Consider the following 51,342-nt stretch of genomic DNA (forward strand, 5'->3'; position numbering starts at 1 on the left):
CGTGGGTGCAGAAAAACGAGTTCGAAAAACCGGAATATCCGCCGCGCGCGCCCCGTTGTGCCAGTGGTCCCTGCGGTCGGCGTGCCCGGCCGCTCCCTGTACGGAAGGTCTGCAGAACAGTGAGCCCCGACTTCGGTCCCGTGATCAACGCCCTCAACCTCGTCCCCTCGACCGGCGAGCCGAAGGCCGGCGCGGACGACGAGACCGTCCACGAGGTGATCATCGTGGGATCCGGCCCCGCCGGGTACACCGCGGCCGTCTACGCGGCGCGCGCCAACCTCCACCCCATCGTCTTCGCCGGGTCCGTGACCGCGGGCGGTGAGCTGATGAACACGACCGAGGTGGAGAACTACCCCGGGTTCATCGACGGGATCCAGGGCCCGGAGCTGATGTCCAACATGCAGCAGCAGGCGGAGCGCTTCGGCGCCGACATCCGCTACGAGGACGTCGTCGCCCTCGAGCTCGAGGGCGAGGTGAAGACCGTGACCCTCGAGGACGGCTCCGTGCACCGCGCCCACGCCGTGATCCTCGCGACCGGCTCCGCGTACCGGGAGCTCGGCCTGCCGGACGAGAAGCGGCTCTCCGGCCACGGGGTGAGCTGGTGCGCCACCTGCGACGGCTTCTTCTTCAAGGAGCAGCACATCGCGGTGGTCGGCGGCGGCGACTCCGCCCTCGAGGAGGCCACGTTCCTCTCCCGCTTCGCCTCCAAGGTCACGATCATCCACCGGCGGGACAGCTTCCGCGCCTCCGAGATCATGCAGCAGCGCGCCTTCGACGACCCCAAGATCGAGGTCCTGTGGAACGCCGAGGTCGTGGGCATCAACGGCGAGGACAAGGTCCGCTCCGTCACCGTCCGTGACACGGAGTCCCACCAGACCTCGGAGCTGCCCGTGACGGGGCTGTTCGTCGCCATCGGCTCCGATCCCCGCACCGCCCTGGTCAAGGACCAGCTCGAGCTCACCGTGGACGGCACCATCGCCGTGGACGGCCGCAGCTCCACCACGAGCCTCGCCGGGGTCTTCGCGGCGGGCGACGTCGTGGACGCCACCTACCGCCAGGCCATCACGGCGGCGGGCTCCGGATGCGTCGCCGCCGTCGACACCGAGCACTACCTCGCCGCCCTGCACGACCGCTCGGTCCTGCACAGCTGAGCCGTCCCGGTCCGGGCGCCGCCGGCGCCCGGACCGGGATGGGCCATAATCGAACCAGATCCGCCTTCCGCACCACGTCACCCAGAGCGGTCCGGGCACGCCGACCGCGCGCCCGGCACCCGGACAAGGAGAAACATGAGCGCCGCCAAGAACGTCACCGACGCCGACTTCCGCACCGAGGTCCTCGAATCGGACAAGCCCGTCATTGTGGACTTCTGGGCCGAGTGGTGCGGCCCCTGCCGCATGGTCGGCCCGGTCCTCGACGCGATCGCCGCCGAGCACGCCGACGCCGTCGAGGTCGTGAAGCTGAACGTGGACGAGAACCCCGCCGTGGCGTCGCAGTACGGCATCACGTCCATCCCGGCCATCTACCTCTTCTCCGGCGGCGAGGTGGTCAAGAAGGCCATCGGTGCGAAGCCGAAGAGCGCCCTCGAGAAGGAGTTCGCCGACTACCTCGTTCCCGGGAACTGAGCGGACCCCCGACATCCGCGACACCCCGGGCTCGTCCGCCCCTCCCCCGTCGGGGAGGGGCGGNCGGCGGCGAGGTGGTCAAGAAGGCCATCGGTGCGAAGCCGAAGAGCGCCCTCGAGAAGGAGTTCGCCGACTACCTCGTTCCCGGGAACTGAGCGGACCCCCGACATCCGCGACACCCCGGGCTCGTCCGCCCCTCCCCCGTCGGGGAGGGGCGGACGAGCCGCTGTCCTGGCGCCACGCCGACCCCTCCGACCCGTGGGACACCCGTGAACAACGACGACACCGAACCGATGCTGCGCCGGACCATGACGAGCCGCCGGGTGGTCAGCCTGCGGGAGCGGCTGCTCCGGGCGGGCGTCACCGTGGCCTACCTCGCCCCGCAGGACGTCAACAACCCCTCCTACTTCGACGACCACGTCGACGCCGCCGTGCGCGCCTTCCAGCAGGAGCGCGGGCTCATCGTGGACGGTCTGGTGGGCCCGGAGACGGACCGGTGCCTCAACGAGGCGCAGTACGCCCTCGGTGACCGCCCGCTCTACGCCGACGACGACCACCCGCTCCGGGGCGACGACGTCAGCATGCTGCAGCACAACCTCTCCCGGTTGGGTTTCTACTACGGACACCTGAACGGGGTGTTCGGCAGCAGCACGCACCACGCGGTCATGGAGCTCCAGCAGAGTCTGGGTCTCGGGGCCACCGGAGTGGTGGACCGCGAGACCATCGCCGCGCTCGCCCGGATCAACAAGAACATCACGTCCTCCAAGGCCTTCTCGCTGCGCGAGTACCACCGCCTGGAGCGGGCCACCTCGGCCCTGCGCGGCCGCTCCGTGGTGCTGGTCCCGTCCGGGGCAGCGGGCCAGCAGCCGCCGGCCTCGGCGGCGCCGGACTTCCGCGACCGCGCCGACGAGGTGACCCGGGACGTCACCGTCCGCGCCTTCGAGCTGCTGCACGAGATCGGTGCCGACCCCTCGGTGGTCTCGCCCGGGCGCGAGCTCCACGACCGCCGCGGCGTGCCCGTGCGGACCGCAGACTCCACCCGGGAGGCCGTCGCCGGGAGCCGGACGGACTCCGTGGTGGTCACCCTGCACTGCGACTGGAACGCCTCCCCCGCCGCCGGCGGTGTCGCCTCCTACTACTGGGGCGAGCAGGACCGCTCCGAGATTTACTCCCCCATCGGCGAACGGGCCGCGGTGCTCGTGCTCAAGGAGATGGTCGCCCGGACCGGGGCGCTCGACCTCGGCACCCACGCCCGGCAGTGGGACCTGTTGCGCTCCCAGGACGCGCCGACCATCTGGCTCGACCTCGGCTACCTGTCCAGCCCTGCCGACCGGGCCGCCCTCGCCGATCCCGAGCACCGGAACCACCTGGCCGAGGCCGTCGTCTTCGGTCTGCAGCGCATGTTCCTGCTCGCGGAGGACGACGTGCCCACGGGCACCATGAGCGTCGACGACGTCGCCGAGTACAACGGACGCTGAACCGCCCCGCCGGGCGGACCCGGCGCACGGAAGAGCCCCGGTGTTTCACGTGAAACACCGGGGCTCTTCCGTGCGATCGGTGGTCTAGGTGCGGTCCATCCCGGGGTCCAGCACCTCGATGATGCGGTTCAGGTCCTCCACCGAGGCGAACTCGATGGTCATCTTGCCCTTGCGGGCGCCCAGGGCGATCCGCACGCTCGTGTCCAGGCGGTCGGAGAACGCCTCCGCGATGTAGTCGAGCCGCTCCTTGTTGCGCCCGGCCGGGGCGGCCGCCCGCTGCGGCTTGCGCTCCCCCGTCTCCGTCAGCTGCACGGCCTCCTCCGTGGCCCGGACCGAGAGCCCCTCCGCCACGATCCGCTGCGCGAGTCGTTCCATCTGCGCGGGGTCGGCCAGGGACAGCAGGGCGCGGGCGTGCCCCGAGGACAGGACGCCGGCGGCCACACGGCGCTGGACGAGCGGCGGCAGGCGGAGCAGACGGATCGTGTTGCTGATCTGGGGGCGGGAGCGACCGATGCGCCGGGACAGCTCCTCCTGCGTGGCGCCGAACTCCTCCAGCAGCTGCTGGTAGGCCGCGGCCTCCTCGAGCGGGTTCAGCTGGCTGCGGTGCAGGTTCTCGAGCAGGGCGTCCCGGAGCAGGTCGTCGTCCGCCGTCTCGCGGACGATCGCCGGGATGGTCGGCAGCCCGGCGCGCTGGGTGGCGCGCCACCTCCGCTCGCCCATGACCAGTTCGTACGACTGCTCCCCGTCCTCGCGGGTGGGTCGCACCACGATGGGCTGCAGCACACCGAGCTCGCCGATCGAGTACGCGAGCTCTGCGAGCTCCTCCTCGTCGAACACCTGACGGGGCTGCTTGCGGTTGGGGTGGATGGCCGCGACCGGGATCTCGGCGAACGTGGCGCCGGGCACCGCCGCCAGCTCCTCGACCGCCGCGTCCGTTTCACGTGAAACATCACCCGCGGACGTACCGGAAGCGGGACGGTCCGTCACGGCGGTCGCCTCGGTCGCCTCTCCTGCGCCGGAATCATCTGTCGCCTCCGGCGCATCGCCCGCGGCGGCGGGGCCGGCCGGGGAGACATCGAGTCGCTGCTGCTCCGGCTCCGCCGCGGTTCGGCTGCGCCCCCCGGACGGGGCCTCGACGTCCTCCGCGGACGGGCGAGCCTCCTTCGGACGCGATGTTTCACGTGAAACGCCGGCCCGGTTCCCCGGACCGGGTTCCGTCGTCGTCGACGACGTCTCCCCGGATTCAGCCGCCGGCGCGGCGTCAGGGGTACCGGCCGAAGGCAGGAAGAACATGTCGGAGGGCCGGCTGACAAGTGTGGTGTTGCGCAGGGCCTCGCCCATGTCCATCCGCGCTTTCATGGCCTTCTGCCGCGCCGCAGGGCTGACAGTCCTGCTCCGCCCCCCGGCAGCCGACCGCTTCGCCGGCTCGGCGGACTCGGGCTGCTCGGGGACGTCATCTGCGTCTGCGGTCCCGCCAGCGGGACGCGCGGCGGCCTTCGACGTGGTCCGGGTCCTGGTGGCTGGCTCTCCGCCGGCTGAGGGCCGCTGCGTCGAAGTACCAGTTGCTGCGTCCGGCTGGTCGATCGAATTCTCAGCACGTGCGGGTGCGGCTTCGGCGGACGTCGTTTCACGTGAAACATCCGTGCGGGCCGCGTCCTTCCGGGACGTGTCCTCCGCGCTCGTCGACGGCACCGGAGGCGGGCCGACGTCGGCGCCCTGTTCCTCCTTCACCGGGGCCTCGGCAGCGGGTGCACTCGGAATGAGCGCCCCCAGTCCTCGGCCCAGTCCACGTCGTCGTTCGCTCACGATGTTCCTCTCCCTCGCCCGGCAATCCGGACAATTCTAGCCGAGCCACGCGTTCCGACGTGCCGTTTCACGTGGAACGGTGGGTCCCTTGCGCCCGGCGCGGGACGGGAACAGCAGGACGCCCGCCTCCAAGTGGAGACGGGCGTCGGGCGGGGGAGTGGCCGGGGAATGGCCCGGGGCCGCTCCGTCAGCGCTGGGCGCGCTGGGCGATCTCGGCCGCCGCCTCCAGGTAGGACAGCGCCCCCGTGGAACTGGGGTCGTAGCTGATGACGCTCTGCTGGTAGCTCGGCGCCTCCGAGATGCGCACCGAGCGGGGGATCATGGTCTCCAGGACCTCGGCGGGGAAGTGGTTGCGCACCTCTTCGGCCACCTGCGACGCGAGGTTGGTGCGACCGTCGTACATGGTGAGCAGGATCGTCGACACCGACAGCTCGGGGTTCAGGTGCTTCTGGATCATCTCGATGTTCTTGAGCAGCTGGCTGAGCCCCTCGAGCGCGTAGTACTCGCACTGGATGGGGATCAGCACCTCGGTGGCCGCGACGAACGCGTTGAGGGTCAGCAGCCCGAGACTCGGCGGGCAGTCGATGAAGACGTAGTCGAGCCGCTCCAGACCGTCGGCCTCGCGCTGCTTCGCGTACGCCTCGAGCGCCCGGCGGAGCCGGTGCTCCCGCGCTACCATGGACACGAGCTCGATCTCCGCGCCGGCCAGATCGATGGTGGCCGGGACGACCCACAGGTTGTCCGCCTCGGCGGACGGCTTCACCGCGTCGGCGATGGGCATCTCGTCGATGAGCACGTCGTAGGTGCTGTCGACCTCCGAGTGGTGCTCCACGCCGAGGGCCGTCGACGCGTTGCCCTGGGGATCGTTGTCGATGACGAGGACGTTCTGCCCCTGTCGGGCGAGGGCCACCGCGATGTTCACCGACGTGCTCGTCTTGCCCACGCCGCCCTTCTGGTTGCTGATCGTGAAGATCCGCGTTGCGGCGGGCTTCTCCAGCTGGACCTTCTTCAGCCTGGCGCGTCGCCTGGTCTCCTCCACGAGCTTCCTCCCCAGCGGCGTGTCCTCCGCCATCGTTGTGGTCATCTTGGGCAGCTGTCCGTCCGTTTCACGTGAAACACGAGTACCCCGATCAGGAACAACCTTGATCGATTGATCAAGCGGATCGGGGGGAAACTCGGCGTCGAAGCCTCGCGGACTTCCCGCGCCGTCGTCGATCGGCATCTGACTGCGCACCTTCCCGGTTCGTCTGGAACTCGTTCCGTCGGAGCACGCCTCCCGCGGGGGAGGGGTGCCTGGGACCGCGCCGCAGGTCAGGTTGCCGTCGACCCGTGGCCGAGCTCGGCGCACCGCCCGTGGCACACTCCTCCCAGCCTACCGCCGACACCGCGCGGAGCAGGCGGCGGTGCTCAGAGCCGGACCCGCACCACCGTGGTGGGCTCCTCGAGCAGGTCCGCCCCGGCCGGGACGATCTCGGTGGACCGGGCGCCGAGCCGGTTCAGCTTCTTCTGCGCCTTGCGCACCTCGTCCGCCGCGGAACGGCCCTTGAGGGCGAGCAGCTCTCCGGTGCCGCGCAGCAGCGGCAGGGTGATGTCCACGAGGCCCACCAGGGCCGAGACCGCGCGGGCGGTGACCACGTCCACCTCTCCGACCTCGTCCCGGGCCTGCTCCGCCCGGGCCCGAAGCACACGCACGTTCGTGAGCCCGAGGTCGGCCACGACCTCGTCCAGCCACTGCACGCGCCGCTCCAGCGGCTCGATGAGCGTGATCTGCAGGTCGGGCCGGGCCAGGGCGAGGCACAGCCCGGGCAGACCTGCGCCCGATCCGACGTCGGCCACGCGGGCGCCGGTCGCGATGAGCTCCTCGACCACGGCGCAGTTGAGCACGTGCCGGCTCCACAGCCGGGGCACCTCCCGCGGGCCGATGAGCCCCCGGACGATGCCGGATGACGCCAGGTGCGCCACGTAGCGCTCCGCCAGCGGCAGCCGCTCGCCGAACAGCCGCTCGGCGGCGCGCCGCTCCTGCTCGTCCGGGACCGGCGGGTCCTGCGGAGCGGGGGAGGGGCGCGGCTCCTCGGCCATCAGCCCTGCGGAACGGACACGACGATGTGCCGTGCCGCCCCTTCGCCCTCGGACTCGCTGACGAGACCCTGCTCGGCGACCACGTCGTGCACGATCTTGCGCTCGTAGGCGGACAGGGGGTCGAGGTGCACGCGCTCCCCGGTCTCCTGTGCCTCTCGCACGGCCGCCAGGGCCAGGTCCTGGAGCTGACCGGCCCGGCGGAGCCGGTAGCCGCCGATGTCGAGCACCAGGCGGGAGCGCCGGTCGGTGGCGGCCAGCACGGAGAGGCGCAGGAGCTCCTGGAGGGCCTCCAGGACCTCGCCGTCCTCGCCGACCAGCGCCGACAGGCCTTCGACGTCGTCCCCGTCGGCGACGACCGACAGGTAGGTGCGACCGTCGCGGACCTCGATGTCGATGTCGCCGTCGAGGTCCGCCGTGTCCAGCAGCTCCTCGAGGTAGTCGGCCGCGATCTCGCCCTCCTCCTCGAGCGGATCGACGGCGGCGGTCTCTGCGGCGGCGGTCTCTGCGGCCGGGGTCTCCGCGGCGGGGGCTCCCGCCCCGGCGCCGCGGTCGGCGTCGGCGCGCGGCGCGGGGGGCTGCACGTCGTCGGCGTCCTGGGTGGTCTGCCGGATGTCGGTCATGTCGTCTCCTGGGGCCGTGGAAGCACGGGGCCGGGCGCGCCGGCCCCGTGCGGGGAGGGGGTCGAGCCGGGTCGGCCGGCCGCGGTCATCGCGCCTGTTTCCGCTTCGCCTGCTGCCTCTGGCGCTTCTTGCCGACCGGCTGCTGACGCTGCCCAGCGGCGGCGCGGGCACGCTGCTCCTCGATGTCGGCCTCGTGCTCCTCCACGGTCTTGCCGAGCGGGGGGAGCCCCTTGGCGGCGCGGCGCTCGTTGAGCTCCTGCTCGGCCTGCGAGCCCGGGGTCGGGTTGTTGCGGATGACCCACCACTGCTGGCCCATGGACCAGACGTTGGAGACGGTCCAGTAGATGAGGACGCCGATGGGGAAGTTGATGCCGCCGATCGCGAAGACCAGGGGGAACAGGTACAGCATCATCTGCTGCTGGCGGTACATGGGGGAGGCCTTCGCGGCCTCGCTCATGTTCTTGGCCGTCAGCTGCTTCTGGGTGAAGAACTGCGAGGCGGACATCGCGACGATCATCACGATCGCCAGGAGGATCGTGGCCACGTGGTTGCCGTCGCCGGGGTTGAGCAGCGTGGAGAACAGCGGGGCGCCGAAGAACGTGGCCTCGTTGAAGGACTGCACGGTGGCCGCGTTCAGGACGTGCACGCCCTCGCCGGCGGCCGCGGACCCGGGCACGCCGTTGAGGACCTGGAACAGCCCGAAGAAGATGGGCATCTGCACCAGGATGGGCAGGCAGGCGGAGAACGGGTTGGAGCCGTGGCTCTTGTACAGCTCCATCTGCTCCTGGGCCATGGCCTGCCGGGACAGCTGGTCCTTCTTGCCCTTGTACTTGGCCTGGAGCTTGGCCATCTCCGGCTGCAGCTCCTGCATGCCGCGCATGGACTTGATCTGCTTGAGGAACAGCGGGATGGTCAGCGTGCGCATGACCAGGGTCAGGCCCACGATGCACAGCACCCAGGTGATGCCCGCGGCGGGGTCCATCCCGAGGGCCGTCAGCATCTCGTGGAACACCCACAGCACGGCGGAGACGACCCACCTGAAGGGGAAGAGGATCATTTCGAACAGGTTCATGGGGAAGGCTCTCCTTGGGCCGCGGGACCGGTGGCCCCGGCGGGGTGGTGCTGGTGGCGCTCAGCAAGGGTGGGATGGTTCAGCAGGACGATCCGGGGAAGGGACGCGAAGTCGGGGAAGACCCGGCCCCCGTCCGGGACCCTGTCGATCCCACCCGCCGCCCAGGGGTGGCAGCGGAGGAGCCTGCGGACGCTGAGGCCCAGGCCGCGCACGACGCCGTGCACCGTGACGGACTCGAGGGCGTAGGCCGAGCAGGAGGGGAAGTACCGGCAGACGTCCCCGTACAGGGGGGAGACGATGGTCCGGTAGAGCTTGAGACCCGCGATGAGCGCGTTCTGGGGCAGGAACCACAGGACCTGCCACGCGGACGCCGGGCGGACGAACTCGTGGGGAGCCGCCGCGAGGAGGTCCTCGGGCGCGTGAGCGTGCTCGCTCATGACTCCGGCTCCTCCCGTGCGGGTCGTCGGTCTGCTGCGGTGGTCGTCGTCCCGGCGGTCCCGGGAGCCCCGGCCCGCGCGGACGCCGTCCGCCACGCCTTCGCGTAGTCGGCGGCCAGCTCCGCCCAGTCCGCGCGGGAGGCGGGCGGCAGCGCGCGCACCACGACGTCGTAACCGTACGGGGCCTGCCTGACCGTGGTCTGGGCGAGCTCCCGGAGGCGTCGCTTCACCTTGTTGCGGCGCACGGCGTTGCCCACGGCCTTCGAGACGACGAAGCCGAACCGGGCCGGGTGCTCCTCGCCGGTCGGACGCACATAGACGACGACGTTCCGGCGCCCGTTTCGGGCGCCGGAACGCGTGGTGGCCGAGAACTGGGCCGAGGTCCGGATCCGGTGCTGTTCAGGCAGCACGGTCCCGCTCCTGCACGGTCGGCGGCTCGGGCGGCTCCGGCACGACGACGAGCGCCCGTCGCGGGGCGGTCGTCGGAAGCGCCGGCGCCGACACGGACCGGCTCAGGCGGAGAGCTCGGTGCGGCCCTTGCTGCGGCGGGCGGCGAGGATGGCGCGGCCGGCGCGGGTGCGCATCCGGGCACGGAAGCCGTGCTTCTTGGCGCGACGGCGGTTATTCGGCTGAAAAGTCCGCTTGCTCACTGGTTACTCCAAAGGCGTCAGGGTGTGCGCCCGTCCTCGGGCTCACCGCACCGGGTTCGGCGCGGAGGAGAGGGACGGTCACAGCGGTGCTGGTGGATGCGTCCGAGCATGCGGATGGGCATGACAGTGGACACAAAAGACTACTTCACCCTAGACAACGGGCAGGGGGCGGTCAAATCAGCGACGGGTGGCCGCGGGCCCCGGTGCCGCCGGCGCAGGAGCGGGGCGGCCGGGGCGGAACCGGGTCGAACGGTGGTCGAGTGCTGGACCGGGCACCGGGAGACCCGGCGCCGCTGTGCAGTTCACATCCTACCCACAGCTGTGCACGGATCTTCATCACATCCTGTGGAAAACCGGCCCGGCCGGAGCCGCGGAACCACGCGGATCGGGCGTCGAACTACACGTCTGTAGTTCCTGGAGCCCCCGGAAAACGGCTATGAACAGGTTCGGCGCATGTTCTAGGCTGGCACTCGCGGCTGGCCCCCGACAGCTTTTCCACCGTTGTGAACAACGCTGTGGACAAGATCCCCGGCGAGGGGCCGGGACGACCCGTCCACCGCCTCGTCATCCCGACGACAGCTCGATGACATCTCGACGACAGCAGGAGTACGCGTGGGCACGCAGGACAATCAGGCGCTCAGCGCGCAATGGGCCGAATGCGTGCAGTACATGTACGAGGACCCCATGACCACGGGGCGCTACCGGGGGTTCATCTCCCTGGCCCAGCCCCAGGGCCTCATCGGCACCACGCTGCTCGTCGCGGTCCCGAACGAGCTCACCCGCGAGTTCTTCCAGAACCAGATGGCGTCCGTGCTCCGGTCCTCCGTGGGCCGGGCCTTCAGCCCCGAGACGCTCGTGGCGTTCGTGGTGGACGCCGACCTCGAGACCGCTCCCGCACCGGAGGCGGGCGCCTCGACGCCCACCGCGGCCCTGCCCCCGATCAGCGAGCTCGAGGCGGAGCGCAACCGCACCGACCTGCCCGCACGGGTCGACCACGCCGACACCGCCGACGCGGTGGAGGTCGACCGGCGGACGGCCGGCCTCGACCGGCAGCCCGCCGGGCTCATGGCGCCGCCCCCGGAGCCGGCACACCGCTCCGAGATGGGCGGGGCCGACCGGACCCTGCCGCCGCCGCGGGACCCGCAGGCCGCCCCGCCCCGCCGCCCCGTCCAGGACACCGGCACCGCTCCCGCCGTGGTGGGGGAGTGGGACAGCTCCGCGCGGCTGAACCCCAAGTACGTCTTCGACTCCTTCGTGATCGGCCAGTCCAACCGGTTCGCCCACGCCGCGGCCTTCGCGGTGGCCGAGACCCCGGCCAAGGCCTACAACCCCCTGTTCATCTACGGGGAGTCCGGGCTGGGCAAGACGCACCTGCTGCACGCGATCGGCCACTACGCCAAGCGTCTCTACCCCCAGGTGCGGGTGCGCTACGTGAACTCGGAGGAGTTCACCAACGACTTCATCAACTCGATCCGCGACGACGAGGGCTCCTCCTTCAAGGAGATCTACCGCAACGTGGACATGCTGCTGATCGACGACATCCAGTTCCTGGCGGGCAAGGAGCACACGCAGGAGGAGTTCTTCCACACCTTCAACGCGCTGCACAACCACGAGAAGCAGATCGTGATCACCTCCGACATGCCGCCCAAGCAGCTCACCGGCTTCGCCGAGCGGATGCGGTCCCGCTTCGAGTGGGGCCTGATCACCGACGTGCAGCCGCCGGAGCTGGAGACGCGCATCGCGATCCTGCGCAAGAAGGCCACGAGCGAGGGCATGGACGCCCCCGACGACGTCCTGGAGTACATCGCCTCCCACATCTCCACCAACATCCGCGAGCTCGAGGGCGCCCTGATCCGGGTCACCGCGTTCGCCTCCCTGAACAAGCAGTCGGTGGACCTGCCCCTGGCCGAGCTGGTGCTCAAGGACCTCATCACCGACGACGGCGCGCAGGAGATCACCGCGGCTTCGATCCTGGCCCAGACCGCGGTGTACTTCGACATCAGCCTCGAGGAGCTCAAGAGCAAGTCCCGCACGCGCACCCTGGTCACCGCCCGGCAGATCGCGATGTACCTGCTGCGCGAGCTCACCGACATGTCCCTGCCGAAGATCGGCCAGGAGCTCGGCGGCCGCGACCACACCACGGTGATGCACGCCGACCGCAAGATCCGCACGCTGATGGCCGAGCGCCGGCAGATCTTCAACCAGGTCACGGAGCTCACCAACCGGATCAAGCAGCAGCAGCGCGAGGGCTGAACCCGGCCCCACCCCTCCTCGAAGGCCCCGGCGGAGCACCGCCGGGGCCTTTTCGTGTAGTTCGTCCACAGGCTCCGCCCGCGGGATCCCGGGCCCGGGGGCACCCTCCTGCACAGGATGTCGGCGCTTGTGGAGCGCCTGTGCACAGGACAGAACCCACACCTGTGGATAAAATTGTGGAATTCTCCGTCCGACCGGTGGAGAACCTCGGTACAACTCGGTGGAGGGCTGTGGAACCCGCGGAACCACGCGGATCTCGTCCACCGGCAGCACGCGTTCCGGTGGACCCCGAACCACAGGAACTCAACAGGCCGCCACCGCCCGGGTGCTGGCCGAGGGGCAGTTATCCACAGATTCCACAGCGGTTATTAACACTCCCATCCTTAAAGAGACATCTGGCCAAACAACAAGAATCCTGGAACGCCGACCCCGTCCGGGACCTCCCGGGCCCGGGATCACCCGGACGCCGCCACGGAGCGGCCGAATGGCCGTCCTGTGAAACGGACCGATACGATGCAGAGGGCGAAGACCCTGTTCGCACCGCTGCACCCCGCGGCGCGGCCCGCACCGGACCCTGTCCGGGACCGTGGCTCCGCCGTCCTTGCTCAGACTGAAAGGCAGCAACCTCTCGTGAAGTTCTCCGTCGAACGCGATGTTCTCGCCGAGGCCGTCACCTGGACCGCTCGGTCCCTCTCTCCTCGGCCCCCGGTCCCCGTGCTGTCCGGTCTGCTCATCCGTGCGGAGGGCGGTCAGCTGTCCATCGCGAGCTTCGACTACGAGATCTCCGCGCGGCTGTCGATCAGCGCCGACGTCCAGGAGGAGGGCACCACCCTCGTCTCCGGCCGTCTGCTCGCGGACATCTGCCGCTCCCTGCCCTCCGCCCCGGTCGAGGTGCACGCCGACGAGGGGAAGGTCACCCTGACCTGCCGCTCCTCGCGCTTCAACCTCGCGGCCATGCCGGTCGGCGACTACCCGGAGCTGCCGGCGCTGCCGGACGTCTCCGGCGTGGTGGCCGGCGACGAGTTCGCCCACGCCGTGGCGCAGGTGAACATCGCCGCGAGCAAGGACGACACCCTGCCTATCCTCACCGGCGTCCGCGTGGAGATCGAGGGCGAGAAGATGACGCTGCTCGCCACGGACCGCTACCGGCTCGCGATGCGCGAGCTCACCTGGCGGCCCAGCACCCCAGACATCTCCACGGCCGCGCTGATCAAGGCGCGCACCCTCAACGACATCGCCAAGACCCTCGGCCCGGCCGGTGACATCAACATCGCCCTGTCCGACTCCGCGGAGCTCGTCGGCTTCGAGTCCGGCGGCCGCCGCACCACGAGCCTGCTCATCGACGGCGAGTACCCCAAGATCCGGTCGCTGTTCCCGGAGCACACGCCGATCACCGCGGCGGTGCGGACCACCGAGCTCGTCGAGGCCGTCCGGCGCGTCTCGCTCGTGGCCGAGCGCAACACCCCCGTGCGCCTGGCCTTCACCCAGGGGCAGGTGGCCCTGGACGCCGGGACCGGCGAGGACGCCCAGGCCTCCGAGGTCCTCGACGCGCACCTCACCGGTGACGACATCACGGTGGCCTTCAACCCGACGTACCTCTCGGAGGGCCTGCACGCCTTCGCCTCCGACTACGTCCGGTTCTCCTTCACCGCCCCGCCCAAGCCGGCCGTGCTCTCCGCCCAGGCCGAGCCCGAGGGCGAGGACAAGGACGACTACAAGTACCTGCTGATGCCGGTGCGGCTCCCCAGCCAGTGACCGGCCGGCCCGGAACCGGAAGCTGCTGATCCCGGCGTGTTCGTCGACCACCTCTCCCTGCTCGACTACCGGACGTATGCCCATCTGGACATACGTCTCGCTCCCGGGACCACCGTGTTCCTCGGGCCGAACGGCGTGGGCAAGACGAACATCGTCGAGGCCCTCGACTACACGGCGGGCCTGTCCTCGCACCGGGTGTCCTCCGACGGCCCGCTGATCCGCTTCGGCGCCGACCGCGCGATCGTCCGCGTCCGGGTGCGGCGGGGCGGGCAGCAGACCGTCCTGGAGCTCGAGCTCAACGACGGCCGCGCCAACCGGGTGCGCATCAACCGGGCCTCCCCGGTGCGGGCCCGGGACGCGCTCGGCATCGTGCGGACCGTCCTGTTCTCGCCGGAGGACCTGGCGCTGGTGAAGGGGGACCCCTCCCACCGCCGGCGCTTCCTCGACGACCTCGCGAAGTCCATGCGCCCGGTCCTCGCGGGCACCCTGGCCGACTACGAGAAGGTGCTCCGGCAGCGCAACGCGCTGCTGAAGTCGGCCCGCCGGAGCGGCCGGTTCACGGACACCCACCGGTCGACCCTGGCGGCGTGGAACGACCAGTTCGCCCGCGCCGGGGCCGGCATCCTGCACGCGCGCCTGCAGCTCATCGACGCCCTGGCGCCCCAGGTGGCGACCGCCTACGGCCAGCTCACGGACGGGACCAAGGAGACGACCCTGCGCTACGTGTCCTCGGTGCTGCCCGAGAGCGCGGCCGGGGACGCCGAGCGGCTGCGCGGGTTCACGCCCGCGGACCTGCACCAGCTGATCCTCGACGCGTGCGAGGCCTCGGAGCAGCGGGAGCTCGAGCGGGGACTGACCCTCGTGGGCCCGCACCGCGACGAGCTCGAGCTGCTGCTCGGGACGGCGCCGGCCCGGGGCTACGCCTCCCACGGCGAGACCTGGTCCTACGCCCTCGCGCTCCGCCTCGGCTCCTGGTACGTCCACCTGGCGGACGACCCCACGGAGGGCGCCGCGCCGATCCTCGTCCTGGACGACGTGTTCGCGGAGCTCGACGCCCGCCGCCGCAGCCGTCTCGCCGCGATCGTGGCCTCCGCGGAGCAGGTGCTCGTGACCGCCGCGGTCGAGGAGGACCTCCCGGCCGAGCTCGTGGCCGGTCCGCACGACGTGGTGCGGGTGGGTCCCGGCACCGCCGTCCGGGACGACGAGCAGGCGCCCGCCGGGACCGGTCCGGAGCCGGAGGAGGCGTCGTCGTCGTGACCGGGCCGCGGCGCGAGGACGACCCGCTCCCCGCCGGGGAGCCCCAGGAGCCCCCTGTCCCCGAGGCGAACGTCGTGCGGATCGAGGACGAGATCGACGCGCCGGCGGCGCTGCTCACCCGGATGCGCCACGCGGCGGAGGCGCGCGGGGACGGGCGGCTCTACGGGGCGGCCGCCCGGCGCAACCTCAAGGGCTTCGGCGCCGCCATGGAGGCGGCCACCGCGTCGGCCGCCGAGCGCCTGGGCCGCCGCGGCAACGACGTCGACCCGCGGGCGCTCGGCGGGTACTCCGGGGCGGGCCGCTCCGCCCGCGACCCCCGGGGGGTCGGCACGGTGCTGGACGGGCTCGTGTCCGGGCGCGGCTGGAAGGCGCCGGTCGCCGTGGGCTCGGTGCTGGCCCGCTGGGACGACCTCGTGGGCCCGGGCATCGCCGGGCACTGCCGGCCGGAGAGCTTCGACGAGACCGTGGTGCGGGTCCGGTGCGACTCCACCGCCTATGCCGCGAACCTGCGCCTCATGGTCCCGCAGCTGCTGCGCATGTTCGACGAGCACCTGGGGGAGGGCATCGTCACCCGGATCGAGATCCTCGGTCCCACGGCCCCGAGCTGGAAGCGCGGCCGCCGCTCCGTGCAGGGCCGGGGGCCCCGCGACACCTACGGCTGAGGCCGGCGGTCCGGACCGCTGAGCGGCCTCGTGGCGCGCTGCGGCCCCCCTGTGGCGTCCTGGGGGTGGCGGAGCGGAGGAAAAGTGGTCCTGAGGCCCTTTCCCGGCCGCTCAGAGGGACCTGTGAGCACCCCGAGCCCACGGTTTTCCGATAGAATCGGTTCCAGACAGCAATCGACGGACCGGGCCCCCACGGCCGATCGCGACCACCTCGCCCGCGGCGCGGGCACCCGGAGTCGTCGACCCGTTCCGACCCCGCACGAGCCGATGAGCCGCCCGAACGTCTCATCGGCGTTCTCTTGTGCCGTCCGGAGCGGGACCGGTGTGCCCAACAGGAGGAGCCAGGAACCCGTGGCAACAGAGGATCCGCAGAAGCGCGAGTACGGTGCCGGTGACATCACCGTCCTGGAAGGTCTCGAGGCCGTCCGGAAGCGACCCGGCATGTACATCGGCTCGACCGGCCCGCGGGGGCTGCACCACCTCGTGTACGAGGTGGTCGACAACTCGGTCGACGAGGCCCTGGCGGGCTACTGCGACCACATCGAGATCACCCTGCAGGCCGACGGCGGCGTCAAGGTCGTGGACAACGGCCGCGGCATCCCCGTGGACATCCACCCGACCGAGGGCCGGCCCACGGTCGAGGTCGTCATGACGATCCTGCACGCGGGCGGCAAGTTCGGCGGCGGCGGCTACGCCGTCTCGGGCGGGCTGCACGGCGTGGGCATCTCCGTGGTCAACGCGCTGTCCCGGCGCGTCGAGACCGAGGTGCGGCGCCAGGGCCACGTCTGGCGGATGGTCTTCGCCGACGGCGGCATGCCCCAGGGCGAGCTCGTCCGGGGTGAGGAGACCTCGGAGACCGGCACCACCCAGGTCTTCTACCCGGACCCCGACATCTTCGAGACCGTCGACTTCGACTTCGAGACGCTGCGGGCCCGCTTCCAGCAGATGGCGTTCCTCAACAAGGGTTTGCGGATCACCCTCACGGACGAGCGGGCGCCGGAGGAGTCCGGCGAGGAGATCGCCGGCTCCGCCTCGGACCGCACCGCCGTCCACGCGGACGCCGAGCCGGTCGAGGGCCGCGACGGCGGCACCGACGTCGCCCGGCTCAACCACGAGGACGAGGACGGCGCCGGCCACCGCCGGGTCGTCTACAAGTACGACCACGGCCTGCTGGACTACGTGACGTTCCTGAACACGTCCAAGAAGGCCGACCTCGTCCACGACGACGTCATCGCGCTCGAGTCCGAGGACACGGAGCGCAAGATGTCCCTCGAGCTCGCCATGCAGTGGACCACGGCCTACACCGAGTCCGTGCACACGTACGCGAACACGATCAACACCCACGAGGGCGGCACCCACGAGGAGGGCTTCCGCTCGGCGATGACGTCCCTCGTGAACCGCTACGCCCGGGAGAACAAGCTGCTCCGGGACAAGGACGAGAACCTCACCGGCGACGACGTCCGCGAGGGCCTCACGGCCGTCATCTCGATCAAGCTCGCCGAGCCCCAGTTCGAGGGCCAGACCAAGACGAAGCTCGGCAACTCCGAGGCGAAGACCTTCGTCCAGCGCGAGGTGAACAACCGGTTCGGCGACTGGCTCGAGCGCAACCCGGCCGCGGCACGGGAGATCATCCGCAAGGCGATCAACGCCTCGCAGGCGCGGCTCGCGGCCCGCAAGGCGCGCGAGACCACCCGGCGCAAGGGCCTGCTCGAGTCGGGCGGGATGCCCGGCAAGCTCAAGGACTGCTCCTCCAAGGACCCCTCCCTGTCCGAGATCTACATCGTGGAGGGTGACTCCGCGGGCGGCTCGGCGGTGCAGGGCCGGGACCCCGCGCATCAGGCGATCCTGCCGCTGCGCGGCAAGATCCTCAACGTGGAGCGCGCGCGGCTGGACCGGGCGCTGTCCAACACCGAGGTGCAGTCGATGATCACCGCGTTCGGCGCCGGCATCGGCGACGACTTCGACATCGAGAAGGCGCGGTACCACAAGATCGTGCTGATGGCCGACGCCGACGTGGACGGACAGCACATCACCACGCTGCTGTTGACCCTGCTGTTCCGGTTCATGCGCCCGCTGATCGAGCACGGCTTCGTCTACCTGGCCCAGCCGCCGCTGTACCGGATCAAGTGGTCCAACGCCCCGCACGACTACGTCTACACGGACGCCGAGCGGGACGAGGCGCTGGCGCGCGGGCTCGCCAACAACCAGCGCATCCCCAAGGACAACGGCATCCAGCGCTACAAGGGCCTCGGCGAGATGGACTACACCGAGCTGTGGGACACCACGATGGACCCCGACCACCGCACCCTGCTGCAGGTGACCATGGAGGACGCGGCCGCCGCCGACCAGATCTTCTCCGTGCTCATGGGCGAGGACGTCGAGTCCCGCCGCGAGTTCATCCAGCAGAACGCCAAGGACATCCGGTTCCTCGACATCTGACCCGCGACATATGTCCCACTCGGCATGCAATGACCGGGGGCGGGACCTGCGCAGGACCACGAGGACGAGCAGACAGAACGGAAAGACCGCATGAGTGACGAGACCCAGGACGGACCGACCCCGGAGGACGCCGGCCTCGCCGGCGACCTCGAGCACACCCCCGTGCTGACCGACCGCGTGGAGCAGGTGGACCTGCAGACCGAGATGCAGCGGTCCTACCTCGACTACGCGATGGCTGTCATCGTGGGCCGCGCCCTGCCGGACGTCCGGGACGGGCTCAAGCCGGTGCACCGGCGCGTGCTGTACGCGATGTACGACGGCGGCTACCGCCCCGACCGCTCCTTCAACAAGTGCGCCCGCGTGGTGGGCGAGGTCATGGGCCAGTACCACCCGCACGGCGACTCCGCGATCTACGACGCCCTCGTGCGGCTGATCCAGGGCTGGGTGATGCGCTATCCGCTCGCCCTGGGGCAGGGCAACTTCGGCTCCCCGGGCAACGACGGCGCGGCCGCCCCGCGGTACACCGAGACCAAGATGGCGCCCATCGCCATGGAGATGGTCCGGGACATCCACGAGGAGACCGTCGACTTCCAGGACAACTACGACGGCAAGAACCAGGAGCCGTCGGTGCTGCCGTCCCGGTTCCCCAACCTGCTGGTCAACGGCTCGTCCGGCATCGCCGTGGGCATGGCCACCAACATCCCGCCGCACAACCTGCGCGAGGTCGCGGACGGCGTGCAGTGGTACCTCCAGCACCCGGACGTCTCCAACGAGACGCTGCTCGAGGAGCTGCTGCAGCGGATCAAGGGCCCGGACTTCCCGACCGGCGCGCAGATCCTCGGGCACAAGGGCATCGAGGACGCCTACCGCACCGGCCGCGGCTCGATCTCCATGCGCGCCGTGGTCAGCGTCGAGGAGATCCACAACCGCACCTGCCTGGTGGTCACCGAGCTGCCCTACCAGGCGAACCCGGACAACCTCGCGATGAAGATCGCGGACCTCGTCAAGGACGGCCGCATCACCGGCATCGCCGACATCCGGGACGAGACCTCCGGGCGCACCGGGCAGCGGCTGGTGATCGTGCTCAAGCGCGACGCGGTGGCCAAGGTGGTGCTCAACAACCTCTACAAGCACACGCAGCTGCAGGACAACTTCTCCGCCAACATGCTCGCGCTCGTGGACGGGGTGCCCCGCACACTGAGCCTCGACGCGTTCATCCGGCACTGGGTCACCCACCAGATGGACGTCATCGTCCGCCGCACCGAGTACCGCCTGCGGCAGGCCGAGGCGGAGGCCCACATCCTGCGGGGTCTGCTCAAGGCGCTCGACGCCCTCGACGAGGTCATCGCGCTCATCCGCCGCTCCCCGACGGCCGACGACGCCCGCAGCGGGCTCATGGAGCTGCTGCAGATCGACGAGGACCAGGCGCAGGCCATCCTCAACATGCAGCTGCGCCGGCTCGCGGCCCTCGAGCGGCAGAAGATCCAGGACCGGCACGCGGAGCTCGAGCGGCTCATCGCCGAGTACACCGAGATCATCGCCTCGGAGGAGCGCCAGCGCGGCATCATCTCCTCGGAGCTCGACGAGATCGTGGGCCGCTACGGCGACGACCGCCGCTCCGAGATCATGTACGGCTACGACGGCGACATGTCGATGGAGGACCTGATCCCCGAGGAGGAGATGGTCGTGACCATCACCCGCGGCGGATACGTCAAGCGCACGCGCTCCGACCAGTACCGCTCCCAGCGGCGCGGCGGCAAGGGCGTGAAGGGCGCGCAGCTGCGCGGAGACGACGTCGTGGAGCACTTCTTCGTCACCACCACCCACAACTGGATCCTGTTCTTCACGAACCTGGGCCGGGTCTACCGCACCAAGGCGTACGAGCTGCTGGAGGCGGGCCGGGACTCCAAGGGCCAGCACGTGGCCAACCTGATGGCCTTCCAGCCGGGGGAGCGGATCGCCCAGGTCATGGAGCTGCGCTCGTACAGCGACGCCCCGTACCTGGTGCTCGCCACCCGCAGGGGCCTGATCAAGAAGTCCCGGCTGATGGACTACGACACCAACCGCACGGCCGGGGTGATCGCGATCAACCTGCGCGACGACGACGAGCTCGTCTCGGCCCAGCTGGCGTCCGCGCAGGACGACCTGCTCCTGGTCTCCCGCAACGGGATGTCCCTGCGCTTCACCGCGAGCGACGAGGTGCTGCGTCCCATGGGGCGGGCGACCTCCGGGGTCACCGGCATGAAGTTCCGGGACGGCGACGAGCTGCTCTCCGCCAACGTGGTCACCGACGACGCCTACGTCTTCGTGGTCACCGAGGGCGGCTACGCCAAGCGCACCAAGGTGGAGGAGTACCGGGTGCAGGGCCGCGGCGGCATCGGCATCAAGGTGGCCAAGCTCGCGGAGCAGCGCGGCCGGCTGGTCGGCGGGATCATCGTGGGCGAGGAGGACGAGGTCCTCGTGGTCATGGAGTCCGGCAAGGTCGTGCGCACCGGCGCCTCCGAGGTCCCGGCCAAGGGCCGCGACACGATGGGCGTGATCTTCGCGAAGCCCGCCCAGGGCGACACGATCACCGGGGTGGCCCGCAACGCCGACCGGGAGATCGCCGAGGAGGTCGACGCCGAGGCCGTGGCCGAGGTCGACGTCCAGCTCGACGAGACGATGGAGACGGCCGACGTCCTGGACACGGGCGAGGCAGACGGAGAGGCCGACGAGCTCGGTCCGGTCCCCGGTTCCGGGGACACGACGGACGATGAAGTAGCGTTGGACCCGAACAACAACGGAGGTAACGCATGAGCTCGAGTTCCGGCTCCAACACCGCCGGCCGGTCCGGACGCTCCCCCCTGGCGTCCGCACCCCGCCCCGGGAACGGGTCGCCGTCCGGGACGGCGAGACCCTCGACGAGCGCCCGGACCGCGCCGAAGCCGGCGAAGTCGGGCTCGGGTCCCGCGAAGTCGAGCGCTGCCCGGTCCGGCTCCGGCCCGGCGAAGAGCGCCCGGCCCGCGAGCTCGACGAAGGGCCTGGTCCGCCCGGCCCCACGGCCGCGGGTGCGCCGGGCGCGGCTCGTGGTCTCGAAGGTGGACACCTGGTCGGTGCTCAAGCTCGCGTTCCTGCTGTCGGTCGCGCTGGGGATCATCACCGTGGTCGCCGCGGTCGTGCTGTGGATCGTCCTGGACCTCACGGGCCTGTTCGACGGGATCAACGAGCTGCTCGGGATGCTGGGCGGCGCGGGCGGGGCCCTGAACATCAAGGACTTCCTGTCCTTGGGGCAGATCGCGATCTTCGCGACCATCGTGTCCGTGGTCAACGTCATCCTGCTGACCGCCCTGTCGGTGCTCGCCGCCCTGCTGTACAACATCGCGGCGGCCCTCGTGGGCGGGATCGGGCTCACCCTCACGGACGACTGATCCGGCGCGGTTCCGGGGAGTCCGGCCCGGCCGGGGCGATTTGGCACGGGTCGGCAACTCCGGTATCGTTTCTTCTCGGTCCGCAAGGGCCGTGAGAGGGCGTATAGCTCAGACGGTTAGAGCGCTTCGCTGATAACGAAGAGGTCCCAGGTTCAATTCCTGGTACGCCCACGGTTTCCCTTTTCCGCAGCTCAGGAGGCAGGCGTGAACAGGAAGATGGCTGCGGCTCTCGCCCTGGTCGGCGCGTCGGTCGCGCTGCTCACCAAGCTGCGGGAGGCCGACGCCGACAGGAATGCCTGGGCGGACGCCACCGACGAGGTGGAGTAGCCCGGTACACCGCGGGGACGTGGCGCAATTGGTAGCGCATCTGCTTTGCAAGCAGAGGGTTAGGGGTTCGAGTCCCCTCGTCTCCACCACATCGGATCCCGATCGAGCAGACGCTCGGTCGGGATCTTCTCGTTCCCGGCCGCATCCCCGGGCGCATCACCGCGCGCCGCCGCAACGGCAGAGGCCCCCGCTCCCTGCCGGGAGCGGGGGCCTCTGCCCGAACGGGCGGGGGTCAGGCCTCGTTCTCGTCCTTCTTGCCCTGGATCTGCTCCTTGACCTCGTGGATCGTGGTCTTGGCGTCCTCACCGACGGTCTTGGCGCTGTCCTTGACCTCCGCGGCGGCGTCCGAGACACCACCGGACTGGCCGGCCGGGGTGGTCGTGTCCTTGACGTCGTCGACCTGCACACCGGTGCCGGCGGCCACGGTGGACTGCTGGGCCACCGGGGAGGCGGTCACGCGCGGGGACGTGGCCGCCGGGGTCTTCCAGGGGTCCTCGACCGGGCGGGACGCCTTCCAGGCGGCCACGCCGGCCGCACCGCCGGCCACGAGCAGGCCCAGCAGCAGGAGGCCCTTGTGGGACTTCTCGGCCTTCTTCTGCTGCCTGGCGTAGTCCTTGGCGACCTTCGAGGCGGCCTTCTTCGCGTTGGCCACGGCCTTCTTGTCACCGGTCAGCTTCGCGACGATCGCCTCGAGCTGCTCGGGGGTGTCCGCGTCGGCGAACTTGCCCGCGAGCAGGGCGGCGGCACCGGCGTACTTCGCCTGCATCGCGGCGCGGCTCTCGGAGGCCCGGTCCGCGGCCTTCGCGGCCACGGGGCCGGCGGTCTTCGCGGCCTTCGCCGCGACCGGGGCGGTCACCGCGGCGGCCTTCAGCTTGGCGGAGCCGGAGAGCTCATGGGCGCGGCCCAGACCCTCCTGGACCTTCGGCCCGGCAGTCGCGACGCCACCGGCGAGGGCCGCGGCGCCCGCCTCGACGCTGTGCTGGAGCCGGGGCGCGAGGTCACCGATCTCCTTGGACGCCCACTTGCCGGCGTCCAGGACCTTGCTCTCCGCGGCCTTCTGCGCCGCGACGGCCTTCTTCTCGCTCTTGGACTTCTTGAAGCTCATGAATCCATCCCTCCTCGGGTCGTGACAATCCACTGTCAGCATACGGGCAGAGCCGTCGGGGCAGGAGGGTGCGCCGCGCAATCCCGGGCCTTTTCACTGTGCGCTGAACCCCGCTGCCCCACCGCGAGGGGCCTCCGGGGACCGTGCAAGAATGGGCGCATGACTTCTGCCATCCCCACCGCCAAGGCGACCATCCACACGAACCACGGCGACATCGTCGTGAACCTGTTCGGCAACCACGCCCCGAAGACCGTCAAGAACTTCATCGGTCTCTCGGACGGCACCCAGGAGTGGAGCGACCCGCGCACCGGTGAGAAGCAGACCGGTCCCCTCTACAAGGACGTGGTCTTCCACCGCATCATCAAGGACTTCATGATCCAGGGCGGGGACCCCCTGGGCCAGGGCATCGGCGGACCGGGCTACGAGTTCGACGACGAGATCCACCCCGAGCTCGACTTCAACGAGCCCTACATCCTGGCGATGGCCAACGCCGGCAAGCGCAACGGCAAGGGCACCAACGGGTCCCAGTTCTTCATCACCACCGCCCCCACCACTTGGCTGCAGGGCAAGCACACCATCTTCGGAGAGGTGGCCGACGACGCGTCGCGGAAGGTCGTGGACGAGCTGAACAGCGTCCGCACCGGCGGCATGGACCGCCCGGTCGAGGACTGCGTGGTCACCTCGATCGACATCGAGCAGCTCTAGATCCGAGCAGTCTCCCCGTCCTGGCACCGCCGGGACGGGGACCAGCGGCGCAGGCCCGTCCGGAGCGATCCGGACGGGCCTGCGCCGTTGCCGTCCCGTCCCACCTCGTCCATCCCGTCCAGCGAACCGGGCCCGCGGAGAACCGGCCCAGGAGGAGTCCCAGTGAGCGGCGAGCGACCGCAGTACGGCGCGTCCACCGGGGGAGACATCCCGGTGTGCCCGCGCCACCCCGACCGTCCGGCGTACGTGCGGTGCCAGCGGTGCGGCCGGCCGACGTGCCCGGAGTGCCAGCGCACGGCCGCGGTGGGCGTCCACTGCGTCGACTGCGTGCAGGAGGCGACGCGCTCGCGCCCCGCCGTCCGCACGAGCCTCGGCGGCCGCGCGGCCCAGGGCTCCCCGATGCTCGTCACCTGGTGGCTCGTCGGCGTCAACGCGGTGGTCTACGCGCTGCAGTGGCTCGGGCAGGCGGCGGGCGTGAGCCTGCTGCAGATGTTCGCCTACGCCCCCGTGACCACGACCTCCGAGCCGTGGCGGATGCTCACGAGCGGTTTTCTGCACTCGATGTCCAGTCCGCTGCACCTGATCCTGAACATGTACATGCTCTACCTGTTCGGGCGGATGCTCGAGCCGGCGCTGGGCCGCGGCCGGTTCCTGCTGCTGTTCCTGCTCTCCGTCCTCGGCGGATCGGTGGGCGTCCTGCTGCTGTCGCACCCGCTCAGCCTCGTGGTCGGCGCGTCCGGGGGCGTGTTCGGCCTGTTCGGCGCCCTGTTCGTGCTGCAGCGCCACCTGGGGCAGTCCATCACCCCCATCGCGGTGCTGATCGGCGTGAACGTCGTCTTCGGCTTCCTCTTCCCCGGCATCGCCTGGCAGGCGCACCTCGGCGGACTCGTCACGGGAGCCCTCGTCGCCTTCGGCTACACGGCCGCCACCCGCCGGCGCCGGGGTGCCGGCGGCCGCCGCTGACGCCGGACGGCACCCGTCCTCAACCCCTCGCGCGCCGGCGGACGACCGTGTTCTCCACAGGGGTTGTCCCCACCTGTCGACAAGTTACACCGGTGGAATTCCACACCTGTGAGCAACGGTGTGGACAGGGCCGGGGCGGCTTCCACAGCTGTTAATAACGCTGTGGAGAGCGAGCTGTGCACACAGTTCTCCACACCTGTGGACAACGTTGTGCACCGGTTGGGGAGAAGGGGCACGACCGTGCCGGCCGGGACGCCGTCCTCATCGGATCCTCAGGCGGCGTGCGGAAGACTGGAGGGGTGCGGATCCCGCCGCGCCCACGGAGGAGAACGGGAGGACACGTGCGCGTGCTGCTGGTGGAGGACGAGGTGGACCTCGCGGAGTCGCTGCGCCGCGGGCTCACGAACGAGGGCTTCGTCGTCGACGTCGCCCACGACGGCATCACCGGGGGGTGGCTGGCCGGCGAGAACCCCTACGACGTCGTGGTCCTGGACCTGATGCTGCCCGGCAGGAACGGCTACGCGGTGCTCGAGGGGCTGCGCGCCGCCGAGAACTGGGTCCCCGTCCTGATGCTCACCGCCAAGGACGGCGAGTACGACCAGACCGACGCCTTCGACCTCGGCGCCGACGACTACCTCACCAAGCCCTTCAGCTTCCTCGTGCTCGTGGCGCGGCTGCGCGCCCTCATCCGCCGGGGGGCGCCCGAGCGGCCCGTGGTGCTCACGGTCGGGTCCCTGCAGCTCGATCCCGTCCGCCGGACCGTGACCCGCCGGGGGACGGCGCTCGAGCTCACCGCGAAGGAGTACGTCATCCTCCAGTACCTGATGCAGAACGCGGAGAAGGTCGTCTCGAAGCTGGAGATCATGGACAACGCGTGGGACGCCGGCTTCGAGGGCTCCGAGAACATCGTCGAGGTCTACGTGGGCTATCTCCGGAAGAAGATCGACGCGCCCTTCGGCCTCTCCACCCTGCAGACGGTCCGCGGCATGGGCTACCGGCTGGTCCCGGACGAGCCCGGGGCGCCGGCGTCGTGACCTCCGCCAGGAGGGGGCTCCTCGACCGGTGGGGGGTGCGGGAGCGCAGCACCGCCGCCGCGGCGCTGCTCATCCTCCTGGTGATGGCCGTGGCCGGAGCCGTGCTGCTCGAGGTCCTCAGCCGCGCGGCCGTGGGGGCCGCCCACGACCAGGCCGTGGCCCGGCAGACGGAGATCCTCCAGGACCTGGGGCTCCCGTGGGGCCCGCGCAGCGCCGGGGGCGCGGCGGGGGAGACGGCCGTGTTCACGCAGGCCGGGCTCGGCGAGCTGATGCTGCGGCTCGGCCGCCCGGGGGTCATCGTGCAGCTCCAGGACGCCGACGGACAGGTGGTGGCCGCGTCCCCCGCCAGCGCGCTGGGCACGGACCTGTCCGTGCCGGTCCTGGAGCCGGGGCGGTCCTTCGACTCCGCGGCGACCGGGGACGGGCTCGCGCTCAGGACCAACGACCACGTGTATGTCGCTCACGGCATGTACATCAACGGGGTGCCCCTGACCCTCACCGTGGCCGTGCCCATGGCGCTGCAGCAGGGCACCCTCCAGACCGTGTCCCTGTTCCTGCTGGTCGGCGGGCCGGTGCTGGCGCTGCTCGGCGCCGCGCTCATGTGGTTCCTGGTCGGCCGCTCCCTGGCCCCGGTGCGCCGCATCACCGGACAGGTCCGGCGCATCGGCACGGCCCGCCTGGGGGAACGGGTCGACGTGCCCCCCACCCGGGACGAGATCGCGGCGCTCGCCGAGACCATGAACGGGATGCTGGACCGGCTGCAGACCTCCGACCGGGCACAGCGGCGGTTCGTGGCGGACGCCTCCCACGAGCTCCGCAGCCCGCTCGCCACCCTCACCACCACGATCGAGGTGGCCGCCTCCGACCCGTCCGGGGCGACGTGGCCCGAGGTCGCCCCCGTCCTGAGGTCCCAGTCCCGCCGCATGGGCCAGCTCGTGGAGGACCTCCTGACCCTCGCCAAGGTCGACGACGCCGGGCTGCGGCTGCGCACCGCGGACACCGACCTGGACGAGGTGGTCCGGGAGGAGATCGCCCGGATGCGGCCGGCCTCGCGGCACGAGGTGCGCGTGCACGTGGACCCCGTGCGGGTCCGCGGGGACGCCAGCCGGCTCCAGCAGGTGGTCCGCAACCTGCTCTCCAACGCGGAGCGGCACGCGGACACCTGGATCGCCGTCTCCCTGGTGGCCGAGGGGGACGAGGCGGTCGTGACCGTGGTCAACGACGGCGACCGCATCGCGCCGGAGGACCGGGAACGGGTCTTCGAGCGGTTCGTGCGGCTCGACGACTCCCGGACTCGGGACACGGGCGGATCCGGGCTGGGCCTGGCCATCAGTCGGGAGATCGTCGCGGCCCACGGGGGGACGATCGGCGCGGGCGAGGACCCGGAGGGCCGGTGCCGCTTCCAGGTGCGTCTCCCGCGGGAGGGCGGGGACGGCGAGGGCTGAGCACCTCGCGTTCACCTCCCGTTGGCGGCACCGTCACGCGGGCCGCCTAGCGTCTCCCTGGTCGGCGGGAGCCCCCCGACCCCGCTCCGACGAGCACGGATGCACCCCCGGGCAGCCGTGCGGAATGCCCCGGTCCGTCGGCGGACCGGGGCATTCGACTGCTCCGCGACCGGGGGCCCCGGGCCGCCGGCCGGGATCCCCGGCCTCCGGCGGCTCACCCGCCGGGCTCTCAGTACCCGGCGGCGGCGGCGCCCCAGACCTGCGCGGTGAGTTCCTCGAGGCGCTCCTCGGGTGTGCGCTGGGCGCGCAGGGCCTGGGCGACGAGCCGCTGCGCGGTGGAGGCGAGGTGCTCGCGCATGGCGCGTGCCGCCTCCGCCTCGTCCCGGGCGAGCACGGCCCGGACCAGCGCGTCGTGCTCGCGCGCGAGCTCCCCGACGGGCCGCCGCGACGTGGCGGCGACGACGCCCAGGAAGGACGTGGTGGTGCGCAGCCGCTCCACGAGCTGGACGGCCTGGGCGTTGCCGGCGACGAGCAGCAGCGCACGGTGCAGTCCCTCGTCCGCCTCGGCGGTGGCCTCGAGGTCCCCGGTCCCGGCCGCCTCGTGCAGCGCCTCCCACCGGGCCCGGATCCGGTCCAGCTCCTCGGGCGCCGCGAGACGTGCGGCCCGGCGGGCGGCCGGGACCTCCAGGGCGGTGCGCACCGCGAAGATCTCGGCGACGTCGTCGGGACTGACCTCGACGATCTCGAAGCCGCGGTTGCGGTGGAACCGGATCAGCCCGGCCTCGCCCAGCCGCAGCAGGCCCTCCCGCACCGGGCTGCGGGAGACGTCCATGGCGGAGGCCAGCTGCTGCACCGAGTAGAGGCGCCCGGGCTCCATCTCGCCCGCCGTGATCGCCCGGCGCACCGCGGCCATCACCTGCACGGCGAGCGAGCTCCCGGTCGTGGCGGTGACGGACGGCAGCGCGGGGGCCGCCGGCCCGGGACGGTCGCCGGCCGGGGACCCGGTGACGGAGCGGGGTGGGGTGGTCACGGGGTGATCGTCAGCTTGATGTCCCCGGGCCGGTGCTCCTCGGCCCGCTGCATGGCCTCCGCGATCCGCTCGAGGGGGAACTCGGGCCCGAGACAGTGCTCCACGTCGATCTCGCCCTCGGAGATCCGCCGCAGGGCCTCGCGGAAGGACGTCAGCCCCGGCTCGGCCTGCGCCGCCACGGAGCACTGCAGCCGCAGGTTCTTGCGGAACGCCGTCCACAGCGGGACCTCGGTGTGCCCGTGCCGCTCCGGCAGGCCGAAGAAGCCGACGATGCCCCGGTCGGCCGCGAGCTCGACGGCCTGGTCGCGCAGCACGTCGTGCCCCACGGCCTCGATGACGAGGTCGGCGCCGCGGCCCCCGGTGACCTCGGCCACGACCGCGGCGAGGTCCTCCTCCGGCACCCGCACGGGGACGGCGCCCAGCCGGCGGGCGACCTCGAGCCTGCCCGTGTCCAGGTCGGAGGCGACGACGTGCGCGAAGCCCAGTCGGCGGGCCTCCTCCACGAAGAACAGCCCGGCGGAGCCCGCGCCCATCACCACGCACGTGTGCGCCCGGCGGGCAGGCGTCTCCACGGGCCAGAACTGGCGCATGGCGTAGAGGCACGTGCCGTACTGCTGGGCCATCATGAGCCGCCGCAGCTGCAGGGAGTCGCCCGGGTCCGTGCCGGCGGGCAGCTCCACGACGTGCAGGTCGTCCAGCAGCTGGAGCTCCGCGAAGCACCCGCCCATCTCGCCCTGGGGGACCGTCAGCACCAGGGTGCCCTCCGGGACGCGCTCCGAGCGGGACTCGACCACCACGCCGACCCCTTCGTGGCCGGGGTAGCCGGGGCGGCGCGGGCCCTCCGCGTGGAGCAGCCCGTGGAAGGCCGCGTGCAGGTCGGATCCGCAGATCGAGGCGTGCAGCATGCGCACCACCAGCTGACCGGGTTCCCGGGCGTGCGGATCGGGCCAGTCGGTGACCGTGACGGTGCCCGTGGTGGGGACGTGGGATGCTCGCATGCGCGCCTCCTGGGGTCGGGCGCGCCGGGCGCCGGTGGGTGACATGCTACCCACGGTTTGGTGCCGCGGACGGGCGTGACGCCGGATTAAACCCGCGGCGCGCCCGGATCGGCGCCGACGGCCTCGGCGGGGACCGCGAAGACGGGGCGGGGGGACTGCAGCCGGGCGGGTGCGGGCAGGTCGCGGCGCAGCACCCGGTCCCCGCGCTCGAGCTCGAGGGAGAACCCGCCGACGGCGTGGTGCACGTTCTCGCCCAGCACCGTCCGCTCCACGACCTGCTCCGGGCCGGGCGGCCCGTGCAGCAGCAGCACCGGCTCACCCTCCCGCAGCTCCTCCTCGACGCGGGCCACCGCCTGCACCCAGTGGCTCTCCCGCACGCCGTCCGGGACGCGGAAGGGCACGACGACGGCGCCGCCCGCCGCCTCGTGCGCGCCCGGCGCCAGGACCCACGCCCGCCGGCCGTGCGGCGGCTCGGCGGGTGGCGTGCGGCCCTCCGCGGGCACGGGCCACACGTAGTCCAGGCCGGCGGGGTCGCCGGGGAAGACCGCGCGGTAGAGCTCCTCGTCCTTGCGCAGCAGGTTCGACCGGTGCGAGCGGTGGAACGCCTCGTCGCCCAGCCAGGGCGGCGGCGGCGCCACGTCGTCGTCGGGGGCGCGGTCCCAGGCCTCGGGGGCGAACTCGCGGATCTGCCACCCCGTGCTGTCGGCCCCGCCGCGGGCCGTCCACTCGTCGACCATCGCGCGGCCGTAGGCGACCAGGGCGGGCACGTGCCCGGCCCACATCGCCGTGGCCGGGTGGCGGTACCACCCGTAGCCCGGCACGGTGGCCGCGCGCAGCACCTGCAGGGTCTCCACCCGCTGCTTGCCGAGCCGCTTGCGGTCGAGGACGCGGGCCGAGCGGGCGAAGTCCGGGTACGGGAGGAAGGTCTGCACCGCCCCAGTGTCCTACGGATCCGCGGCCTCCACCACCGCACCGGCCCGTGCGCCGGGGCCCGCGCGGGGGGACACTGGGGGCATGCCCCTGCCCCGCGCGCTGGAGCCGTTCCGGCTCGGCCGGTACCGTGTGCTCGCCTTCGCGATGTTCAGCAGCGTCTTCGGCGCCGGGATGTGGGCGGTGGCCCTCGTGCACCAGGTCCTGCAGCTGGACGGCACGGCCGTGGACCTCTCGGCCGTGACTGCGGTGGGCGCGCTCGGCATGCTCGTCTTCGTGCTCGTGGGCGGGATCGCGGCCGACCGCTTCCTCCTGGCCCGGGTGCTGCGCCTCGTCGAGACCGCCAACCTCCTGACGGCGGGGACGCTCGCCGTCCTGGCCCTGGCGGACGGGCTGCGCATGGGGCACCTCGCCGCGGCGGCGTTCGTGTTCGGCGCGGGTCTCGGCTTCTTCTATCCGGCCTACTCGGCCTCGCTGCCCCGGATCCTGCCCGCCCGGCAGCTGCTCGCGGCCAACGGGGTGGAGGGCACGGCGCGCCCGCTGCTGCAGCAGGCGGCGGGACCGGCCGTGGCGGGTCTGCTCATCGGGCTGGTCGCCCCCGGCGGCGCGCTCGCCCTGATCGCGCTCTGCCACGCCGCCGCGCTCGTGCTGCTGCTGCGCCTGCACGTGCCCGGCCACGACGCCGATTCGGACGCCGGCGCGGACACGGATCCAGGCGCGGGGGAGCCGTCCCCGCCGCGGGAGGCGGTGGGCGCCCTGCGGTCCGTGCGGCAGGACCTCATGGAGGGCGTGAGCTACACGGTGCGGACCCCGTGGCTGCTGTGGACCCTGCTGTGGGCGGTGCTCGCGGTCTTCCTGCTGCTGGGTCCCCTGGAGGTCCTCGTCCCGTTCCTGGTCCGGGACCGGCTGGGCGGGGACGCCTCCACGTTCGGCTACCTGCTGGCGTGCTACGGCGGGGCCAGCGCGGTGGCCTCCCTGGTGGTCGCGTCGCTGCCCCTGCCGCGGCGCTACCTCAGCTGGATGATCGTGCTGTGGGGGTTCGGGACGCTGCCCTTCGGTCTCGTCGCGACCACCGACTCGTTCTGGGTCATGGCGCTGTGCCTGGCCTTCGTGGGCGCCGGGGACGGCGCGGGCATGGTGCTGTGGGGCACTCTCCTGCAGCGCCGGGTCCCGCGCCACATGCTGGGGCGGGTCTCGAGCCTCGACTTCTTCGTCTCGATCGCCCTCATGCCGGTGTCGATGGCGGTCGCGGGACCCGTGGCCCAGGTGGTGCCCCTGCCGGTGATCTTCTGGACCGTGGCCCTGCTGACCCCGGCGCTGGGGCTGGTGGCCCTGTGGGCCGGGCGGATGCGCGAGGACGAGCTGGCGCACCCGCTGGCCGGCTGAGCGCCGCCGTTGCACCCCACAGGGCGCAGGGACGGGGACGTGCGGACCGGGGGCGGTGCCGCGTCCCGACCGGACGCGGCACCGCTCCGCTCACCGCACGAGCGGTGGACGGCCCGCGGGTCAGTAGGCCTTGACGCGCTGCTCCACGATCAGGTGGATCAGGGCGAACTGCCCTTCCTCGTCGATCGCCCTCAGGGCGGCCTCGAGCGCGCCGGGGATCTCGGCGTCGGTCTCCACGCGCACCCCGAACCCGCCGAAGGCCTGGGCCATCAGGGCGAAGTCGGGGTTCTTGAGCTGGGTGCCCGAGACGCGGTCCGGGTAGTCCCGCTCCTGGTGGGTGCGGATCGTGCCGTACTCCTGGTTGTCCATCACGATGACCAGCGGCGTGGCCCCGTACTGGGCGGCGGTGGCCAGCTCCTGGCCGTTCATCAGGAACTCGCCGTCACCGGCGATGGTCACCACCCGCCGGCCGGGGTAGCGCAAAGAGGCCGCGACGGCGGAGGGCACCGAGTAGCCCATGGAGCCGTTGCGGGCGGAGATCATCGCCGCGTACCCCTTGGCGGGGAAGTAGCGGTGCGCCCAGTTGGTGTGCTCCCCGGCGCCGAAGGTGCACATGGCGTCGTCGGGCAGACCCGCCACGAGGTGGGCCATCATGGTGTCCATCCGGGCCCGGCCCCCGGACGGCTCCGTGGACACGGGGGTGGAGAACTCGACCTGCTTCGCCCGCAGCCGGGCGGTCCACTCCTTCCACGCCGGCTTGGCCGGCAGGTCGATGCGCACGAGGTCGCGCACGAACACGTCGGGCTTGGCCACGATCTGGTAGGACACCGGCCCGGAGCGCCCGCGCAGGGACGGGTCGATGGTGACCAGGAAGTTCTTCTTCTCCCAGTCCTGGCGGACCAGGAACCCGTTGGTGATGACGTCGCCGGGGACGGTGCCCACGAAGACCAGCAGGTCGGTCTCCTCGAGCATCTCGAAGGTCGCCTTCGGGCGGCCGTAGCCGATCGGGCCCACGTAGGAGTCCGAGTCGAACGGGACGGTGCCCTCGGTGCGCCACTCGGCCGCGGCCGGGAGGTGGTGCTCCTCGAGCCAGTCCGTGAGGCCGGCCGCACCCTCGACGGTCCAGTCGTTGCCGCCGGTCACGAACAGGGGCTTCTCCGCGGTCGAGAGCGCGTCGCGCAGCGCCTTCCAGTCGTTGACCGTCATCCCGCCGTGGGCCACGGGGATCGGCGGGTGCAGGGTCGCGTCGATCTCGGCCCGGATGATGTCCTCGGGCAGACCCACGACCACGGGGCCGGGGCGGCCGGAGTTGGCGGCGAACATCGCCTCGGCCACGATCTCGGAGGCCCGCTCGGCGTGGTCGAGGACCATCACGCGCTTGGCCCCGGAGTCGAACCACGCGTGCGGGTCGAACTCCTGGAACGCCTCCTTGTCGCGGTGCTCGAACGGGATCAGGCCCACGAACAGCACCATCGGGGTGGAGTCCTGCCACGAGGTGTGCAGGCCCACGTGGGCGTTGGCCGCGCCGGGGCCGCGGGTCACCATGGCCACGCCCGGGACGGGGCCCATCTTGCCGTCGGCCTCGGCCATGTAGGCCGCACCGCCCTCGTGGCGGCAGACGACCGTCTCGATCGACGAGTGGTGCAGACCGTCGAGCACGTCCAGGTAGGACTCGCCGGGCACCACGTAGGTGCGCTGCACGCCGTGCGCCACGAGCGTGTCCACGATGACGTGGCCCGCCGACTTGCGGGCAGTGGTCTGTGCGGGGGATGCGGGGTCCGCAGTGGTCTGGGTCAACGTGGGTCCTTTTCGCCGTTGAAAATGGAGCGGTGGGGCTGGGCAGGCCGGAACCGGCTCGGGGGTCCGGGCCTGGCGCAGTTCATCCGAAAATACCCGATACGGGCGGCGATCCGTGTCCTGGCGGTCACGGAGGAGTAAAGAAGGACGCACAGCGCCCGCGGTGCCCTGTGCGCTCCCGGGCCCGGGCACGACGACGACGGCGGCGGTGGTCTCCCCCGGAGGGGACGATCACCGCCGCCGTCGTGGATCCTGCGCGGTGCTCAGTCCTGCATGTCCTCGAGCTCGATGCCGGTGGTCTCGCGGACCATCTTGATCGTGAAGATCAGGGAGACGAGCCCGAAGAACGCGTAGAGCCCGTACGCGACGCCCAGGGAGAAGGCCGCCAGGGCCGGGAAGGTCACGGTGACCAGCCAGTTGGCGATCCACTGCACGAATCCGGCCACGGCCAGGGCGGCGCCGCGGATCCGGTTCGGGAACATCTCGCCCAGCAGGACCCACATCATGGGACCCCACGAGACGCCGAAGAAGACCACGAACAGGTTGGCGGCCACGAGGGCGAGGGGACCGGCGGTGGGGCCGAGCACCGGTGCGCCGTCGACCACGTCGGCCGTGGCGAACAGGACGGCGAGGGTGGCGAGGGACAGGGTCATGCCCGCCGAGCCGATGAGCAGGAGCCGGCGCCGGCCGACCTTCTCGACGAGCGCGATCGCCACGATGGTCACGGCGACGTTGACCACGGACGTGATCACCGTGATGGTGAACGAGTCGGCCTCGGTGAACCCCACGGACTGCCAGAGCACGTTCGAGTAGTAGAAGATCACGTTGATGCCCACGAACTGCTGCAGCGCGGCCAAGCCGATGCCCACCCACACGATCGGCTTGAGACCGGCCGTCCGTCCCTTCAGATCGGACAGCCGGGGCTTGTGCTCGATCCGGAGGGTCTCCTTGATGAGGCGCACCCGCTCGGCCGCCGACGCGGAGCCCTGCAGGTTGGCCAGCACGGCCTCGGCCTCGTCGGAGCGACCGTCCTCCACCAGGTAGCGGGGGGACTCGGGGATCGTGAACGCGCCGATCAGATAGGCGATGGCCGGGATGGCCTCGGCCATGAACATCCACCGCCAGGCCTCCAGGCCGAGCCACAGCTCCTGGGTGGAGCCGCCGGCCATGGCGGCGAGCCAGGCGTCCACCGCCAGCGAGATGAAGATGCCGAGCACGATGCCCATCTGCTGCAGCGAGCCGAGCCGGCCGCGGATGGAAGCCGGGGCGACCTCGGCGATGTAGGCGGGAGCGATGACGGAGGCGACACCCACGCCGATGCCTCCGACGACGCGCCAGAAGATCAGCCAGCCGAAGCTGTCCACCACACCGCAGCCGATCGCGCTGACGAGGAAGAGGACCGCGGCGATCTTCATCACCGGGACGCGGCCCAGGGCGTCGGCGACCCGGCCGCCGAAGAACGCACCTGCGGCGGCGCCGAGCAGGGCCGAGGCCACGGCGAAGCCGAGCGGTCCGGGAGCGACCCCGAACTCCTCCTGGATGGCCGAGACCGCGCCGTTGATGACCGCGGAGTCGTAGCCGAAGAGGAAGCCGCCGAAGGCGGCGACGATGGTGATCCGGAGGACCGCCGAGGTGTTCGGGTGCTCCGCGACCCTGGGGGTCGTGGCGTCTTGGCTCATCGGACAGCTCCCTTGCTGGTGGAGATCGGCTGCTGGTGGAGGAAGCGGCGTGGGCTCGGGACGTGCCGTCCGCCGCACCCCGGGGCGGACGCACCCGCCGACGCCGTGGGGTTCGTGTGACGCGGTCCACACTAAAACTCAGTGCGCTGAATGTCCATTAGTCGAAGACAGGTGTCGTCCGGCGCGTCATCCTGCCGGAAGGGCCCCGACGGGCAGCTCCGCGTGCTGCAGGGCGAGGATCACCGCGCCCGCCACGTGCGCCTCGATCCCCAGCAGGGCGGTCTCGATCCGCAGGCCCCGGACGCTGCCGCGGACGCCCTGGCGGGAGACGACCTCGCGCAGCGGGCCGAGCAGCAGCTCGCCGGCCCGGGCGATCTCGCCGCCGACGACCACGAGCTCCGGGTTGATGGTGTTGCACAGGTTGGCCACCGCCGTGCCGAGCAGGCGGCCGGTGTCGCCGATGACCCGCCCGCAGCCGACGTCGCCGGCGAGCGCCGCCGCCACGAGTTCGGGGACGGTCAAGTCGGTCCCGTGCGTGGCGCTCAGCAGGCCGGTGACGTCCCCGGAGGACACGTAGGTCTCGAGGCACCCGCGGTTTCCGCACCGGCACACCCGGCCGTGCTCGTCCACGGTCGTGTGGCCGAGCTCCCCGGCGGACCCGGTGGCGCCGCGGAAGAGGGACCCGTTGAGGATCAGACCGGCGCCCACGCCGTGGCCGATCTTGAGGTAGGCCATGTGCTGCGCTCCGCGCCCGGCGCCCCAGGCGTGCTCGCCCAGGGCACCCGCGTTGGCGTCGTTCTCGACGACGACGGGCAGTCCGAGCCGGCGGCCGGCCTCCTCGCGCACGTCGATCCCGCTCCACGCCGGGAGGATCGCGCTCGCACTGACCAGCCGGCCCTCGAGGTCCACAGGGGCCGGGAGGGTGAGGCCCGCGGCGAGCAGCCCGGACCGTGCCGTGCCGTGCTCCCGGAGGAGGGCGTCGAGGGTCCGGTCGACCAGCTCGAGGTCCTCGGCGAAGCGGTGCTCGGCGGGCAGCTCGTGACGCCGCTGGGCGAGGATCCTCTGGTTCAGGTCCGCGACGGCCACCGTGACGTGGCGGTGTCCCACGTCGATGCCGACCACGTGGCCGGCGGAGCCCCGGAAGCCGATGCGCTGACCCCGGCGGCCGGCGCCGTCCGTCTCCATGACGAGCAGGCCGGCGCCGATCAGCTGGTGGACGATGCTGGACACCGTCGAGGGCGCCAGTGCGGTGCGACGGGAGATCTGCGCCTGGGTCAGGTGCCCGTCACGGCGCACCGCGTCGAGCACCCGGCGCTGGTTGGCGTTGCGCAGGGACGTCTGCGAACCGGGTGGAACGGGGGACCCCGCGGGCTCGGACATCATCGTCCTCTTTCACCGGTGAACGTGAACAGGACTGTCATCCTAATCAGCGTTCACAGGTCGAAGACAGGGGTGGGCGGGCCGGCGGCTCCGCCCGCCTGTTCTCAGAGGACCTTGCCGGCCTCGGCGATCAGCCCTCTGGCGGCGGCGACCTGGGCGGGGGAGGCCGCGACGAAGTGCTCGTCGCGGGTCACCACCGTGGGCACCGTGGCGTTGCCATCGTTGAGGGACTCCACGAAGGCCAGGGCGTCCCGGTCCTCCCAGATGTTGGTCCACATGGCGCGCTCGGCGTCCGGTCCGAGTCCGCGCTCGAGCATGCCGCAGAACGGGCACCCGGGCCGCCAGTAGATGGCGACCCCGCCCTCCGCCACGTGCTGGACGGCCTCGGCGTGGGAGGCGGCCGGGCGGCGGCTGCGGGACTTGTCCTTCTTGAACACGGGGGCTCCTCGCGGGTCGGGCGGCGGGGTGGGAGTGGCGGCCCAGTCTAGCCGGACCGTTCCACGTCAAGAGCTGTCCCCTGATGAGGGGACAGGGGCTGAAAGTGGCAAGAGCCTGCCGAGAGGGTGGCGGAGGACCGCCGTGGCGGTGTCCGTCATGGAGAACATCCGATAACAATTGATTTTTCCGCAAATGTCCGCTGTTCCACGTGAAACTCCGTGTCTTTGCTCGAACATCAACCTTTTCCGACCGATGGCGCTGCTGACGTCACACCGAGGACGCGGAGCGTCACACAGCAGCCCTGCCGGCGCCGTTCCTGCGGTCAAGCTTCATGATTTGTCATTCTCTGTACCGATTCGGGGAATTGTTCCCGAACTCTCTTGCGGGCCGGGCGTTCGGGGACTCCCGGAACGTGGCGTGTGTCATGGTGGTGGGCATGGCAATTCCGGCGCAGCACTCTTCCCCCCGGCCGGCCCGCTCCACCTGGTCCCTCCCCCAGCTGCACCAGTGGGTGGTCGTCCCCTTCATCGTCGTGCTCGTCACGGCGACCGTGGGGCGGCTGCTGGTGTACTCCCCGGGAGTCGCGGCACAGGAGATCGAGGTCCTGCACCGGCTCGACGCGGCGCGCCTCGGCGTCCTGGACGCGCTGGCGCTCGTCCTGCACCACGCGTTCTCCACCCCGGGGGCGTTCGCGATCATCGCCGCCCTCACCGCCTGGCTCGCCCTGGCGCGCCGGCGGCCCTGGGACGCCGCCGGCTTCGCCGTCACGGCGCTCTTCGGCTGGGCCGCGGTCGGGATGGTGAAGGTCGCCGTCGGCCGCCCCCGGCCGGACAGCACGGCGTTCCCGGAACCCCTCGTCCTCGTGGACGGCATCACGTCCTTCCCCTCCGGGCACGCGGGTGCCGCGCTGGCCATCGCGGCGGCGTTCTGCCTCGCGATGCGCCGGTCGAGGTCCGCCTCCGCCGTCCTCGTCGCGGGCCTGGGCACGGCCGTGCTCGTCGGGCTGTCCCGGCTCTACCTGGGCGTGCACTACCCCCTCGACGTCCTCGCCTCGTTCCCTGTCGCCTGGGCGGGCCTGGCCGTGGGGTGCGGTCTCGCCAACCACCTGGTGCCCGCGCTCGCCTACGGCTTCGGCTGGCAGCAGGAGGACGCGGCGTGGCACGACGTCGAGCAGAGGCCCGCCGCCGAGGAGAGCCCCGCCGAGGACGCTCGTCCGGACACGGCACGGGTGCCGGTCGTGGCCCGGCGGACGGACCACCACGCCGCCTGACACGCCGCCCGCGGCCGTGGCACCGGGCGCCCCGCCGGGTCTCAGGGCTCGATCCGCCGGTGGAAGGGCCACCAGATGGCCCGGCCGATGTCGTAGGTCAGGGCCGGCACCAGCAGCGACCGGACGATCAGCGCGTCCAGGAGCACGCCGAACGCCACGATGAACGCCAGCTGCACCAGGAACATGATCGGGATGACGGCCAGCGCCGCGAACGTGGCCGCGAGCACGATGCCGGCCGAGGTGATCACCCCGCCGGTGAGGGTGAGACCCCGGAGGATGCCAGCCCGGGTGCCGTGCACCAGCGACTCCTCCCGCACCCGGGACATCAGGAAGATGTTGTAGTCGATGCCCAGCGCCACGAGGAAGACGAAGCCGAAGAGCGGGACCGAGGGGTCCGCACCGGGCAGGTCCAGGACGTTGTTGAACACGAGGGCGGAGACGCCCAGGGCCGTGAAGAACGAGACCACGGTGGTGAGGATCAGCAGCACCGGGGCCAGGACGGAGCGCAGCAGCAGCATGAGGATCAGGGTGATGACCACGAGGATCACCGGGATGATCAGCGTGCGGTCGGCGATCGAGGTCTCGTTGGTGTCGATGTTCGTCGCTGTGGTGCCGCCCACGAGGATCTCCGCGTCCGCCGCGCGCAGGTTCTCGCGCAGCTCCCGGACGGTCTGCTCCGCCTCGGGGGAGTCGGCGGCGTCGGACAGCGTGGCCTGGAGCTGATAGAGGCCCTCGGCCTCCGTCGGCTCGGCCCCGGCGAAGGGCCCGGCCGGGGGCGGGGCGTCCTCCCCGAGGGGCAGGGTGCCGGACGGGGAGTCGTTGGCGACGGCGACGACGCCGGCCACGCCCTCCGTGCCCTCGACCGCCTCGACCGCGGCGTCCAGGGAACCGGTCGGGACCAGCAGGACCGCGGGGCTGCCGGAGCCGCCGGGGAAGTGCTGGGCCAGGGCCTCCTGGCCGTCCCGCGCCTGGGACTCGCCGAGCACGAGTTCGCTCTGCTCCACGCCCGAGGCCTCGAACTGGGTGCTGAACCCGGCGAGGGCGAGGAGCACCACAGTGGTCACCACCCAGATCGCCCGCGGGGCGCGGGCCACGAACCGGGCCACCGAGGCCCACACGCCTCGCCCCTCGACGGTCGGGCGGGTGCCGGCCCCGTGCTCGACCACGCGCACGCGCTCCGCGCCCGAGGCGTCGTAGCGGGGCCGGAACGGCCAGAAGGCCCCCCGTCCCGTGGCGTAGAGGACCGCGGGCAGGAAGGTCAGGGCCGCCAGGACGGACATCACGATGCCGACGGAGGCCACCGGGCCCAGCGCCTTGTTCGAGGCGAGGTCCGAGAGCAACAGGCACAGCAGGCCCGCGATGACGGTGGCGCCGGAGGCGACGATCGGCTCGACCGAGCCCTTGAGAGCCGCCCGGGTCGCGTCCGCCCGTCCCCGGTGGTGCAGGAGGGCGTCCCGGTACCGGGCCGTGTAGAGCAGCGAGTAGTCGGTGGCGGCGCCGACCACGAGGATGAACAGGATGCCCTGCACCTGGCCGCTGATGGTCACGAGCTCGTTGGCCGCCAGCCAGTACACGACCAGGATGGCGGCGCTGAGGGCGAAGACCGAGGTCAGCAGCACCAGGACGGGCAGCACGGGGGAGCGGTAGACCACGAGGAGGATCACGAACACCACGGCCAGCGCCACGCCCAGCAGGATCCCGTCGATGCCCTCGAAACCGGCCACGAGATCGGCCGTGAACCCGGCGGGGCCCGTCACGTAGCTCTGCAGGCCCTCCGGCCGGTCCGTCTCGAACCGTTCCGCGAGCGCCTCGACGTCGTCGACGACCTCGCCGTCGGGCAGGGGGACGACGAGCTGGAAGGCCTCTCCGTCCTCGGACGGGATCAGCGGCGAGGTCTGCCCCTCGGCAAGGCCGCTCTCCTGCACCGCCGCGGCGGCGTCCTCCGCCCACGCCCGGTCGGCGGCGGTCAGCCCGCCCTCCCGGGCGAGGAGGACGATCGCGGGGATCGCCTCCGAGTCCCGGAACTCGCCCAGCAGCCGGGTGACCTGCGTGGACTCGGTGGACTCGGGCAGGAAGCTGGACTGGTCGTTGGTCGAGACCTCGGAGATCTTCCCGAAGTACGGCCCGCCCACGCCGGCCACCGCGAGCCACCCGACGATCAGCAGCGCCGGCAGCAGGATCCGCAGCAGCGTGGTCCAGCGGGAGCGCCGCGGGGGTGCGGGGGACCCTGGGGCCTCGGCCCACGGGGCAGGACGGGACGCGGTGGGGGCCGGGGTGGTCATGGCGTGCCTTTCACGAGCGGCAGGAGCAGGTCGGAGCCGCGGCGACCGACGGACCCCACCGCGGAACCGGAGGCGCCGGGGTCTGGGATCAGACTAATATTTCGAAAACAGAAATAAAATCCCGGGCTCAGTCGTAGACGGCCTTGACGCACAGCACCGGGCAGGGGCTCTCGAGCAGGACGCGCTGGGCGGTGCTCGCCATGATGATCTTGCCCACGGGGGAGCGGCGCCGGATGCCCAGCACGATGAGCTCGGCCCCGTGCTCGCGGGCGGTGTCGAGGATGACGTCGGCGGGGTCGCTGTCGTGGTCGGGCTCCCGCAGCTCGTAGCGCACTCCGGCACGGGCGAGCCTCTCCCGCTCCACGTCGATGTCTGCCTCGATCTCCGGCGGCTGGTGGCGCCTCGGCCGCGGCTGCACCACCACCAGGTCGGTGCCGCGGCGCTCTGCCTCGAGGATGGCGGCGTCCAGCGCCGCGTGTCCGGGGGCGGTGGGCATGTATCCGACGACGACGGTCACGGGTTCTCCTGGGGTAGCGGCACGGTGGGGCGGAACGGGTCAGGGACCGCGGTGGGGGTCCTGGTCCGCGGGCTCGTCCTCCATGCGGGCGAGGGCCTCCGGGTGCTCGAACCGCACCTTGCGGCCGAGGAACAGGCGGTCGTAGACGAAGTTGACGATCCACAGGCCCAGCCCGATCAGCAGCAGGACCACGGCGATCTGGTACTCGACGAGGTCCTGTGCCCAGGGCCCCACGAGGTAGGCGCAGGTGATCGCGCCCAGGTAGGGCAGGACCCGGGGGGCGTGGAAGTAGTCGTGGGTGGGGCTGTGGTCCTTGCGCAGGATGATCGCCGCGACGTTGACGATGGTGAACACGCCCAGGAGGAGAAGGGCCGTGGTGCCGCCGAGGGCGCTCGCCGTGCCGCTGCCGAGGATGTTGTTGATGACGACGATCAGCGCCATGGCGAGAAGGCTCGTGAACACGATGGCCGACCAGGGGGTGCGCCGGCCCTGCAGGACGTGGCCCAGGAAGTCCGGCAGCACGCCCTGGCGGGCCATGCCGTAGAGCAGCCGGGAGGCCATGAGCATGTTGATCAGCGCGGTGTTGGCCACGGCGAAGATCGTCAGGAACGGGTAGATCGTGTCGATGGGGATGTTGGGGGCGCCGATCCGCACCATGTCCAGCAGCGGCGTGGTCGACTCCCCGAGCACGCCGATGGGGACGACCGCCACGGTGAAGATCGAGACCAGGATGTAGACCACGCCCGTCAGGCCGAGGCCGAAGAGCATCACGCGCGGGAAGTCGCGGCTGGGGTTCTTGGTCTCCTCGACCATGTTGACGGAGTCCTCGAAGCCCACGAAGGAGAAGAACGCGAGCGAGGTCACCGCGGTGAGGGCCAGGAAGATGCCCTTGTCCTCCGAGGTCTCGAACACCATCGTCTGGCTGAAGTCGGCCTGGCCCTGGAACGCCGCCCAGAACCCCACGAGGATGACGATGAGCAGGCCGGTGAGCTCGATCGACGTCAGCACCACGTTGAACGCGAGGCCCTCGGTGACGCCGCGGATGTTGATGGCGGCGAGGATCGCGATGAAGATCACGGCGATCACGGTGATGGTCGTGGTGTCCACCTCCAGCCCGAAGCCGCGGGCGAAGTTCGAGGCCACGGCCGAGGCCGCCGTCGAGGCGGAGGTCAGGCCCGAGCTGAGCACCGCGAACGTCACGAGGAAGGTGATGAAGTGGATGCCGAAGGCCTTGTGCGTGTACAGCGCTGCGCCCGAGGCGCCGGGGTACTTGGTCACGAGCTCGAGGTAGGAGAAGGCCGTGATGGTCGCCACGAGGAACGCCACGAGGATCGGGGCCCACGCGGCGCCGCCGATCTCTCCGGCGATGTTCCCGGTGAGGGCGTACACCCCGGTGCCGAGGATGTCGCCCACGATGAACAGCAGGAGCAGGCCGGGGCCCATGACGCGCTTGAGCTCCGGCTGGGGGCGGGACCGGGTCCCGGATTCGGCTGACTGGGCCATCGGATGCCTCGAATCGGTGGTGACGGGCTGGCGGGCCCCGGCGTGCGGTGACTGTGGCCACAGCCTATGCCACGCCCCGCGCCCGGCCCAGGTGGTGACGACGAGCCGCCGTGTTCCTAGCCTGGGACCATGACGAGCACAGCGCCCCGCTTCCGGCTGACCGAACTCCGCCTCCCCTTCCTGGGCGCCCCGATGGCCGGCGGGCCCTCGACCCCGGCGCTGGCCGCGGCGGTCACGGCCGCCGGCGGCCTGGGCTTCCTGGCCGCCGGCAACCGTCCCGCGGCGGGCGTCCGCGCGGACGTCGAGGAGGTCCGGGCGCGCACGGACGGCCCGTTCGGGGTGAACCTGTTCGTCCCGCAGGCGGCGAACACCGCGGCCCCCGGGACGGCGGTCGACCCCGCCGTGCACCGGTCGGTCGCGGCCTACCGGGAGGCGCTGGAAGACACGGCCCGCCGGTACGGGGTGGAGCTGCCGGACACGGACCCCGCCGACGACGACGGGTGGGCCGCCAAGCTCGAGCTCGTCGAGGCGCTGCGGGTCCCGGTCGTCTCGTTCACCTTCGGGCTCCCCGCGGTCTCCGTGCTGGCGCGGCTCGCGGCGGTGGGCACCACGACGTCCGTCACGGTGACCTCGGTCCCGGAGGCCCAGGCCGCCGTGCGGGCCGGTGCCCACCTGCTGACGGTCCAGGGCCCGGCGGCCGGCGGGCACCGGGGCACCCACCGCGCGGAGGACGTCCCGGGCGAGGAGCCCCTGGTGGAGCTCGTCGCCGCGGTCCGCGCCGCCGTGGACGTCCCGCTCGTGGCCGCGGGCGGCATCGCCTCCGCGGCGGACGCGGACGCGGCCCTGACCGCCGGGGCGGACGCCGTGCAGGTCGGCACGCTGCTGCTGCGCACACACGAGGCCGGGACGTCCGCCGCGTACCGGGAGGCCCTCGGCTCGGGCCGCTACACGGAGACCGCCGTGACCCGCGCGTTCTCGGGACGGCTGGCGCGCGGGGTGCGCAACGGTTTCCTCGACCGCTTCACGAATATGGCCCCAGCGGCATATCCACAGGTCAACCAGATGACCAAGCCCATCCGGGCGGCCGCGGCGCAGGCCGGGGACCCCGAGGCCATCGCCCTGTGGGCCGGTCCGCAGTTCGCGGCCGCACAGGAGGTCCCCGCCGCCGAGGTGGTGCGCGGCATCCTCCGCGCACCGACCGGTCCCTGACGGCGGGTGCCCGGCACGGCCGTCAGCGCACCCCGCGCATCATCCGCCGGATCCAGGGGGACAGCACGAGCAGGGCGGCGCCGACGACGATGGTCACGGCGCCCAGGATCCCGAAGTAGGCGGCCTCGGTCTGCTCGCTGTAGTAGCCGGCCAGCGCGCCGGACAGGGCCGTGCCCAGGGCCACCGACAGGTAGAAGAGGGCGACCATCAGCACGGGATAGGCCCGCGGGGCCAGCCGGGTGGACAGGGACAGGCCCACCGGGGAGACCATCAGCTCGCCCAGGGTGGCGACCAGCAGGATCAGCGCGGCCCACAGGACCGGCACCGAGGACACCCCGACCATGGGCAGGAAGATCAGGAACGCCGATCCCATCAGCACGATGCCGAGGCCGAACTTGGTGGGCGTGCCGGGCTGGCGGTCGCCCAGCTTCGTCCACAGCACCGCGAACACCGGCGCGAGCAGGATGATGAAGAAGGGGTTGAAGGACTGGACCCAGGAGATCGGCATGGTCCAGTCGCCGAGCGCGCGGTCCAGCCGGGTGTCCGAGTAGATCGTGATGACCGTGAACTGCTGCTGGAACAGCGCCCAGAACGCGGCCGAGCCGATGAACAGCGGGATGAACGCCCGCACGCGGGAGCGCTCGTCGTCGTCGACCTTCTTGCTGGTGAGCAGGAGGACGAACAGCGCCACGGCCGCCACCACGATCACCCCCACCACGACGTCGGCGAGGTTGGCCGCGTTGAGCACCCCCGTGAGGGCGGCGGCCACGACGACGGCGATCGCCGCCGCGGCGATCCCCGCCCACTTCCCGTACTGCTCGCGCGGCAGGGGGTTGGGCACGTGGTGGACCTCTGCGGGAAGCTTCCTGCGCCCGAGGGCGTACTGGGCCAGGCCGAAGGCCATGCCCACCGCGGCCAGCCCGAAGCCGAGGTGGAAGCCCCAGGTCTTCTGCGCGAAGCCGGTCAGGAGCGGCCCGAGGAGTCCGCCGAGGTTCACGCCCATGTAGAAGATCGAGAAGCCGGCGTCGCGGCGCGGGTCCTGGCGGTCGTAGAGGGCACCCACGAGATTGGTGATCGTGGCCTTGAGCCCCCCGGACCCGATCGCGATGAGGACGAGACCGATCGTGAGGCCCGCGACGGCGGGGATCAGCGCCAGCGAGACGTGGCCGGCCATGATGAGGACGCCGCTGAGGAACATCGTCCGCTCGGAGCCGAGGAGCCGGTCGGCGACCCACCCGCCCAGGATGGCGAACAGGTAGACGGCGCCGCCGTAGGCGCCCACGATGCCCGCGGCCGTGGCGCGGTCGATGCCGAGCCCGCCCTCGGTGGTGGCGAAGTACATGTACAGCAGGACGATGCCCTGCATGCCGTAGAAGGAGAAGCGCTCCCACAGCTCGACGCTGAACAGGTTCGCCAGCATGCGCGGCTGGCCGAAGAAGGACCGGGCACCGGGGCGGGGGAGCTCCGCGCCGGGGCGGTTGTCGTGGTGGTCGCGCGGGTCGGTGGCGCCGGTGGCGCCGTCCGCCGCGCGGGGGGTGTGGGAAGTCATGCGCACCATGATCGGCCTGCCGGGCGGTCGAGCACCAATCGGTGCGCGCCCGCGGCCGGAGGCCCCGTCGCGCTCACCCCCCGGTGGGCGGTGCCGGCGGCGGGACGGGCGACGCCCGGGACCGCGGTGCACCCACCGCGGTCCCGGGCGTCGCCCGGGAAGGAGCCAGGACTCAGTTGAAGTCCTTCGGGTCGGAGCCGATCCGCCCGCCGTTGTCGAGGCCGCTGATCGCCCGGACGTCCTCGTCGTCGAGCCGGACGTCGAGGGCCGCGTAGTTCTCGCGGATCCGCTCCGGCGTGACGGTCTTGGGGAAGACCACGTTGCCGATCGCCAGGTGCCACGCGATGATGACCTGTCCCGGGGTGGCGCCGTGCTTGCGGGCGATCGAGTCGATCACCGGGTCCTTCAGCAGGTCGCCGCCCTGGCCCAGGGGGGACCAGGCCTCGGTCAGGATGCCGTGCGAGGCGTTGAAGTCCCGCAGCGCGGACTGGTTGAAGTAGGGGTGCAGCTCCACCTGGTTCACCACGGGGACCACGCCCGTCGCGTCGATGATCTCCTGGAGCTCCTCCTGCGGGAAGTTCGAGACGCCGATGGACCGGGCCTTGCCGCTCTCCCGGATCTCCTGGAACGCCTTCCAGGTCTCCAGGTACTTCCCGCGCTTCGGGGTGGGCCAGTGGATGAGGTACAGGTCGACGTACTCCAGGCCGAGACGCTCCAGGGAGGCGTCGATGGCCTTCAGCGCGGAGTCGTGGCCGTGGTCGTCGTTCCACAGCTTGGTGGTCACGAAGATCTCGTCGCGCGGGATGCCGCTGTTCGCGATCGCCCGGCCGACGCCCTCCTCGTTGCCGTAGATCATGGCGGTGTCGATGTGGCGGTAGCCGGCCTCGAGGGCCTGGCCCACCACGTCCTCGGCGATGTCGGCGTCGACCTGCCACACGCCGTAGCCGAGCTGGGGGATGGTCCTGCCGTCGTGCAGGGTGAGGGTCGGGGACTGCGTCGTGGACTGCGTCATGGACCGTGCCTTTCGTGGGGAGACAGCCAGGGGCTGACAGGGAGGGCCGGGAGGAGCTCGTCCGGGCCCGGTGTCCGTCGAACAGTCTCCTGCTGTCGCCGCGCGCTGACAAGAAGGACAGCGTGCTTTCTGCTCTCAGCAATCGGCCTCCGCTGCCCAGCCGCAGCGGGAGGCCCCGGGAAGGCGGGGAACGGTGGCCGCAGCCGCAGCCGGCGGCGGGCGCTCAGCCGTCGGCGCGTGGCCGCCGGGCGGCCGGTCGCCGGTCGCCCCACGGGGGCAGGAGGCGGGGCAGGGCCTCGGCGGCGCCGGCCCGGACGGTCCGGTCGGCGTGCGGGGTGGGCGCGGTGTCCTCGGGGTTGATCTCGACCACGGGCGTCCCGCGGCCGGCCGCGATCAGCGGCAGGGAGGCGGCGGGCTGCACGAGCCCGGACGTGCCCACCACGAGCACGAGCTCCGCCTCGGCCACGGCCGCGGCGGCGCGCTCCACGGCGCCCTCGGGCAGCTGCTCCCCGAACCACACGACCGCGGGCCGCACCGCTCCGCCGCAGGAGGGGCACACCGGGGGGCGCTCGCGGCCCGGCTCCTCGTGGTCGGGCTCCTGGGGAGCGGGTGGTGCCTCCGGACGGGCCTCCGCTGCCAGGCCCGGGAGGAGACGCTCCGGGAACGGGGCGCCGCAGTCCGAGCAGCGGAACGCGAACAGGCTGCCGTGCAGGTGCGCGAGGACCGCGGAGCCCGCCCGCTCGTGGAGGTCGTCGACGTTCTGGGTGACCACGTGGACGCGGGCGCGGTCCGCCCACCGGGCGATCGCCCGGTGTCCGGCGTTGGGGCGGAGCCGGCGCACCTGGCGGGCCCGCCAGAGGTACCAGGACCAGACGAGCCCGGGGTCGGCGTCCCACGCCTCGGGGGTGGCCAGCTCCTCGGGGGACCAGCGGGCCCACAGTCCGGTGCCGGCGTCCCGGAAGGTGGGCACCCCGCTCTCGGCCGACATCCCGGCGCCGGAGAGCACGGTCACGGTGCGCGCGGAGCGCGCCAGCTCGAGCAGCTCGGGGTCGAGGTCGTCCATGCCGCCGACGGTATACGCACGGAGGCTCCCGGACCAGGGTGCCCGGGCCGGTGCGGGGAAACGCCCGGGCCCGTTGGTCGATCCGCACGCGCGCGTGGTGGAATGGAAACCATGAAGTTCAACGTCCAGCGCGTCCTGACCCCCGCCTACCTGACCTCCGTCGCCCTCGTCGTGGTCGGAGTGGTCCTCGGTCTGGCGTGGTACCCCGTCGCGGCGTGGCTGTTCGTGCTCGCCGGTCTCGCGCTCAACGCGATGGCCGTGTCCGTCACCGAGATCAACGACGCCCCGCGCCGTCGTCCGGCCCTCGCCCCCCGCGACGGCGACCGCGGTGGCGACGGCGAGCTCGTCGAGGACCGGGACGAGGACCTCGGGGACGCGCTCCCGCCGGAGGAGCCGGCACGCCGCGCGCCCGTCGAGCCGGACGCCGAGACCGCCGCCACCCCGACCGTCCCGCACTCCGGTTCGAGTCCCCTGCGGGAGCGGCGCTGACCCCGTCACCGGCCGGAAGGGCGGCCGGACCGCGCGCGGAGGAGTCACGGGCACCGCAGCACCTCGCCGGGGGCTGTGGTGGCCGTCATGGTAAATTCGGGGCGATGACCAGCCCCAGGAACCACGTCCACGGCCGCGGCCCCGCTGTGCCGCCGGGCCGCGTGCTGTCCTCGGCGGTCCGGTGCGTGTCCAACGGGACGAACGGCTACCTGAACTCCTGGGGGCCGCTGCTCTCCGGATGCCCCCGGGACGCCTGAGCACTCCGGCCGGGACACCGGCCGGTGCGGCCGGTCAGTCGACGGCCGAGTCCACCTCGTTCCCATCCCACCGACCGGACGGTTGCCAGGCGTGTCCCTCCTGATCATTCTTGCTCTCACCACCCTGCTGTGCCCTGCGGCGGCCGTCCTGGGCCGCCGGGCGGGCCGTGACGCCGGCTGGCCGCTCGCCGCGGGCCTCCTCGTGCTCGCCGGTGCGCTGGTCGCGGTGTGGAACGGCCGGGGGGACGCCGACGCGGTCTCCCAGCAGATCCCGTGGATGCCGACCCTGGGCGTGACCCTCCACCTGCGGCTCGACGGGCTCGGGCTGTTCTTCGGCCTCATCGTGCTGGTCATCGGCGCGGTGGTCATCGGCTACTCGGCCCGCTACCTCGCCAAGGGCTCGCACAGCGCCTTCTACACCCTCATGACGTTCTTCGCCGCGGCGATGCTCGGGCTGGTCCTGGCCGACGACGTGGTCCTGCTGTTCGTGATGTGGGAGTTCACCACGCTGTGCTCCTTCCTGCTCATCGCCCGCTCCGGCCCGCACGCCAAGGACCCGGCGATCCGGACCTTCCTGGTGACCATGGCCGGCGGGCTGTGCCTGCTCGCCGCGGTGGTCGCGATGTGGGTGGCCACCGGCACCACGCGCCTCAGCGACATCCTCGTCGACGACGTGTGGTCCACGTCCCCCGGGTTCGCCGCGTTCGTCGCGGTGCTGATCGCCCTCGCGGCCTTCACCAAGTCCGCGCAGTTCCCCTTCCACGCCTGGCTGCCCGACGCCATGGTCGCGATCACCCCCGTGAGCGCCTACCTGCACGCGGCGGCCATGGTGAAGGCCGGCATCTACCTCATGCTGCGCTTCTCCACGGCCCTCAGCGAGGTGCCGGTGTGGAACGTCCTGCTGATCTCCGTGGGTCTGTTCACCGCCCTGATGGGGGCGGTGTTCGCGCTGCAGCGCAACGACCTCAAGGAGCTGCTCGCCTACTCCACCGTGAGCCAGCTGGGCTTCCTGACGGCGACCATCGGCATCGGCACCTCCTACGCGGTGGTGGGGGCCGTGGTGCACGTGGCGGCCCACGCGCTGTTCAAGTCGGCGCTGTTCATGTCCCTGGGGGTGGTCGACCACCAGGCCGGCAGCCGGGACATCCGCAAGCTCTCCGGGCTGGCGCGGACGATGCCCGTCACGGCCGTCGTGATGACGCTCGCGGCGGTCTCCATGGCCGGGGTCGTCCCGCTGTTCGGGTTCGTCTCCAAGGAAGCCATGTTCAAGGCCATGGCGGAGAGCCCGGCGCCCACCGCGGCGGTGTGGCTCGTGGGCGCCGTGGCGGTCCTGGCCGCGTCCTTCACCTTCGCCTACTCGGCCCGGATGATCATCACGATCTTCCCCGGCCGCCCCGCCCAGGACCCGCCGAAGGAGGCCTCCGCGGCCTTCCTGGCGCCCGTGGCCCTGGTCTCCGTGGCCGGTCTGGTGCTGGGGCTGGCCGGTGTGCTGGCCGAGCCGCTGCTCGGTGCCGCCGCCGCCGCCGTGGCCGGGCCCGACGCCGAGCCCCACCTGGGGCTGTGGCACGGCCTCGCCCCCGAGCTGTACATGTCCGTGGCGGTCTTCACCCTGGGCACGATCCTGGTGCTCGCCCGGAGGAGCGTGGACCGGCTCCTGGACCGGGAGCTGTCGCCCATCACCGGGGTGGGCACGGTCGAGGCGCTGCGCGGCGGCTCCGTTGCCCTGGGCGCGTGGATCGGCGGCCTCACCCGCGCCGACGCCCCCTACCGGCACCTGGTCCCGCCCGTGGTCGTGCTGGTGGCGCTGACGGTCGTCGGCGTGTTCACGGTCGACGTCCCGCCGCTGCACGGGGACGTGACGCGCCCCCTGGACTGGGTCCTGCTCGGCGTGGTCCTGGTCGGGGTGCTCCTGGCCCTGGGCGTGCGCAGCCGGATCGCCCTCGTGACGATCATCGGCGTGGTGGGCTTCGCGGTCGCGCTGTGGTTCTACGAGCTCGGCGCCGCGGACGTGGCGCTGACCCAGCTGCTGGTCGAGATCCTCACCGTGGTGGTGATCGTCCTGCTGCTCAACCGACTGCCCTCCACCTTCCACCGGACCGGGAAGCGGCGGTCGACCACGGCGGCCGTCGTCGCGGTCCTCGCGGGCACCTCCGCCGCCGTGGCCACGTGGGCGCTCACCGGCCGGCGCGGGCTCTCGGACGCGGGCCAGTATTTCCTCGCGGAGGCCAAGACGGAGACCGGCGGGTCGAACGTGGTGAACACGATCCTCGTGGACTTCCGCGCCCTGGACACCCTCGGTGAGCTGACCGTCCTGGGCGTGGCCGGCATCGCGATCGTCGTGGCCCTGGAGTCGCGGGGGCTGCTGCCCAAGCTGCACAGCCCCATCACGGAGCCGCCCGGGTCGCCGATCAGCGACGCCGGGGACAACACCATGGTCCTGCGGGTCACCGAGCGCCTGCTCGGGCCGGTCATCGTGGTCCTGTCCCTCTTCTTCCTGCTCCGTGGGCACTACCAGCCCGGCGGCGGGTTCATCGCGGCCCTCATCGGTGCCGCGGGCATCTCCCTGGTCTATCTCTCGGCGCAGGACGACCGGGTCAGCCGGCTCGGCGTGCCCTACGTGAAGCTCATCGGCGCCGGGGTCGCCGTGGCGGTGGTCGTGGGCCTCCTGGGCCTGGCCGAGGGCTCGTTCCTGCGCGCCCTGCACTTCGACGTGTTCGGGGTCGCGATCACCACGGCGTTGTTCTTCGACGTCGGCGTGTACCTGGCGGTGGTCGGCGTGATCCTGGCCGCGGTCAGCCGTCTCGGCGTGGAGGAGAAGGAACCACCGCCCCTGCGGCGGGTGGGCTCCACCGCGGTGGACGGTCCCGCCCCCCGCCCGACCCCCACCACGGACGAGCCGCACCACCCCAGCACGGCGCCCATGGACCTCAGCAGCATCCGGGTCCTCGACCGGAGTTCCGGACGGCCTTCCGGGGCGTCCGCCGAGCACCCCGACCGACCCCGAGGAGACGATTCCTGATGGCACTCGCACTGACCGTGGGCGTGCTCATCGGAGGCGGCGTGTTCATGATGCTGCGACGTGGCATGGTCCGCCTGATCATCGGCTTCGCCCTCCTCAGCCACGGGGTGAACCTGCTGATCATGTCCACCGGCGGCATCGACCGCCGCGGTGAGCCCCTCGGTTCCTCCCCGGACCCGGCGACCACGGCGGACGCCCTGCCGCAGGCCTTCGTGCTGACGGCGATCGTCATCGCGTTCGCCATCACCATGTACATGCTCGTGCTCGCCGTGACCGGCGACGAGGACGACGACACCGATCTCGAGCTCACCGGCCGGGAGATGGAGACCCCTGACCTGATGGACGACCCCGCAGACAGCACCGGGACGCACGGCGCCGCCCCCGCGGACCCGGATCCGGTGGGCACCCGCTTTTCGAA

General features: G+C 71.9%; 44 protein-coding genes and 2 tRNA genes. 24 read left to right on the top strand and 22 right to left on the bottom strand.

All coding sequences use genetic code 11. The features are described from left to right. Nucleotides 1-119 precede the first annotated feature (119 nt). The 3 genes from trxB to H488_RS35660 all read left to right on the top strand — a co-directional run bounded on the left by trxB (nt 120) and on the right by H488_RS35660 (nt 3,100). Complete coding sequence (trxB, locus tag H488_RS35650; protein WP_017835062.1) at nt 120-1,151, top strand: thioredoxin-disulfide reductase; 1,032 nt, start codon at nt 120-122, stop codon at nt 1,149-1,151. Between the two features lie 135 nt (nt 1,152-1,286). Beyond that, entirely contained in the window at nt 1,287-1,622 is a 336-nt protein-coding gene (trxA, locus tag H488_RS35655) for a thioredoxin (RefSeq protein ID WP_017835063.1), read from the top strand. A 269-nt stretch (nt 1,623-1,891) separates the two neighbouring features. Further along, entirely contained in the window at nt 1,892-3,100 is a 1,209-nt protein-coding gene (locus H488_RS35660) for a peptidoglycan-binding protein (protein ID WP_017835064.1), read from the top strand. An 84-nt stretch (nt 3,101-3,184) separates the two neighbouring features. Here the strand turns inward: H488_RS35660 and H488_RS35665 are convergent, their stop codons facing one another. From H488_RS35665 to rpmH, 8 genes are all read right to left on the bottom strand, one after another. Further along, nucleotides 3,185-4,459 (bottom strand): ParB/RepB/Spo0J family partition protein, encoded by a 1,275-nt coding sequence (locus H488_RS35665; protein ID WP_441295108.1) that lies wholly within the window; start codon nt 4,457-4,459, stop codon nt 3,185-3,187. A 634-nt stretch (nt 4,460-5,093) separates the two neighbouring features. After that, nucleotides 5,094-5,990, bottom strand: a complete 897-nt coding sequence (locus H488_RS35670; RefSeq protein WP_109268899.1) for a ParA family protein — start codon at nt 5,988-5,990, stop codon at nt 5,094-5,096. Between the two features lie 323 nt (nt 5,991-6,313). After that, nucleotides 6,314-6,985 carry a 16S rRNA (guanine(527)-N(7))-methyltransferase RsmG gene (gene rsmG, locus H488_RS35675; RefSeq protein ID WP_017835067.1) on the bottom strand — a complete coding sequence of 224 codons (672 nt, stop codon included), beginning with the start codon at nt 6,983-6,985 and terminating at the stop codon, nt 6,314-6,316. Beyond that, entirely contained in the window at nt 6,985-7,605 is a 621-nt protein-coding gene (locus H488_RS35680; RefSeq protein WP_017835068.1) for a Jag family protein, read from the bottom strand. Before H488_RS35680 ends, rsmG begins: the two co-directional genes overlap by 1 nt. A gap of 85 nt (nt 7,606-7,690) precedes the next feature. Continuing rightward, a complete protein-coding gene (gene yidC, locus H488_RS35685) occupies nt 7,691-8,677 on the bottom strand; it encodes a membrane protein insertase YidC (protein WP_017835069.1) in 987 nt (328 codons plus the stop codon). Continuing rightward, a complete protein-coding gene (yidD, locus tag H488_RS35690; protein WP_017835070.1) occupies nt 8,674-9,114 on the bottom strand; it encodes a membrane protein insertion efficiency factor YidD in 441 nt (146 codons plus the stop codon). Before yidD ends, yidC begins: the two co-directional genes overlap by 4 nt. After that, nucleotides 9,111-9,524, bottom strand: a complete 414-nt coding sequence (gene rnpA, locus H488_RS35695) for a ribonuclease P protein component (protein ID WP_017835071.1) — start codon at nt 9,522-9,524, stop codon at nt 9,111-9,113. Before rnpA ends, yidD begins: the two co-directional genes overlap by 4 nt. Nucleotides 9,525-9,626: 102 nt before the next feature. Next, nucleotides 9,627-9,764, bottom strand: a complete 138-nt coding sequence (gene rpmH, locus H488_RS36865) for a 50S ribosomal protein L34 (RefSeq protein ID WP_019181680.1) — start codon at nt 9,762-9,764, stop codon at nt 9,627-9,629. A 669-nt stretch (nt 9,765-10,433) separates the two neighbouring features. Between rpmH and dnaA the strand changes: the two genes are divergently transcribed. The 10 genes from dnaA (at nt 10,434) to H488_RS35740 (ending at nt 21,953) form a co-directional block, all read left to right on the top strand. Beyond that, nucleotides 10,434-12,017, top strand: a complete 1,584-nt coding sequence (gene dnaA / locus H488_RS35700; RefSeq protein ID WP_051063853.1) for a chromosomal replication initiator protein DnaA — start codon at nt 10,434-10,436, stop codon at nt 12,015-12,017. A gap of 630 nt (nt 12,018-12,647) precedes the next feature. Continuing rightward, the gene (gene dnaN, locus H488_RS35705) at nt 12,648-13,772 is read left to right on the top strand and encodes a DNA polymerase III subunit beta (RefSeq protein ID WP_031283870.1); all 1,125 of its coding nucleotides are present in this window, start codon (nt 12,648-12,650) and stop codon (nt 13,770-13,772) included. Between the two features lie 36 nt (nt 13,773-13,808). After that, complete coding sequence (gene recF / locus H488_RS35710; RefSeq protein ID WP_017835074.1) at nt 13,809-15,029, top strand: DNA replication/repair protein RecF; 1,221 nt, start codon at nt 13,809-13,811, stop codon at nt 15,027-15,029. After that, entirely contained in the window at nt 15,026-15,691 is a 666-nt protein-coding gene (locus H488_RS35715) for a DUF721 domain-containing protein (RefSeq protein ID WP_017835075.1), read from the top strand. The genes recF and H488_RS35715 overlap by 4 nt, the downstream gene beginning before the upstream one ends. A gap of 351 nt (nt 15,692-16,042) precedes the next feature. Next, complete coding sequence (gyrB, locus tag H488_RS35720) at nt 16,043-18,130, top strand: DNA topoisomerase (ATP-hydrolyzing) subunit B (protein ID WP_017835076.1); 2,088 nt, start codon at nt 16,043-16,045, stop codon at nt 18,128-18,130. Nucleotides 18,131-18,220: 90 nt separating this feature from the next. Next, nucleotides 18,221-20,926 carry a DNA gyrase subunit A gene (gene gyrA / locus H488_RS35725; protein ID WP_017835077.1) on the top strand — a complete coding sequence of 902 codons (2,706 nt, stop codon included), beginning with the start codon at nt 18,221-18,223 and terminating at the stop codon, nt 20,924-20,926. Further along, nucleotides 20,923-21,537 (top strand): DUF3566 domain-containing protein, encoded by a 615-nt coding sequence (locus H488_RS36870; protein WP_081615871.1) that lies wholly within the window; start codon nt 20,923-20,925, stop codon nt 21,535-21,537. Before gyrA ends, H488_RS36870 begins: the two co-directional genes overlap by 4 nt. A gap of 97 nt (nt 21,538-21,634) precedes the next feature. Beyond that, nucleotides 21,635-21,708, top strand: a tRNA-Ile gene (locus H488_RS35735). Nucleotides 21,709-21,741: 33 nt separating this feature from the next. Next, nucleotides 21,742-21,864 (top strand): hypothetical protein, encoded by a 123-nt coding sequence (locus H488_RS38305; RefSeq protein ID WP_017835079.1) that lies wholly within the window; start codon nt 21,742-21,744, stop codon nt 21,862-21,864. A 13-nt stretch (nt 21,865-21,877) separates the two neighbouring features. Further along, a tRNA-Ala gene (locus tag H488_RS35740) sits at nt 21,878-21,953 on the top strand. 143 nt (nt 21,954-22,096) lie between these two features. Here the strand turns inward: H488_RS35740 and H488_RS35745 are convergent. Further along, nucleotides 22,097-22,969: a hypothetical protein gene (locus tag H488_RS35745; protein WP_017835080.1), complete on the bottom strand. Its 873-nt coding sequence runs from the start codon at nt 22,967-22,969 to the stop codon at nt 22,097-22,099. Nucleotides 22,970-23,128: 159 nt separating this feature from the next. On the opposite strand from H488_RS35745, the gene H488_RS35750 reads away from it, so the two are divergent. The 4 genes from H488_RS35750 to H488_RS35765 all read left to right on the top strand — a co-directional run bounded on the left by H488_RS35750 (nt 23,129) and on the right by H488_RS35765 (nt 27,116). Then, on the top strand, nt 23,129-23,674 hold the full coding sequence (locus tag H488_RS35750) for a peptidylprolyl isomerase (protein ID WP_017835081.1): 546 nt from the start codon (nt 23,129-23,131) through the stop codon (nt 23,672-23,674). Between the two features lie 162 nt (nt 23,675-23,836). Beyond that, a complete protein-coding gene (locus tag H488_RS35755) occupies nt 23,837-24,637 on the top strand; it encodes a rhomboid family intramembrane serine protease (protein ID WP_017835082.1) in 801 nt (266 codons plus the stop codon). Nucleotides 24,638-24,978: 341 nt separating this feature from the next. Continuing rightward, complete coding sequence (locus H488_RS35760; protein ID WP_017835083.1) at nt 24,979-25,671, top strand: response regulator transcription factor; 693 nt, start codon at nt 24,979-24,981, stop codon at nt 25,669-25,671. After that, nucleotides 25,668-27,116, top strand: a complete 1,449-nt coding sequence (locus tag H488_RS35765; RefSeq protein WP_031283873.1) for a sensor histidine kinase — start codon at nt 25,668-25,670, stop codon at nt 27,114-27,116. Before H488_RS35760 ends, H488_RS35765 begins: the two co-directional genes overlap by 4 nt. Nucleotides 27,117-27,345: 229 nt before the next feature. On the opposite strand, the gene H488_RS35770 is transcribed toward H488_RS35765, so the two are convergent. From H488_RS35770 to H488_RS38170, 3 genes are all read right to left on the bottom strand, one after another. Then, complete coding sequence (locus H488_RS35770) at nt 27,346-28,146, bottom strand: GntR family transcriptional regulator (protein ID WP_017835085.1); 801 nt, start codon at nt 28,144-28,146, stop codon at nt 27,346-27,348. Continuing rightward, entirely contained in the window at nt 28,143-29,144 is a 1,002-nt protein-coding gene (locus H488_RS35775) for a zinc-binding dehydrogenase (RefSeq protein ID WP_017835086.1), read from the bottom strand. Before H488_RS35775 ends, H488_RS35770 begins: the two co-directional genes overlap by 4 nt. Before the next feature lie 86 nt (nt 29,145-29,230). Then, complete coding sequence (locus H488_RS38170) at nt 29,231-30,076, bottom strand: MSMEG_6728 family protein (protein ID WP_017835087.1); 846 nt, start codon at nt 30,074-30,076, stop codon at nt 29,231-29,233. 82 nt (nt 30,077-30,158) lie between these two features. On the opposite strand from H488_RS38170, the gene H488_RS35785 reads away from it, so the two are divergent. Beyond that, a complete protein-coding gene (locus tag H488_RS35785) occupies nt 30,159-31,460 on the top strand; it encodes an MFS transporter (RefSeq protein ID WP_017835088.1) in 1,302 nt (433 codons plus the stop codon). A gap of 120 nt (nt 31,461-31,580) precedes the next feature. On the opposite strand, the gene H488_RS35790 is transcribed toward H488_RS35785, so the two are convergent. The 4 genes from H488_RS35790 to H488_RS0119355 all read right to left on the bottom strand — a co-directional run bounded on the left by H488_RS35790 (nt 31,581) and on the right by H488_RS0119355 (nt 36,753). Continuing rightward, nucleotides 31,581-33,257 (bottom strand): thiamine pyrophosphate-dependent enzyme, encoded by a 1,677-nt coding sequence (locus H488_RS35790; RefSeq protein WP_017835089.1) that lies wholly within the window; start codon nt 33,255-33,257, stop codon nt 31,581-31,583. 263 nt (nt 33,258-33,520) lie between these two features. Next, nucleotides 33,521-34,936, bottom strand: coding sequence for a sugar porter family MFS transporter (locus H488_RS35795; protein ID WP_017835090.1), 1,416 nt, complete (start codon nt 34,934-34,936; stop codon nt 33,521-33,523). A 186-nt stretch (nt 34,937-35,122) separates the two neighbouring features. After that, entirely contained in the window at nt 35,123-36,319 is a 1,197-nt protein-coding gene (locus tag H488_RS35800) for an ROK family transcriptional regulator (protein WP_109221589.1), read from the bottom strand. A gap of 101 nt (nt 36,320-36,420) precedes the next feature. Then, complete coding sequence (locus tag H488_RS0119355; RefSeq protein WP_017835092.1) at nt 36,421-36,753, bottom strand: glutaredoxin domain-containing protein; 333 nt, start codon at nt 36,751-36,753, stop codon at nt 36,421-36,423. A 437-nt stretch (nt 36,754-37,190) separates the two neighbouring features. On the opposite strand from H488_RS0119355, the gene H488_RS35805 reads away from it, so the two are divergent. After that, nucleotides 37,191-38,024 (top strand): phosphatase PAP2 family protein, encoded by an 834-nt coding sequence (locus H488_RS35805; protein ID WP_190274532.1) that lies wholly within the window; start codon nt 37,191-37,193, stop codon nt 38,022-38,024. A gap of 41 nt (nt 38,025-38,065) precedes the next feature. On the opposite strand, the gene H488_RS35810 is transcribed toward H488_RS35805, so the two are convergent. From H488_RS35810 to H488_RS35820, 3 genes are all read right to left on the bottom strand, one after another. After that, nucleotides 38,066-40,306 carry an MMPL family transporter gene (locus H488_RS35810; protein ID WP_017835094.1) on the bottom strand — a complete coding sequence of 747 codons (2,241 nt, stop codon included), beginning with the start codon at nt 40,304-40,306 and terminating at the stop codon, nt 38,066-38,068. Nucleotides 40,307-40,433: 127 nt separating this feature from the next. After that, nucleotides 40,434-40,823, bottom strand: a complete 390-nt coding sequence (locus tag H488_RS35815; RefSeq protein ID WP_017835095.1) for a universal stress protein — start codon at nt 40,821-40,823, stop codon at nt 40,434-40,436. Between the two features lie 39 nt (nt 40,824-40,862). Further along, complete coding sequence (locus H488_RS35820) at nt 40,863-42,326, bottom strand: APC family permease (RefSeq protein WP_051063846.1); 1,464 nt, start codon at nt 42,324-42,326, stop codon at nt 40,863-40,865. A 129-nt stretch (nt 42,327-42,455) separates the two neighbouring features. Between H488_RS35820 and H488_RS35825 the strand changes: the two genes are divergently transcribed. After that, on the top strand, nt 42,456-43,535 hold the full coding sequence (locus H488_RS35825; protein WP_017835097.1) for a nitronate monooxygenase: 1,080 nt from the start codon (nt 42,456-42,458) through the stop codon (nt 43,533-43,535). Between the two features lie 22 nt (nt 43,536-43,557). Here H488_RS35825 and H488_RS35830 read toward each other — a convergent pair whose 3' ends face one another. From H488_RS35830 to H488_RS35840, 3 genes are all read right to left on the bottom strand, one after another. After that, entirely contained in the window at nt 43,558-45,084 is a 1,527-nt protein-coding gene (locus H488_RS35830; protein ID WP_017835098.1) for a peptide MFS transporter, read from the bottom strand. Nucleotides 45,085-45,256: 172 nt separating this feature from the next. Further along, nucleotides 45,257-46,096, bottom strand: a complete 840-nt coding sequence (locus tag H488_RS35835; RefSeq protein ID WP_017835099.1) for an aldo/keto reductase — start codon at nt 46,094-46,096, stop codon at nt 45,257-45,259. Nucleotides 46,097-46,319: 223 nt separating this feature from the next. Beyond that, nucleotides 46,320-47,159 (bottom strand): SIR2 family NAD-dependent protein deacylase, encoded by an 840-nt coding sequence (locus H488_RS35840; protein WP_017835100.1) that lies wholly within the window; start codon nt 47,157-47,159, stop codon nt 46,320-46,322. Between the two features lie 111 nt (nt 47,160-47,270). Here H488_RS35840 and H488_RS0119360 point away from each other — a divergent pair, with 111 nt between their 5' ends. The 4 genes from H488_RS0119360 to H488_RS35850 all read left to right on the top strand — a co-directional run. Next, nucleotides 47,271-47,648 carry a hypothetical protein gene (locus H488_RS0119360; protein ID WP_017835101.1) on the top strand — a complete coding sequence of 126 codons (378 nt, stop codon included), beginning with the start codon at nt 47,271-47,273 and terminating at the stop codon, nt 47,646-47,648. A gap of 104 nt (nt 47,649-47,752) precedes the next feature. Next, nucleotides 47,753-47,905 (top strand): hypothetical protein, encoded by a 153-nt coding sequence (locus H488_RS37585; RefSeq protein ID WP_160291625.1) that lies wholly within the window; start codon nt 47,753-47,755, stop codon nt 47,903-47,905. A gap of 91 nt (nt 47,906-47,996) precedes the next feature. Next, entirely contained in the window at nt 47,997-50,924 is a 2,928-nt protein-coding gene (locus H488_RS35845) for a DUF4040 family protein (protein ID WP_017835103.1), read from the top strand. Further along, nucleotides 50,924-51,342: sodium:proton antiporter (locus tag H488_RS35850; protein WP_017835104.1), on the top strand; the 419-nt coding region annotated here is incomplete at its 3' end. The genes H488_RS35845 and H488_RS35850, both read left to right, overlap by 1 nt.

The organism is Kocuria sp. UCD-OTCP, assembly GCF_000349605.1.
GTDB lineage: Bacteria > Actinomycetota > Actinomycetes > Actinomycetales > Micrococcaceae > Kocuria > Kocuria rosea.

Bases quoted from the DNA above. Each gene is read 5' to 3' on its own strand.
- trxA (WP_017835063.1), top strand. From the start codon at position 1,287: ATGAGCGCCGCCAAGAACGTCACCGACGCCGACTTCCGCACCGAGGTC.
- H488_RS35665 (WP_441295108.1), bottom strand. From the start codon at position 4,459: ATGAAAGCGCGGATGGACATGGGCGAGGCCCTGCGCAACACCACACTT.
- H488_RS35670 (WP_109268899.1), bottom strand. From the start codon at position 5,990: ATGACCACAACGATGGCGGAGGACACGCCGCTGGGGAGGAAGCTCGTG.
- rsmG (WP_017835067.1), bottom strand. From the start codon at position 6,985: ATGGCCGAGGAGCCGCGCCCCTCCCCCGCTCCGCAGGACCCGCCGGTC.
- H488_RS35680 (WP_017835068.1), bottom strand. From the start codon at position 7,605: ATGACCGACATCCGGCAGACCACCCAGGACGCCGACGACGTGCAGCCC.
- yidC (WP_017835069.1), bottom strand. From the start codon at position 8,677: ATGAACCTGTTCGAAATGATCCTCTTCCCCTTCAGGTGGGTCGTCTCC.
- yidD (WP_017835070.1), bottom strand. From the start codon at position 9,114: ATGAGCGAGCACGCTCACGCGCCCGAGGACCTCCTCGCGGCGGCTCCC.
- dnaA (WP_051063853.1), top strand. From the start codon at position 10,434: ATGTACGAGGACCCCATGACCACGGGGCGCTACCGGGGGTTCATCTCC.
- gyrA (WP_017835077.1), top strand. From the start codon at position 18,221: ATGAGTGACGAGACCCAGGACGGACCGACCCCGGAGGACGCCGGCCTC.
- H488_RS36870 (WP_081615871.1), top strand. From the start codon at position 20,923: ATGAGCTCGAGTTCCGGCTCCAACACCGCCGGCCGGTCCGGACGCTCC.
- H488_RS35745 (WP_017835080.1), bottom strand. From the start codon at position 22,969: ATGAGCTTCAAGAAGTCCAAGAGCGAGAAGAAGGCCGTCGCGGCGCAG.
- H488_RS35750 (WP_017835081.1), top strand. From the start codon at position 23,129: ATGACTTCTGCCATCCCCACCGCCAAGGCGACCATCCACACGAACCAC.
- H488_RS35775 (WP_017835086.1), bottom strand. From the start codon at position 29,144: ATGCGAGCATCCCACGTCCCCACCACGGGCACCGTCACGGTCACCGAC.
- H488_RS35785 (WP_017835088.1), top strand. From the start codon at position 30,159: ATGCCCCTGCCCCGCGCGCTGGAGCCGTTCCGGCTCGGCCGGTACCGT.
- H488_RS35795 (WP_017835090.1), bottom strand. From the start codon at position 34,936: ATGAGCCAAGACGCCACGACCCCCAGGGTCGCGGAGCACCCGAACACC.
- H488_RS35800 (WP_109221589.1), bottom strand. From the start codon at position 36,319: ATGATGTCCGAGCCCGCGGGGTCCCCCGTTCCACCCGGTTCGCAGACG.
- H488_RS35805 (WP_190274532.1), top strand. From the start codon at position 37,191: ATGGCAATTCCGGCGCAGCACTCTTCCCCCCGGCCGGCCCGCTCCACC.
- H488_RS35810 (WP_017835094.1), bottom strand. From the start codon at position 40,306: ATGACCACCCCGGCCCCCACCGCGTCCCGTCCTGCCCCGTGGGCCGAG.
- H488_RS35820 (WP_051063846.1), bottom strand. From the start codon at position 42,326: ATGGCCCAGTCAGCCGAATCCGGGACCCGGTCCCGCCCCCAGCCGGAG.
- H488_RS35825 (WP_017835097.1), top strand. From the start codon at position 42,456: ATGACGAGCACAGCGCCCCGCTTCCGGCTGACCGAACTCCGCCTCCCC.
- H488_RS35830 (WP_017835098.1), bottom strand. From the start codon at position 45,084: ATGACTTCCCACACCCCCCGCGCGGCGGACGGCGCCACCGGCGCCACC.
- H488_RS35835 (WP_017835099.1), bottom strand. From the start codon at position 46,096: ATGACGCAGTCCACGACGCAGTCCCCGACCCTCACCCTGCACGACGGC.
- H488_RS35840 (WP_017835100.1), bottom strand. From the start codon at position 47,159: ATGGACGACCTCGACCCCGAGCTGCTCGAGCTGGCGCGCTCCGCGCGC.
- H488_RS0119360 (WP_017835101.1), top strand. From the start codon at position 47,271: ATGAAGTTCAACGTCCAGCGCGTCCTGACCCCCGCCTACCTGACCTCC.
- H488_RS37585 (WP_160291625.1), top strand. From the start codon at position 47,753: ATGACCAGCCCCAGGAACCACGTCCACGGCCGCGGCCCCGCTGTGCCG.